The sequence below is a fragment of the Pseudomonas sp. PDM22 genome (assembly GCF_014851965.1).
Lineage (GTDB): Bacteria > Pseudomonadota > Gammaproteobacteria > Pseudomonadales > Pseudomonadaceae > Pseudomonas.
Genome location: NZ_JACVAR010000004.1, coordinates 110,398 through 167,871 on the forward strand (window position 1 = coordinate 110,398; position 57,474 = coordinate 167,871).

49 protein-coding genes (2 of these 49 cut by a window edge) are annotated in these 57,474 nt (G+C 64.7%); 36 read left to right on the forward strand and 13 right to left on the reverse strand.

The genetic code is table 11. The annotated features are described in order from the left end of the window. The 19 genes from desA to IB255_RS15640 all read left to right on the forward strand — a co-directional run. Positions 1-293: the final stretch of a delta-9 fatty acid desaturase DesA gene (desA, locus tag IB255_RS15550; RefSeq protein WP_081515215.1), read on the forward strand. 889 nt of this gene lie to the left of the window's left edge; 293 of the gene's 1,182 nt are visible here — the last part of the coding sequence; its start codon lies off the left edge, out of view; its stop codon occupies positions 291-293. A gap of 137 nt (positions 294-430) precedes the next feature. Then, the gene (locus tag IB255_RS15555; RefSeq protein WP_081515216.1) at positions 431-1,399 is read left to right on the forward strand and encodes a sensor domain-containing diguanylate cyclase; all 969 of its coding nucleotides are present in this window, start codon (positions 431-433) and stop codon (positions 1,397-1,399) included. Between the two features lie 576 nt (positions 1,400-1,975). Continuing rightward, positions 1,976-2,443 carry a hypothetical protein gene (locus IB255_RS15560; protein WP_192210550.1) on the forward strand — a complete coding sequence of 156 codons (468 nt, stop codon included), beginning with the start codon at positions 1,976-1,978 and terminating at the stop codon, positions 2,441-2,443. After that, positions 2,443-3,864 (forward strand): hypothetical protein, encoded by a 1,422-nt coding sequence (locus IB255_RS15565; RefSeq protein WP_081515218.1) that lies wholly within the window; start codon positions 2,443-2,445, stop codon positions 3,862-3,864. The genes IB255_RS15560 and IB255_RS15565 overlap by 1 nt, the downstream gene beginning before the upstream one ends. A gap of 57 nt (positions 3,865-3,921) precedes the next feature. Further along, entirely contained in the window at positions 3,922-5,016 is a 1,095-nt protein-coding gene (locus IB255_RS15570; protein ID WP_081515219.1) for a DegT/DnrJ/EryC1/StrS family aminotransferase, read from the forward strand. A gap of 10 nt (positions 5,017-5,026) precedes the next feature. After that, positions 5,027-6,547: a lipopolysaccharide biosynthesis protein gene (locus IB255_RS15575; protein WP_192210551.1), complete on the forward strand. Its 1,521-nt coding sequence runs from the start codon at positions 5,027-5,029 to the stop codon at positions 6,545-6,547. A 2-nt stretch (positions 6,548-6,549) separates the two neighbouring features. Continuing rightward, complete coding sequence (locus tag IB255_RS15580; RefSeq protein WP_192210552.1) at positions 6,550-7,479, forward strand: glycosyltransferase family 2 protein; 930 nt, start codon at positions 6,550-6,552, stop codon at positions 7,477-7,479. A 31-nt stretch (positions 7,480-7,510) separates the two neighbouring features. Beyond that, on the forward strand, positions 7,511-9,724 hold the full coding sequence (locus IB255_RS15585) for a polysaccharide biosynthesis tyrosine autokinase (protein ID WP_151188693.1): 2,214 nt from the start codon (positions 7,511-7,513) through the stop codon (positions 9,722-9,724). Between the two features lie 28 nt (positions 9,725-9,752). Continuing rightward, entirely contained in the window at positions 9,753-10,502 is a 750-nt protein-coding gene (locus tag IB255_RS15590; protein WP_081515223.1) for a WbqC family protein, read from the forward strand. Then, positions 10,499-11,026 carry a transcription/translation regulatory transformer protein RfaH gene (gene rfaH, locus IB255_RS15595; protein WP_081515224.1) on the forward strand — a complete coding sequence of 176 codons (528 nt, stop codon included), beginning with the start codon at positions 10,499-10,501 and terminating at the stop codon, positions 11,024-11,026. The genes IB255_RS15590 and rfaH overlap by 4 nt, the downstream gene beginning before the upstream one ends. Before the next feature lie 44 nt (positions 11,027-11,070). Then, on the forward strand, positions 11,071-12,069 hold the full coding sequence (locus tag IB255_RS15600) for a glycosyltransferase (protein ID WP_081515225.1): 999 nt from the start codon (positions 11,071-11,073) through the stop codon (positions 12,067-12,069). Then, positions 12,066-13,298 (forward strand): glycosyltransferase family 4 protein, encoded by a 1,233-nt coding sequence (locus IB255_RS15605; protein ID WP_081515226.1) that lies wholly within the window; start codon positions 12,066-12,068, stop codon positions 13,296-13,298. Before IB255_RS15600 ends, IB255_RS15605 begins: the two co-directional genes overlap by 4 nt. Beyond that, the gene (locus tag IB255_RS15610; RefSeq protein ID WP_081515227.1) at positions 13,267-15,882 is read left to right on the forward strand and encodes a GH39 family glycosyl hydrolase; all 2,616 of its coding nucleotides are present in this window, start codon (positions 13,267-13,269) and stop codon (positions 15,880-15,882) included. The genes IB255_RS15605 and IB255_RS15610 overlap by 32 nt, the downstream gene beginning before the upstream one ends. A gap of 20 nt (positions 15,883-15,902) precedes the next feature. After that, positions 15,903-17,021 (forward strand): glycosyltransferase family 4 protein, encoded by a 1,119-nt coding sequence (locus IB255_RS15615; protein WP_081515228.1) that lies wholly within the window; start codon positions 15,903-15,905, stop codon positions 17,019-17,021. Continuing rightward, positions 17,018-17,893 carry a glucose-1-phosphate thymidylyltransferase RfbA gene (gene rfbA / locus IB255_RS15620; RefSeq protein ID WP_081515229.1) on the forward strand — a complete coding sequence of 292 codons (876 nt, stop codon included), beginning with the start codon at positions 17,018-17,020 and terminating at the stop codon, positions 17,891-17,893. Before IB255_RS15615 ends, rfbA begins: the two co-directional genes overlap by 4 nt. 102 nt (positions 17,894-17,995) lie before the next feature. Then, on the forward strand, positions 17,996-19,396 hold the full coding sequence (locus tag IB255_RS15625) for an undecaprenyl-phosphate glucose phosphotransferase (protein WP_081515230.1): 1,401 nt from the start codon (positions 17,996-17,998) through the stop codon (positions 19,394-19,396). Positions 19,397-19,427: 31 nt separating this feature from the next. Next, positions 19,428-20,549 (forward strand): polysaccharide biosynthesis/export family protein, encoded by a 1,122-nt coding sequence (locus tag IB255_RS15630; RefSeq protein WP_081515231.1) that lies wholly within the window; start codon positions 19,428-19,430, stop codon positions 20,547-20,549. A gap of 846 nt (positions 20,550-21,395) precedes the next feature. Continuing rightward, entirely contained in the window at positions 21,396-22,757 is a 1,362-nt protein-coding gene (locus IB255_RS15635; protein WP_081515232.1) for an OprD family porin, read from the forward strand. Between the two features lie 527 nt (positions 22,758-23,284). Then, positions 23,285-24,661, forward strand: coding sequence for an OprD family porin (locus tag IB255_RS15640; RefSeq protein WP_081515233.1), 1,377 nt, complete (start codon positions 23,285-23,287; stop codon positions 24,659-24,661). Between the two features lie 181 nt (positions 24,662-24,842). Here the strand turns inward: IB255_RS15640 and aguA are convergent, their stop codons facing one another. The 4 genes from aguA to IB255_RS15660 form a co-directional block, all read right to left on the reverse strand. Next, positions 24,843-25,952 carry an agmatine deiminase gene (gene aguA / locus IB255_RS15645; protein ID WP_081515234.1) on the reverse strand — a complete coding sequence of 370 codons (1,110 nt, stop codon included), beginning with the start codon at positions 25,950-25,952 and terminating at the stop codon, positions 24,843-24,845. Between the two features lie 274 nt (positions 25,953-26,226). After that, positions 26,227-26,868 (reverse strand): TetR/AcrR family transcriptional regulator, encoded by a 642-nt coding sequence (locus tag IB255_RS15650; RefSeq protein WP_081515235.1) that lies wholly within the window; start codon positions 26,866-26,868, stop codon positions 26,227-26,229. Positions 26,869-26,923: 55 nt separating this feature from the next. Then, positions 26,924-27,985, reverse strand: coding sequence for a polyamine ABC transporter substrate-binding protein (locus IB255_RS15655; protein WP_081515236.1), 1,062 nt, complete (start codon positions 27,983-27,985; stop codon positions 26,924-26,926). Positions 27,986-28,234: 249 nt separating this feature from the next. Then, positions 28,235-29,614, reverse strand: coding sequence for a glutamine synthetase family protein (locus IB255_RS15660; protein ID WP_024762139.1), 1,380 nt, complete (start codon positions 29,612-29,614; stop codon positions 28,235-28,237). 278 nt (positions 29,615-29,892) lie between these two features. On the opposite strand from IB255_RS15660, the gene IB255_RS15665 reads away from it, so the two are divergent. From IB255_RS15665 to IB255_RS15700, 8 genes are all read left to right on the forward strand, one after another. After that, the gene (locus tag IB255_RS15665) at positions 29,893-30,642 is read left to right on the forward strand and encodes a gamma-glutamyl-gamma-aminobutyrate hydrolase family protein (protein WP_081515237.1); all 750 of its coding nucleotides are present in this window, start codon (positions 29,893-29,895) and stop codon (positions 30,640-30,642) included. 40 nt (positions 30,643-30,682) lie between these two features. Continuing rightward, on the forward strand, positions 30,683-32,041 hold the full coding sequence (locus tag IB255_RS15670) for a glutamine synthetase family protein (RefSeq protein WP_081515238.1): 1,359 nt from the start codon (positions 30,683-30,685) through the stop codon (positions 32,039-32,041). Positions 32,042-32,102: 61 nt separating this feature from the next. Beyond that, positions 32,103-33,470, forward strand: coding sequence for an aspartate aminotransferase family protein (locus IB255_RS15675; protein ID WP_045215532.1), 1,368 nt, complete (start codon positions 32,103-32,105; stop codon positions 33,468-33,470). Positions 33,471-33,587: 117 nt separating this feature from the next. Beyond that, entirely contained in the window at positions 33,588-34,688 is a 1,101-nt protein-coding gene (locus IB255_RS15680) for a polyamine ABC transporter substrate-binding protein (protein ID WP_081515239.1), read from the forward strand. A 251-nt stretch (positions 34,689-34,939) separates the two neighbouring features. Further along, entirely contained in the window at positions 34,940-36,010 is a 1,071-nt protein-coding gene (locus tag IB255_RS15685) for a polyamine ABC transporter substrate-binding protein (RefSeq protein ID WP_225594893.1), read from the forward strand. 149 nt (positions 36,011-36,159) lie between these two features. Beyond that, a complete protein-coding gene (locus IB255_RS15690) occupies positions 36,160-37,314 on the forward strand; it encodes an ABC transporter ATP-binding protein (protein WP_081515241.1) in 1,155 nt (384 codons plus the stop codon). A 26-nt stretch (positions 37,315-37,340) separates the two neighbouring features. Next, complete coding sequence (locus tag IB255_RS15695; RefSeq protein WP_138214270.1) at positions 37,341-38,222, forward strand: ABC transporter permease subunit; 882 nt, start codon at positions 37,341-37,343, stop codon at positions 38,220-38,222. Continuing rightward, complete coding sequence (locus IB255_RS15700; RefSeq protein WP_081515243.1) at positions 38,219-39,091, forward strand: ABC transporter permease subunit; 873 nt, start codon at positions 38,219-38,221, stop codon at positions 39,089-39,091. Before IB255_RS15695 ends, IB255_RS15700 begins: the two co-directional genes overlap by 4 nt. Positions 39,092-39,513: 422 nt before the next feature. Here the strand turns inward: IB255_RS15700 and IB255_RS15705 are convergent, their stop codons facing one another. Next, entirely contained in the window at positions 39,514-41,901 is a 2,388-nt protein-coding gene (locus tag IB255_RS15705) for a penicillin acylase family protein (protein WP_192210553.1), read from the reverse strand. Positions 41,902-42,008: 107 nt separating this feature from the next. Here IB255_RS15705 and IB255_RS15710 point away from each other — a divergent pair, with 107 nt between their 5' ends. After that, positions 42,009-43,058: an AraC family transcriptional regulator gene (locus IB255_RS15710; RefSeq protein ID WP_151188686.1), complete on the forward strand. Its 1,050-nt coding sequence runs from the start codon at positions 42,009-42,011 to the stop codon at positions 43,056-43,058. Between the two features lie 3 nt (positions 43,059-43,061). Here the strand turns inward: IB255_RS15710 and IB255_RS15715 are convergent, their stop codons facing one another. After that, positions 43,062-43,574 carry a transcriptional regulator gene (locus tag IB255_RS15715; protein WP_081515246.1) on the reverse strand — a complete coding sequence of 171 codons (513 nt, stop codon included), beginning with the start codon at positions 43,572-43,574 and terminating at the stop codon, positions 43,062-43,064. Between the two features lie 88 nt (positions 43,575-43,662). Then, positions 43,663-44,238, reverse strand: a complete 576-nt coding sequence (locus IB255_RS15720) for a DUF6436 domain-containing protein (protein ID WP_192210554.1) — start codon at positions 44,236-44,238, stop codon at positions 43,663-43,665. 123 nt (positions 44,239-44,361) lie between these two features. Between IB255_RS15720 and IB255_RS15725 the strand changes: the two genes are divergently transcribed. Beyond that, positions 44,362-45,300 carry an alpha/beta hydrolase gene (locus IB255_RS15725; RefSeq protein WP_081515248.1) on the forward strand — a complete coding sequence of 313 codons (939 nt, stop codon included), beginning with the start codon at positions 44,362-44,364 and terminating at the stop codon, positions 45,298-45,300. Between the two features lie 157 nt (positions 45,301-45,457). Here the strand turns inward: IB255_RS15725 and IB255_RS15730 are convergent, their stop codons facing one another. Continuing rightward, positions 45,458-46,195 carry a hypothetical protein gene (locus IB255_RS15730; RefSeq protein ID WP_081515249.1) on the reverse strand — a complete coding sequence of 246 codons (738 nt, stop codon included), beginning with the start codon at positions 46,193-46,195 and terminating at the stop codon, positions 45,458-45,460. A 100-nt stretch (positions 46,196-46,295) separates the two neighbouring features. Here IB255_RS15730 and IB255_RS15735 point away from each other — a divergent pair, with 100 nt between their 5' ends. Further along, positions 46,296-46,919 carry a 2OG-Fe(II) oxygenase gene (locus IB255_RS15735; RefSeq protein WP_081515250.1) on the forward strand — a complete coding sequence of 208 codons (624 nt, stop codon included), beginning with the start codon at positions 46,296-46,298 and terminating at the stop codon, positions 46,917-46,919. Positions 46,920-46,930: 11 nt separating this feature from the next. On the opposite strand, the gene IB255_RS15740 is transcribed toward IB255_RS15735, so the two are convergent. Beyond that, positions 46,931-47,479, reverse strand: a complete 549-nt coding sequence (locus IB255_RS15740) for a DUF6160 family protein (protein ID WP_081515251.1) — start codon at positions 47,477-47,479, stop codon at positions 46,931-46,933. Between the two features lie 255 nt (positions 47,480-47,734). Between IB255_RS15740 and IB255_RS15745 the strand changes: the two genes are divergently transcribed. Continuing rightward, positions 47,735-48,229: a DUF523 domain-containing protein gene (locus tag IB255_RS15745; RefSeq protein WP_045215561.1), complete on the forward strand. Its 495-nt coding sequence runs from the start codon at positions 47,735-47,737 to the stop codon at positions 48,227-48,229. A gap of 143 nt (positions 48,230-48,372) precedes the next feature. Next, positions 48,373-48,804, forward strand: coding sequence for a DUF4399 domain-containing protein (locus tag IB255_RS15750; protein WP_151188682.1), 432 nt, complete (start codon positions 48,373-48,375; stop codon positions 48,802-48,804). 62 nt (positions 48,805-48,866) lie between these two features. On the opposite strand, the gene serA is transcribed toward IB255_RS15750, so the two are convergent. Then, on the reverse strand, positions 48,867-50,096 hold the full coding sequence (serA, locus tag IB255_RS15755; protein ID WP_081515253.1) for a phosphoglycerate dehydrogenase: 1,230 nt from the start codon (positions 50,094-50,096) through the stop codon (positions 48,867-48,869). A 190-nt stretch (positions 50,097-50,286) separates the two neighbouring features. On the opposite strand from serA, the gene IB255_RS15760 reads away from it, so the two are divergent. The 4 genes from IB255_RS15760 (at position 50,287) to IB255_RS15775 (ending at position 54,005) form a co-directional block, all read left to right on the forward strand. Further along, positions 50,287-51,681: an FAD-binding oxidoreductase gene (locus IB255_RS15760; RefSeq protein WP_081515254.1), complete on the forward strand. Its 1,395-nt coding sequence runs from the start codon at positions 50,287-50,289 to the stop codon at positions 51,679-51,681. Between the two features lie 160 nt (positions 51,682-51,841). Beyond that, on the forward strand, positions 51,842-52,507 hold the full coding sequence (locus IB255_RS15765) for a fumarylacetoacetate hydrolase family protein (protein ID WP_081515255.1): 666 nt from the start codon (positions 51,842-51,844) through the stop codon (positions 52,505-52,507). 84 nt (positions 52,508-52,591) lie between these two features. Then, complete coding sequence (locus tag IB255_RS15770; RefSeq protein ID WP_081515256.1) at positions 52,592-53,509, forward strand: SdiA-regulated domain-containing protein; 918 nt, start codon at positions 52,592-52,594, stop codon at positions 53,507-53,509. A 118-nt stretch (positions 53,510-53,627) separates the two neighbouring features. Next, positions 53,628-54,005: a NirD/YgiW/YdeI family stress tolerance protein gene (locus tag IB255_RS15775; RefSeq protein ID WP_081515257.1), complete on the forward strand. Its 378-nt coding sequence runs from the start codon at positions 53,628-53,630 to the stop codon at positions 54,003-54,005. Between the two features lie 75 nt (positions 54,006-54,080). Here the strand turns inward: IB255_RS15775 and IB255_RS15780 are convergent, their stop codons facing one another. From IB255_RS15780 to IB255_RS15790, 3 genes are all read right to left on the reverse strand, one after another. Further along, positions 54,081-55,112 (reverse strand): histone deacetylase family protein, encoded by a 1,032-nt coding sequence (locus IB255_RS15780; RefSeq protein ID WP_081515258.1) that lies wholly within the window; start codon positions 55,110-55,112, stop codon positions 54,081-54,083. 54 nt (positions 55,113-55,166) lie between these two features. Further along, positions 55,167-56,564, reverse strand: coding sequence for an APC family permease (locus IB255_RS15785; protein ID WP_081515259.1), 1,398 nt, complete (start codon positions 56,562-56,564; stop codon positions 55,167-55,169). A 387-nt stretch (positions 56,565-56,951) separates the two neighbouring features. Then, positions 56,952-57,474: the final stretch of an extracellular solute-binding protein gene (locus IB255_RS15790; RefSeq protein ID WP_081515260.1), read on the reverse strand. 527 nt of this gene lie beyond the right edge of the window; only the last 523 of its 1,050 coding nucleotides appear in the window; the start codon falls outside the window, past its right edge; its stop codon occupies positions 56,952-56,954.

The window sequence follows — 57,474 nt, forward strand, 5'->3', positions numbered from 1 at the left end:
CGGTACGCCACCTGTTCCGCCGCGCCAAGCGCCTGCTCTCGCGTGAAACCAGCCTGCTGGAAGAGCGCCACCATGCGCGCATCCAGGACCTGCTCGCGCAGAGCCAGTCCCTGCAGGTGATCTACGAGAAGCGTCTGGCCCTGCAGCAGATCTGGGTGAAAACCAGCGCCAACGGCCACGACATGCTCGCCGCGATCAAGCAGTGGGTGCACGAGGCGGAAGCCAGCGGTATCCAGTCCCTGCGCGAGTTTGCCGAGCAGCTGAAGACCTACTCCCTGCGTCCGGCCGTCTGAATGGCGGAAACGTCCTAGGACGTTGAGAGATGCGTCTCAGAAAAGCCCGCCGTTCGGCGGGCTTTTCGTTTAATTTGCAGCAGCCTGGCGTAGTTTGCGGTCATAGCCCCGGTCAATGAGCGGGAGGATGCTGATACATGGATGAGAATAAATTGCCGGCCGATCAGGAAGAGGCCCTGCTGGCACTGCTGCACAGCCGCGCCGAGGTGACGCGCCTGAAGGAGCGCGAACAGCTCTTCAGCGCGCTGCTGGCGAGCGTGAACTCGGTACTCTGGGCCTTCGACTGGCAGGCCCAGCGCATGGTCTATGTCAGCCCGGCGTACGAGCGCATCTTCGGCCGCTCCGCCGCACTGCTGCTGGCGGACTACAACGAGTGGCGCAACTGCATCTATCCCGATGACCTGGACTACGCCCAGAGCACCCTGCAGGAAGTGCTGCAGCGCGGCGCCATCGAGCAGCGCGAATACCGCATCCTGCGCGCCGACGGCGAAGTGCGCTGGCTCAGCGACAAATGTTTCGTCAGCCAGCACAGCGACGCGGGCCTGCCGCTGATGATCGTCGGCATCGCCGAGGACATCACCGACAAGAAGCACCTGGAGACCGAGCTGCACCGCCTGGCCACCACCGACGTGCTGACCCAGAGCAGCAACCGCCGCTACTTCTTCGACAGTGCCGAGCAGGCCTTCCGCGACTGCAAGGCGACCTCCACGCCGCTGGCGTTCCTGCTGCTGGACGTGGACGACTTCAAGAAGATCAACGACGTCTACGGCCACCAGGTCGGTGACGTGGTCCTGCAGCGCATCGCCCAGAGCGGGGCGGGCGCGCTGCGTCGCGGCGACCTGTTCGGCCGAATCGGCGGCGAGGAATTCGCCGTGCTGCTGCCGGGGTGCGACGAGAGCATGGCGCGGCAGATCGGCGAGCGCCTGCAACGGGAAGTGCAGCGCCTGCGCTTCAACGAGGCCGAGCATTTCTTCAGCGTCACCATCAGCCAGGGGCTGACCCTGTTACAGCCCGATGACCAGAATCTTTCCGCGCTCTACAGCCGCTCCGACGCGGCACTGTATCAGGCAAAACGCACCGGCAAGGACCGCATAGTTCAGGGATGAAACACTCCAGCCTGTCCGCGGTGGAAACATTAATACTTTCTGACTAATCCCTTTCTCGCAGATTCGGGACTGTATGTTTCTGCTGTCAAAATGCCTGTGTCGGCTTTATGGCGCGTTATAAATCAATGACTTGCGAGTCGTGATTTGCCTTCTGTCGGAATCCCGGCGTAGGATTGCTTCCTACGTTGACATGCCTTCATCCCCCCCACTATTACTATCCACATAGCAATATCGTGTGGTGTCCGGATGAGACACCTCAGGGAGCAGTCGCACGAGCAGTAAGGTCATGGAAGATTCTGCCACCTCTTCTTCCTGTTATTTTCCTATCGCTGCCTGACAACTTTCGCCAGCATCTCGCTGCGGAAGCGCGATAGATTTTTGCTTTTTGTTTTTCCAGATTTTCGGAACTTGGCCGAGGGGCGGTAGCTTTGCCCAGCGAAAAGTAACGGCCACTCCAGGGACGAACAGTTGATTGTCGTTAATCGAATCGGGTCATTCGAACTCGGGCGGTAGCCTTGTCTTCGAATTTTCAATTTGGCCCGGCGTAGAGCACCTCCTGGACTGGAGTGAGTGACGATGGCCGCTGAAACAATGGAAAACGACGGCACTTATCGCGCCGTTGAAACAGGCAGAAAGAGCGACGCTTCCCGGGCGGGAAGTGTTTCGCTGATGAAACTGCGGGAGTTTGACGCCAATCCCCGAGGCGTTAATGAAAAGTTTAGTCGAGCTGATTCCGTTAGTTCGAAATTTTGTTATGCCGGCTCCTTGTTGTGTAACAAACATGAACTTTCCCCTGAAATTAAGCCGCGCCAGACAGTGTTCGTTTCATTTCTGAAACAGCAACTTCTGCGCCGTGCCGAAGTTCTTCTGCAGGCGTTCGCCATCCATTCCGAACTGACTCCCGCGACCTTCCCGAAGAAGGTCCGCGCGACGGCGGCTGCGCCGCGAGTGACGGAATTCCGGCGCGAACGCTGCCACCCTGCCGGCCGACAGCGCCGGCCTCACGAGAGCCGCGCGCCCCGCCGCGCTGGGAGTCAAGGCTGATGGCCGAGCAATCGCTTCGTTCCAACTATGCCTGTGTGGTCGGCGGCGCCGGCCCGGCAGGCATGGGCTTCCTGTTCAACGCCTACAAGACCGGCGCGCTGGCGACCCTCGCCCGCGACGGCCTGCTGGTCGTGGACGCAGCGCTGGCGGTCGGCCGTGGCCGACTGGGGGATTACCACATCACGGCCAACTCGGTCGGCGACGTGTTCCTCGACTGTCTGCGCGATCCGGCGTTGTTGCCGATTTTTGCGCCGCTGGCGCATTCGCGGGCATTCCGCGCCCTGCAGGACGATCCCCATGGCGCGCCGATGCTCACGCAAGTGGGCGAGTTGCTGGCGCACGCCTCGACGCTGTTCATGCGCTATGTCACCGAGCACCTGGGGGTCGAAGTGGCGCTGGGTACGCGTATCGAAAAGATCACCGCACTGGACGACGGCAGCTTCCAGCTGGCGCTGCGCAGCGGCTCCCATACCGCGCAGATCGACGCCGGCGCGCTGGTGATGAACCTGGGCGGCCGGCAGAACCGCGAGTACCTGAACTGGAGCCTGGCCGAGCAGGACCTGCACCTGTCCCACGACGGCCCCACGGTCTACTCCTCCGACGCGCTGCTGAGCCTGAACGCCGCCGAGCTGGTGGAGCTGTTCGGCGACCGCGTGACCCCGGGTACCCGCTTCACCGTGGTCGGTGGCTCGCACAGCGCCTTCTCGATCCTCGACAACCTTGCCTGCGCCCTGGATTGCCTGGGCCTGGAGCAGATCACCCTGCTGCACCGCGCGCCGATCCGCCTGTTCTTCGAGAGCGTCGAGGAAGCTCGCGCGGCTGGCTATGGGGTGGACGAGGGCATGGATGTCTGCCCGGTGTCCGGTCGGGTCAACCGCTCCGGCGGCCTGCGCTACCGCGCCCACCAGGTCGGCACCGACGTGCTCTCCAACGGCGTGGTCAGCGGCACCCGGGTGAAGGTCGAACTGCTGTGCCTGGAAGATCGCTCACCTGCCGCGCGCGAACGCCTGGAGCAGTGCTGCAGCGACGACGGCGTGTTTGTCCAGGCCATCGGCTACCAGCCGTGCCTGCCGGCCCTGCGCCGCGCCAACGGCGAGCCGCTGCAGGTGCGCGAGAGCAAGGGCGGGCTGGATTCCGACGCCGCCGGCTGCCTGCGTGACCACACCGGCCGGCCGATTCCCGGCCTCTACAGCTTCGGTCTCGGATCGGGCCTTGCGGCCAACCCGATGCTGGGCAGCGAGCGCTCCTTCGACAGCCGTATCTACGGCGTCTGGCAGTTCCACAACGACGCCAGCGGCCGGGTCATCGAGGCCCTGCAGGAGCACCTGGCCAACCGCGCAACGCAAGCCGAGCAGGTTTCTCAAGACCACAGCCACACCGGCATCGACGACGCGCCCTTTGCGCTGTCGGCACTGGGTTGAGCGGCGCACGCCGGCTCGACAGCTAACGGACTTTCCATCCAAGAGAGGGATGCGACCGTGATCAATGTGACCAAGACCTACCTGGGCAACCCGGAGAAGTTCAAGGCCTACGTGGACCAGATCTATGCCTCCGGCTGGATCACCAACCACGGCCCCTTCGTCACGGAACTGGAAGAGCGCCTGCAGGACTACTTCGGCGTTCGCCATGTGATTCTGACCAACAACGGCACCATCGCCCTGCAAGTGGCCTACCGGGCCCTGGGCGTGACCGGCAGTGCCGTGACCACCCCCTTCAGCTTCGTTGCCACCAGCAGCACGCTGCAGTGGGAGAGCATCCGCCCGCGCTTCGCCGACATCGATCCGCGGACCTGGAACCTCGACCCTGCGCGCATCGAAGCCAGCCTTGCGCCGGATACCACCGCCATCGTCGCCACCCACGTGTTCGGTAATCCCTGTGCGGTGGAGGAGATTCAGGCGGTGGCCCAGCGCAACCAGTTGAAAGTGATCTACGACGGCGCCCACGCCTTCGGCTCGCGCTACCGCGACCGGTCGGTGCTGGCCTGGGGGGACGCCACCACCCTGAGCTTCCATGCCACCAAGCTGTTCCACACCATCGAGGGCGGCGCCATCGTCACCTCCGACGACGAGCTGGCGAAGCAGATCCGCCTGATGTGCAACTTCGGTATCGCCGGCGTCGACCAGATCGTCGGCCTGGGGATCAACGCCAAGCTCAACGAGTTCTCCGCCGCCATGGGCCTGTGCGTGCTCGACGAGATCGACAGCATCCTCGCCCAGCGCGAGGAGATCGCCGCCCGCTACACCGCAGCCCTCAGCGGCTACTACGACCTGCAGGCCAGCGAGAGCTACGCGCGGCTGAACAACAGCTACTACCCCATCGGCCTGCGCGACGAAGCCCAGGTGCTGCGCGTGCGCACCGCGCTGAACGAGATCGGGGTCAACCCGCGGCGTTACTTCTACCCGTCGCTGGACACCCTCGACTACCTCGCCCCGCAGGTGCCGCAAGTGCTGTCCCGCGAGCTGAGCCAGCGCATCCTCTGCCTGCCGCTGTACCCGGGCCTGCCGCAGGAGATCCAGCGCGCGGTGATCGAAGTGCTGCTGCTGGAAAGCGGCCGCGTCGCCGTCGCGGTGTAAGGGGACGATCATGCGCACCGCACGCTCGCTGTCGATGGTCCGCAACACCCTGATCAATTACGCAGGGCAGGCGTACGCCATCGTCATCGGCATCCTGATCCAGCCGTTCTACCTCGGCCATCTCGGGGCCGAGGCCTACGGCCTGATCGGCTTCTTCGCGGTGTTGCAGAGCTGGCTGCTGTTGCTCGACATGGGCCTGTCGCCGGCGCTGGTGCGCCAGGTGGCCCACGGCCGTGGGCTCAGCGGCGAGGGCCAGGAGCAGGCCCGCCTGCTGCGCTCCTTCGAGCTGATCCTGCTGCCGCTGACCGTGCTCAGCAGCCTGGCGGTCTGGGGCGGCAGCCACTGGGTCGCCGGGCAGTGGCTCAAGGTGCAGCAACTCTCGCCCGAGCTGGTGGCGCAGTGCATCAGCCTGATGGGCCTGCTGGTGGCCCTGCGGCTGTACGCCACCCTGTACCGCAGCGCGCTGCAGGGGCAGGAGCTGCACGGCTACATCAATGCGGTGAACGTGTTCATCACCACCCTGCGCTACTTCGGCGGCCTGTTGCTGGTGGCGCAGGTCAGCCAGGACCCGCTGGTGTTCTTTCAGTTCCAGGTCGCGGTGTCGCTGATCGAGGCGCTACTGCTGGGCAGCAAGGCCTACCTGTGGATGGACGTGCGCCTGCTGACCCGCTTCTGCTGGGACACGGTGCGCCCGGTGCTGCCCTTTGCCCTGGGCATGTCCTTCACCTCCTGCCTGTGGATCGTGCTCACCCAGCTGGACAAGGTCCTGCTGTCGAACCTGCTGCCGCTTGAGCAGTACGGTTACTTCTCCCTGGTGGCGCTGATTTCCGGCGGCGTTCTCACACTGGTCAATCCGCTGGCGCAGTCGCTGCTGCCGCGCATGACCGTGCTGGTCGCCGAACAACGCCACGAAGACATGCAGCAGCTCTATCTGAAGGCGAACCGCTTCGTCTGTGTGCTGCTGTTCCCGATGGTCGCGGTGATCGCCGCTCATGGTCATGACCTGGTTCTGGCCTGGAGCGGCGATGCCGTGGCCGCCAGTTGGTGCCGGCCGATCCTGGCCTGGTACGTACTCGGCTCAGGCCTGCTGGCGGTGGCCAGCTTCCAGTTCTACCTGCAGTACGCCCATGGCCTGCTGCGCATGCACGTCTGGTACACGGTCATCTCCACCCTGGTGACCGTGCCGCTGGTGATCGCCAGCGCCTACCTCTACGGCGTGCTCGGCGTGGCGCTGTGCTGGTTCGGCCTGCGCCTGGTGTCGTTCCTGATCTGGCCGGCGATCGTCCACCAGGCCTTCGCTCCCGGCCTGCATGGCCCGTGGCTGCGCGACACCCTGCAGATCGCCGCGCTCAGCGCCGCCGGCCTTTTGCTCAGCGAGCCCTTCTACGCGCTGCTGGCCCGCTCCGGCGAGCGCCTGTGGCTGCTGGCGGCACTGGCCGTGTGCGGCCTGATCACCCTGTTCCTCGTGGGCGCGGGCTCTGCCCCGGCTTTGCTGCGCCTGTTCAAACCGTCCCACAAGCCGAGTGTCTAGACATGGATATCCGCTCCGAGCTGCAGATCCTCTCCAACTGGCCGGAAGACCCCAAGCCTCTTCTGAGCATCGTCTGCCTGGCCTACAACCAGGTGAACTACATCGGCCGCACGCTGGACAGCTTCCTCGAGCAGGTCACCGACTTCCGTTTTGAAGTGCTGGTCAATGACGACGCTTCCAACGACGGCACCAGCGAGCTGATCGCCGACTATGCCGCGCGCTACCCGCACATCATCAAGCCGATCTTCCACAAGGAAAACCAGTACTCCAAGGGCGTCTCCCATGGCCTGCCGGTGTTCCGCAAATGCCGGGGCCGCTACATCGCCTACTGCGAGGGCGACGACTTCTGGACCGACCCGCGCAAGCTGCAGATCCAAGTCGACTTCCTGGAGAAGAACCCGGACTACGTGATCACCTACCACGATGCTTACACCTACAACGAGGAAGGCGTGATCAAGCCCCGGCAGCTCACCGGCAAGTACCGCCGCGACGCCAGCCGCCTGGACCTGCAGAAGGCCCGGCCGATCTCCACCCTCACCACCTGCTTCCGCAATGTCCTCACCGAGATGCCCGAGGAGCTGCGCACCACGCGCATGGTCGACCTGTGCTGGTGGTCGCTGCTGGGCGCCTTCGGCAAGGGCCGTTTCATCGAGGAAATCCGCCCGGCGGCCTACCGGGTGCACCAGGGCGGGATCTTCTCCATGCAGGCCGATCGCGTGCAGCAGCAGATGACCCTGCACACCTACTACTGCCTGTCGCGCTACTACCAGCGCCTGGGCAATCAGGAGCTCAACGAGTACTTCCTGATGCAGGTCTGCCGGATGTCCATGGCCGCCGTCTCGCCCATGCGCAAGGTGCAGGCCTTCCTGCTGCTGATCGGCAACCACGGCGCCAACCTGCTCAAGCGGCTGAACCCGATTTCGGCGCGCTGAGCCGCGCCACCTCAATGGAGGATGGAAGTCCATGAGTGTCATGCCCCGCTCGTCCCTGGAAACGCTCCAGGACACCCGCATCGATGTCGCCGGCCTGCTGCGCCTGCTGTTCGATCACAAGAAGATGATCCTCGCCGTCACCGGCCTGTTCGCCGTGCTCGGGCTCTTCTATGCGGTGATTGCCACGCCGATCTATGTCTCCGGCGCGATGATCCAGATCGAGCAGAAGAAGAACGGCCTGAACGGCACGCCGGAGGTGATCAACCGCCCCGACTCCGTGTCCATCGCCGCCACCGAGATCGAGTTGCTGAAGTCCCGCGCGGTGCTCGGCAAGGCGGTCGAGCTGCTCAAGCTGGACATCATCGCCAAGCCCAAGCACCTGCCACTGATCGGTGACTACCTGGCGCGGCGCTACCAGCCCGAAGCCGGTGAGGCCCTGTCGGCGCCCTGGCTGGGCATGGGCTCCTATGGCTGGGGTGGCGAGCAGATCAAGGTGTTCTCCCTCGATGTGCCGGAGGAGTACCTGGGCGAGCCGCTGACCCTGGTGGCCGATGGCGGCGACGCCTACCACCTGCTCAATGCCGACGACCAGCTGATCCTGCGCGGCGAGCTGAAGAAGCCCGTGCTGGAGAAGGGCTTCAGCATCGAGGTGGACGAACTGGTGGCGCGCCCCGGCACCGAATTCATCGTGGCGAAGAACCGCCTGCTGACCACCACCCTGAACTACCAGAAGCTGCTCAAGGTGGTCGAGGCCGGCAAGGACTCGGGGATCATCTACATGACCCTGGAAGATCCGAGCCCGCTGCAGGCTGACCGCATCCTCGACAAGATCAGCCACCTCTACGTGCTACAGAACGTCGAACGCAGCTCCGCCGAAGCTTCCCAGCGCCTGCAGTTCCTGCGCTCGCAGCTGCCGGTGGTGCGCCTGGACCTGGAGCGCGCCGAAAACGCCTACAACGCCTACCAGACCACCGCCAAGTCCGCCGACATCAGCGTCGAGACCCGCGGAGTGCTGGACCAGGTGGTGGGCATCGACAACCAGCTCTCCGAACTCCGCCTCAAGCGCGCCGAATACGACCGCCTCTATACCCCGACGCACCCGCTGTACCAGGCGCTGAACAAGCAGATGGGCAGCCTGGAAGACCGCAAGGCGCAACTGCAGAAGCGCATCCAGACCCTGCCGGCCACCCAGCAGGAACTGCTGCGCCTGTCCCGTGACATGCAGGTCACCCGGCAGACCTACACCAGCCTGCTGAACAAGGCCCAGGAGCAGGACATCATCCGCGCCGGCACCATCGGCAACGTGCGCGTGATCGACACCGCCCAGGCCAACGTCGAGCAACCGGCCAAGCCCATGCGCAAGGTCATCGTGCTGCTCGCGACCTTGCTCGGCTTCTGCGTCGCCCTGGGCATCCTGTTCCTGCGCCAGGCCTTCTACCGTGGCGTGGAGAATCCCGAGGCGATCGAACAGCTGGGCCTCTCCGTGCTCGCCGCGGTTCCGTACTCGCGGCAGCAGGAACGCCTGGAGAAAGAGCGCAAGAGCGACATCCTCGGCCACACGCCCAAGCTGCTTGCCGCATCCGCCCCCGGCGACCTGGCCAACGAGGCGATCCGCAGCCTGCGCACCAACCTGCACTTCGCCCTGCTCGAAGCGCGCAACAACGTGGTGATGCTCACCAGCCCGGCGCCGGGCGCCGGCAAGTCGTTCGTCTCCAGCAACCTGGCGGCCATCGTTGCGCAATCGGGCCTGCGCACCCTGCTGATCGATGCCGACATGCGCAAGGGCTACCTGCACCGGGTGTTCGGCCTGACCCCGCGCCACGGCCTGTCCGACGCGCTGAGTTCGCACCGTCCGCTGAGCGAAGTGATCCTCCCCACCGAGGTGCCGGAGCTGGACTTCATCTCCTGTGGATTTGCCGCACCCAACCCGTCCGAACTGCTGATGCACGACAACTTCGCCCAGCTGCTGCGCGATGCCTCGTCGATGTACGACCTGGTGATAGTCGACACCCCGCCGGTGCTGGCGGTGACCGACGCCGCGCTGGTCGGCCGGCTGTGTGGCATCTGCCTGCTGGTGACGCGTTTCGGCCAGAGCCCGGCGAGCGAGATCGACACGGCGCGGCGGCGTCTGGGGCAGAGCGGCATCCACCTGCAGGGCGCCATCCTCAACGGTGTGAAACGCAAGGCCTCGACGGCGGCGTACGACTACGGCGCCTACGCCTACCGCTACGACGCCAAGGACTGAAAAGGGAAACTAGGGAAAGGATGCAGCCATGGTCCATATCGTCAGCCTCATGCAGCCGTACTTGTTCCCCTACCTGGGGTACTTCCAGCTGATCGCCGCGAGCGGCCTGTTCATTCTCGGCGACAGCCTGCAGTACACCCGGCGTGGGTGGATCAACCGCAATCGCCTGCTGGTCGGCGGGAAGATCTGGCAGTTCAGCTTTCCCCTGGAGCAGGGCTCGCAGACCCAGGCGATCAACGAGCGCAGGCTGAGCGAGCAGATGCAGCTGAGCAACCGGCGGCTGCTGCACACCATTCGCCATGCCTATCACCGCGCGCCGTGCTACGAGCAGGTGATGCCGCTGCTGGAGGAAATCCTCGAGCACCCCGAACGCAACCTGTCGCACTTCGCCGAGCACTCGATCCGCCGCATCTGCCATTACATCGGCATCGACACACCAATGGTGCGGGCCTCGGAGCTGGAGCTGGCCGAGGACATCGGCCGTGACCAGCGCCTGATCGAGGCGGTGAAGCAGAGCGGCGGCGACATCTACCTGAACCCGGAGGGCGGCCGCCACCTGTACTCGCCCGACGTGTTCCAGGCCCATGGCCTGGAGCTGCAGTTCCTGCGCATGGACGAGCTGAGCTACCCCCAGTTCAGCCCGGATTTCGTCCCCAGCCTGTCGATCATCGACGTGCTGATGTTCAACCCGCCGGACGAGATGCAGCGGTTGCTAGGCCGCTACACCCTGGAGCGACCCGCTCCCTCGTCGGACCTTCTTGGGGAGTACGAATCATGAATTCCGCAGTCAGCCTTGGCCTGCAAGCCGCGCAGTATCGCTGGTACCTGATCCAGACCAAACCGCACCAGGAATTGCGCGCCGAAGAGAACCTCGGCCGCCAGGGCTTCTCCTGCTATCGCCCGCTGGTGAAGCAGGGCAGCCGGCCGCAGCCGCTGTTCCCCGGCTACCTGTTCATCCGCCTCGATCAGCAGCACGACAACTGGTTCCCGATCCGCTCCACCCGTGGCGTGGCGCGCATCGTCAGCTTCGGCGCACAGCCGCTGGCGGTGGCAGACGATCTGGTGGAAGGCATCCGCGAGCGCCTGGCGGCGATGCCCGAGCGGCCCTCCAGTGGCTTCCACGAAGGCCAGGTAGTGCGCCTGAAGTGCTCCGGCGACTGCGAAGTGGAGGCCATCTTCCTCTGTGACGACGGCACCGAACGCGCGCTGATCCTGCTCAACCTGCTGCAACGCGAACAACGCATCCGGGTCCCGCTCAGCCAGCTCTCGGCGCTGAGCGGCAACGACGGCTGGCGCGCCTGAGGCGCACACCCCAGACAAGGCCAGGTACAAGGAGGAGTGGCGAGATGAATGGATCGACCGTGCTGGTGACGCTGACCTATGGCGATCGCCTGGACTACCTGCAGGAACTGCTGGCGCGCGCCTTCCGCGAAAAGGACATCACCCGCGCCATCGTCGTGAGCAATGCCTCGGTGGCGGAGCTGGACCAGCTGTTCATGCTCTGGCCCAATCGCGTGCAGGTGATCGAACTGGACAGCAACACCGGCTCGGCCAACGGCTATGCCGTGGGCATCGAGGCCGCGCTGAAGACCGGCTGCGATTTCATCTGGCTGATGGATGACGACAACGCGCCGACGCCGGGCTCTTTCCCCTTGCTCAAGCAGCGCCTGATCGACTGCGCGCTGCGCCATGGCACCGACAACACCGCCGTGCTGGGCTTCCGTCCGACCCACCAGGCTGACGTCGCCTCCGGCGTGCCGACCCGTTTCATCGCGCCGCCGCGCTCCAGCTACTTCGGCTTCCACGTCCGCCAGCTGCCCTACAAGCTGTGGCGACGCACGCCCTGGGGCAAGCCGAAACCGCGCCCGGCGCAGCCGCTGCTGGAGCTGCCGTTCGCCTACTACGGCGGCCTGCTCGGGCATGCCGACCTGTTCCGCCGCATCGGCCTGCCGCGCCGCGACCTGGTGCTCTACGCCGACGACACCGAGTACACCTTCCGCATCGGCGCACTGGGCGGCCACCTCTACCTGGTGCCCGAGGCCGGCCTGGATGACCTGGAGCATTCCTGGAACATCAAGCAGCGCACCGCCAATATCTACGAGACCTACCTGCTCGGCAGCTCCGACCTGCGCGCCTACTACGCCGCGCGCAACCAGGCCTGGTTCGACAAGAACCTGTGGGTCACCTCGCCGCTGATGTACCGCTTCAACCGCTGGGTGTTCATCCGCCTGCTGCACTTCTTTGCCCGCCGCCACGGCCGCGCCAGCCGCCTGGCCCTGCTGCTGCAGGCGATCCGCGACGGCGAGGCCGGCAGCCTCGGCATGAACCGGGCCTACCCGCTATGAGAGTGCTGCTGCTCAACACCCTCTACGCCCCGCACATCGGTGGCGGGGCGGAAGTCATGCTGCAGCACATGGCCGAGGGCCTGCGCGGCCGTGGCCACGACGTGCAGGTGCTTTGCACCGGGCCGGACGCGGGCCTGCAGCGCGAGACGCTGAACGGTGTAACGGTGCTGCGCGCCGGCCTGCGCAATCTCTACTGGCCGTTCGACGGGAACAGCTACGGCCCGTTGAAGCGCCTCGCCTGGCACGGGCTGGACCGCTACAACCGCGGCATGCGCGGTGTGCTGGCGAAGATGCTGGAAGAGATCGAGCCGGACGCGGTGGTCTGCCACAACCTGTCGGGCTGGTCGATCTCCGCCTGGGATGCGATCCGCGACGCCGGCCTGCCGCTCGTACAGGTCCTTCACGACCAGTACCTGACCTGCCCGCGCGGCGTGCGCTTCCACAAGGGCCGCCACTGCGAGCGGCAGTGCGCATCCTGTGCGCTGCTGCGGCGCTCCCACGCATCGGCTTCCAGCGGCGTCGATGCGGTGGTCGGCGTCAGTCGCTACCAGCTCAATGCGCTGCTCGATGCCGGGTATTTCGCCGGCAGCCAGAGCCATGTGGTCTACAACGGCTCGCCGATGGCGGAGGTGCCCGTCGCACCGCCGGCAAGCGGGCGTCGCCCGCTGCGCTTCGGTTTCATCGGCGCGCTGACCCCGAACAAGGGCGTGGAGTGGCTGATCGAGCAGTTCCAGGCACGCGCTGACGATGCCTCGCTGCTGATCGCAGGACGGGGCGACGGCGCCTACGTGAACCAACTGAAGTCCCTCGCCGATCCCCAGCGCGTGCACTTCGTCGGCTACCGCAAGGCGGCCGAGTTCTTCAGCGAGATCGATGTCGCCGTGGTGCCCAGCCTGTCCCCGGAATCCTTCGGCCTGGTGGCGCTGGAAGCCTGCGCCCATCACCTGCCGGTGATCGCCTCGCGGATGGGCGGCCTGACGGAAATCGTCCTGGACGAAATCAACGGCCTGCTTTGCTCGCCCGACCACAGCGATTCGCTGGGCGACGCCATCGAGCGCCTGCTGCGTGACCCGGCGCTGCGCCAGCGCCTGGCCTCGCGCGCCCGTGAAGTCGTGGCACCGATGCTCAGCGTGGAACGGATGCTCGACGAATACGAAGCCATCCTGCGCCACACCCTGCTTACCCGCGGAGTCCAGCATGGAACTGCAATCCCCGTATCCACGCTTTGAGGTCGACCGCCGCGTGACCTTCGACCGCTCCTTGCTGGCGCTCGGGGTACTGGTGGCCTTGCTGCTGGTGGAGACCTTCAACGGCGCACTGCGCTTCTACACCGACCAGGCCGGCCTGTCGGCCATCGTCTACCTGCCCAAGGTGGCCTGCATCGTCGCGGTGGGCTGGGAACTGTTCACCCGTCCGCAACAGCGCGGGCTGTGGCTGCTGCTGATCCTCGCGGCGGCTTCGCTGCTGCTCGGCCGGCTGCACGGCGCCGAGTTCCAGAGCGGCTTCTTCTCCGTCTTCATCTACGCGCCGCTGCTGTTCGGCCTGCTCTGTGGCCAGTACCTGGAGATGCACCGCAAGGCCGTTGGCTGGATCATCTTCTTCTGCCTGATCGCTTCTCTGCTGGGCATCGCCCTGGACCTCGCCATCAACGTGCCGTGGAAGGGTTACACCTACTCCATGGGCGGCGTCGAGATCAGCGGCAACCGATCCTGGAGCGCCTATGGCCTGGATCGCATCGCCGGCTTCTCGCGGATGTCCTCGAGCCTGGCGATGATGCTGGCGGTGTTCAGCCTGTACCTGGGCTCTTTCCGCCTGACGCTGCCGGTGCGTGGACTGATCTACCTGATAGCGCTGGTCGGTATCGTGCTGACCACCAACAAGTCCTCCGCCGGTGCCTTCTTCTTCGCCCTGCTGGTGATGAGCATCAGCCGCCAGCGCCTGCTGTTCCTGCTGGCCACGCTGCTGGTGGTGCTCGGCGCGCTGGCGCTGCCGCTGTACGGTCTGTACGGCCATGTCGACCCCTACCTGGCCACCGCCACCGGCGACAACCTGATGGGCTCGATGGTCGATCGTCTGGTCAACACCTGGCCGAACCTGATCAAGGTGATGGACTACAACGGCTGGATCTATACCGGCGCCGGGCTGGGCATGACCGGTAGCGCCTATGCGGCCTTCCCGATCTTCGGCGTCGAGCAACTGGCGGTGGCGGACAATTCGCTGCTCTACCTCTGGTGCCTGTTCGGCGTGGCCGGCGTCGCCCTGTACCTGCTGGCGGTGCCGATGCTGATGCGCCTGCAACGCCAGCCCGGCCGCGAAGCCCGCGCGCTGCTTGGCATCGCCTACTGCATCCTGCTCATCGCCTGGACCAGCGACGTGCTCGAGTCGCCGATCCCCAGCCTGTTCCTCGGCCTGGCCATCGGCCGCGCCCTGCGCCTGCCGGGCGAGACCGCACCACAACCGACGCCGCGCACCCTGCGCCTGCAGGGCGGCATGCTCAGCCTGCTGGCCTGCGCGCTGCTGATCGGCGGCCTGCTGCAATCGCCCAGCAGCCTGGCCAAGGAAGCGCCCGTGGAAAACCTCGGCGCGGCGGAATTCATCGTCGGCGCCAGCACCCACCAGAACATCCGCGCGGGCAATCGCGACGGCATCAATCGCCTGGCCCGCGAGGCCGGCATCCTGTCGTTCCGCGACGATGCCTACTGGTCCAGTGTCGAGCGCGAGCGCGGCGTGCTGTCCATCGACGCCGCCTGGCGCGCACAGCTGCGCAGCACCCGTAGCTTAGGGATAGACACGCTGCTGATCCTGGGCAACGAGAACCAGTTCTACGGCAACGCCAAGCCGCGCGACGACGCCTCCCGCGAGGGCTACCTGCGTTACGTGCGCTACGTGGTGCGCGCGTTCAAGGGGCAGGTCGCCTTCTACGAAGTGTGGAACGAGTGGGACTCGGAAAACGCCACCGACAAGGACTTCAGCGACGACTACCTGACCCTGGTGCGCGCGGCCGCCAAGGTGATCCGCGAGGAAGACCCGCAAGCCAAGGTGCTCGCCGGAGCCGTCACCCTCAAGGGCATCCGCCAGGGCTTCGCCGAGCGCATCGCCGGTGGCGGCGTACTGGATGTCGTCGACGGTATCTCGCTGCATCCCTCGGTGTACTGCGAGCGCGAGATGTCCACTCCCGAGGCCTGGCTGAACTGGTTCCAGGGCGTCAACCAGAAGCTGGAAAACGCCGCCGGCAAACCAGTCCCACTGTACTTCACCGAGTTCAGCTGGCCGGCCCACGAAGGCGATTGCGGCATCAGCCGCGAGCGCCAGGCCGCCTACCTGGCCCGCGCCTACGTGCTGGTGCGCAGCCTGCCGAACGTGAAAGGCGCCTGGTGGTACGACCTGGTGGACGACGGCATCGATCGCACGGACATGGAGCACAACTTCGGCCTGCTCACCGCCGGCGGGCAGCCCAAGCCGGCGTACCACGCGATGGCCAGCATTGCCGACATCATCGGTCGCTACCGCTTCGTCGGCCGCGTGCCGAATGAGGACCCGAACGTCTACCTGCTGCGCTTCGCCAAGGCCAGCGAGGAAATCCTGGTGGCCTGGACCCTGGGCCATGAGCAGACCCTGAACATCACCAGCAAGCCCGGCAGCAGCGACACCCTCTGGCGCCTGGACGCCGTCGAAGGGATCGCCCGCCGCGAGGGCCGGCCGGTGCCCTGGCAGTGCCCCGCTGGGGGCGGCGACTGCCAGGCCAGCATCCGCATCGACGCCTCGCCCACCCTGGTGCGCAGCGCGTCGGCCCCGCAACTGTCGTTGCGCTGACTCCATCGCGGAGAACCTTCATGATCGTGATCAACGCGCGCTTCCTCACCCAGCAGGTCAGTGGTGTGCAGCGCTTCGCCGAACAGATTTCGCTGTCGCTGGCGCGGCTGCGCAGCGACCTCCATTTCGTCGCGCCGCCCGGCGAAATCCTCCGCCGGGAAATCGCCAGCCAGCTGAATGTCGAGCAGATCGGCCGTCGCGACGGGCACCTCTGGGAACAGATCGACCTGCCGCTGTGGCTGTCCCGTCACGGCCGGCCGCTGCTGGTTTCGCTGTGCAGCACGGCGCCGCTGGCCTATTCGAAGCAGGTCGTCACGCACCACGACATCACCTACGTGCGCCACCCGGAAAGCTTCTCCTGGAAGTTCCGCGCGCTGTACCGCCTGATGATCCCGCTGATGCTGCGTCGCTCGCTGGCGCAGGTCACGGTCAGCGAGTTCTCCCGCCAGGAGATCGCCTCGCACTATGGCCTCGATCCCAAGGGCATCCATGTGATCGCCAATGCGGTGTCCGCCGAGTTCTGCACCGGCCTCGAGCCGACCCTGCTCGAACGCCCCTATGTCCTGGCGGTGTCCTCGCCGGCGTCGCACAAGAACTTCTCCCGGCTGATCGAAGCATTCCGCCTGCTCGGCGAGCTGGACGTGGAACTGCGCATCGTGGGCGCCGCCAACCGCAGCTTCGTCGATGCGCAACTGCAGCAGAGCGGGCAGGGCGACCGGGTGCGCTGGCTGGGCCGGCTGGATGACGATCAGCTGATCGAGCAATACCGCAACGCCGCCGTCTTTGCCTTCCCGTCGCTGTACGAAGGTTTCGGCATTCCGCCGCTGGAGGCGCAGGCCTGCGGCTGCCCGGTGGTGGCGGCCAGCAGTGCCTCGATCCCTGAAGTGCTGGGCAACTCGGTGCTGTACTTCGACCCCCTCGATCCGCCTGGCATTGCCGCCGCCCTGCGCCGCGTGCTGCTCGACCACAAGCTGCGTGCCGACCTGCGCCGCCTGGGGCAGGAGAACGTCCTGCGCTACTCCTGGGACATTTCCGCGCTGCGGCTTTCCAGCCTGATCGACTCCTTTCTGACCGAGCGCTCGGACTACCCGGCGCGCTTCGACGCCAAACAGATCGCCAAGCAAGGAGGCAGATCATGAAGGGCATCATCCTCGCCGGTGGCTCCGGCACCCGCCTGCACCCCATTACCCTGGGTGTGTCCAAGCAATTGCTGCCGATCTACGACAAGCCGATGGTGTACTACCCGCTATCGGTGCTGATGCTCGCCGGCATCGACGACATCCTGTTGATCTGCACGCCCACCGACCTGCCGAACTTCCGCGCCCTGCTGGGTGACGGCGAGCAATTCGGCGTGCGCCTGCAGTACGCCGTGCAGCCCTCGCCGGACGGGCTGGCGCAGGCCTTCCTGATCGGTGCGTCATTCATCGGCGATGACTCGGTGTGCCTGGTGTTGGGCGACAACATCTTCTACGGCCAGGGCTTCACCGAAACCCTGCGCGAGGCAGCCGCGCGTACTCGGGGCGCCACCGTGTTCGGCTACCAGGTGGCGGACCCGGCACGCTTCGGCGTGGTCGAGTTCGACGCCGCGGGCCGCGTGCTTTCCATCGAGGAAAAGCCCCGCATGCCGCGCTCTAACTACGCCGTCACCGGCCTGTATTTCTACGACAACCGGGTGGTGGAGATGGCTCGCCAGATACGCCCTTCGGCCCGTGGCGAGCTGGAAATCACCGACATCAACAACCTCTACCTGGAGCTGGGTGAACTGCACGTCAGCCTGCTGGGTCGCGGGTTCGCCTGGCTGGACACCGGCACCCACGAATCGCTGATGGAGGCAGGTCATTTCGTGCAGACCATCGAGGAACGCCAGGGATTGAAGGTCGCCTGCCTGGAGGAAATCGCCTTCCAGCAGGGCTGGCTCAGTGAGAGCCGGCTGGCCCTGCAGGCCGAGCGCCTGAGCAAGACCGGCTATGGCCGCTACCTGCAGCAACTGCTGCTGGACAAGCGACAGTGAACCCGCACCCGGCGAGCCCGTGGAGGGCTCGCCGGCACTGCGCCCGATAACGGACTGCGATGCAGCGGCGCCAGGAGCGACGCCGGCAGTCGTGAGGTCATCATGCCCAACAAGACGAAAGGAATTCTGCGTGCGCACCAGTCACTCATCTCGCTGGCGCACCGCCTGAGCGACATCCTGGTGATCGTGCTCACCGGGGTCGTGCTGCTCGGTGCTGGCAATGGCGTGCTGGATGCACAGATCTGGGTCTCGGTGCTGCTCTGCGTGATGCTGTTCCATTGGCTCGGCGAGCTGAACCAGCTCTACGGCTCCTGGCGTGGCGAGTCGCTGCTGCGGGAGTCGCTGAGCGTCACCCTGTACTGGTCGCTGGCGTTCTTCGCCGTGCTGCTGCTGGACATCTCGCTGCGCCACGTGGAGCTGGAAGAACCCCGGCGCCTGGGCTGGTTCGCCGCGGCGCTGCTGATCATGGGCGGCTACCGGCTGGCGATCCGCATGCTGCTGCGCGTCGCCCGCCGCCACGGCTTCAACAGTCGCAACGTGGCCATCTACGGCACTGGCGAAGTCGGCGCGCGACTGGCCGAGACCATCCTCGCCGCGCCCTGGATGGGCCTGCGCCTGGTCGGCTTCTACGACGACCGCCCGCAGCAGATGGAGCTGGGCGAACGGGTACCGGTAAAAGGCGATCGCCTGGCGCTGATCGAGGCCGCCCGCTCGGGGCAGATCGACAAGGTCTACCTGACCCTGCCGCTGTCGCGCGAGCCGCTGCTCAACGAGCTGATCCGCGAGCTCTCCGACACCACGGTGTCGGTCTACCTGATCCCCGACCTGTTCATGTTCGACCTGCTGCACGCGCGCAGCGAGAGCATCAACGGGCTGGCCACCATCAGCATCTTCGACACGCCCATGGACGGCCCCAACGCCGTGCTCAAGCGCATCGAGGACGTGGTGCTGGCCTCGCTGATCCTGCTGCTGATCGCCGTGCCCATGCTGTTCATCGCGGTGGCCGTGAAGCTCACTTCGCGCGGCCCGGTGCTGTTCCGCCAGACCCGCTACGGCATGGACGGTCGGCCCATCCGCGTCTGGAAGTTCCGCAGCATGACGGTCATGGAGGACGGCGCCGCCGTCACCCAGGCCTCGCGCAACGATTGCCGCATCACCCCGCTGGGCGCCTTCCTGCGGCGCACCTCGCTGGATGAATTGCCACAGTTCTTCAACGTCTTGCTCGGCGACATGTCCGTGGTCGGCCCACGCCCCCACGCCGTGGCGCACAACGAGCAATACCGGCGTCAGGTCAGCCGTTACATGCTGCGTCACAAGGTCAAGCCAGGCATTACCGGCTGGGCCCAGGTGAACGGCTGGCGTGGCGAAACAGACACCCTGGAGAAGATGCAGAAGCGCATCGAGTTCGATCTGGACTACATCGAGAACTGGTCCGTCTGGTGGGACCTGAAGATCGTCTTGCTGACCCTGTTCAAGGGTTTCGTACACCGCAATGCCTATTGAGTTTCCACACAAGCTTCAAGGAAGGATTGCCATGAAAAACCTGCTCGCTTTCAGCTTTGTAGTCGGCAGTCTGGCGCTACAAGGCTGCGTGTTCTCCCCCGGTCAGCACATGACGGATTCCGATATCCAACGCGAGGCACAGAAAGAGGGGATGAACATCACCCTCGTGCCCATCACGCCCCAGGTGCTGCAACGCCAGGAGGCCGCGTTCGCCGCAAAACCCGGTGTGCCCGCAGAATTGCTGAACTACCGCCCGCCGCAGGAGGACTACGTGATCGGCGGCGGCGATGTGCTGCTGGTCACCGTCTGGGACCACCCGGAGCTGACCAGCCCCGGCTCCACCCAGCAGATGGAAGCCAACGGTCGCGTGGTCGGCGCCGACGGCAACATCTTCTTCCCCTATGCCGGCGTGGTGCGCGCGCAAGGGCAGACCCCGGCGCAGTTGCGCACGAGCCTGGCCCGGCGGCTGGCGAACAAGGGCATCGTCGACCCGCAGGTGGACGTCACCGTGTTGCGCTATGCCAGCCAGCACGTGGTGCTTTCCGGGGCCTTCCAGAACGGCGGGCAGGTCGAGCTGAACAACACGCCGACCACCCTGGTGCAGGCAGTCAGCAAGGCGGGGGTGGTCACCGGTGAAGCGGACTTGTCCGGCCTGGTCCTCAAGCGTGATGGCCGCGAGTACGTGCTCGACGTCGACGCCTTGAACCGTTCCGGTTCGACCCTGACCGGCATCTACCTGAAGAACGGCGACCAGATCCACCTGCCCTACAACGACCGCAAGAAAGTCTACGTGGTCGGTGAAGTGGAACGTCCGCAGGTGGTCACCTATCGCACCACCGGTCTGTCCCTGCTGGAAGTGCTCGGCAACGCCGGCGGCCTGGCCCCGGAAACCTCCGACGGCGACTCGGTCTACGTGATCCGTGGCAACCCGGAACCGGTCGCCGGCACCGCGCCGGGGACCTTCCAGGCGCAGGTCTTCCACCTGGAAGCCAAGCGCCCGACCGCCTACGCCCTGGCCAAGGAATTCGCCATGCAGCCGCAGGACGTGGTGTTCATCGGCCCGGCCAACATCACCCGCTGGAACCGCTTCATCAGCCAACTGCTGCCATCGGCCAACTTCATCGGCACCAGCGCCGCCGTCGGCGGCAACTGATCGCGACCGCACTCTCCGGCAATGCCCGCGGCGTTGGGAAATTTCCTACCGCTGCGGGCGGATCGCTGGAATCGACTCCGCACCGTGTGGTGGCCATCATCGCCGCCATCGTGTGCAGGGACGCACCACTCCTAGGCGGGCTCCACTCCGCCGCTCTCCTTTGGGACCTTCCCCTAGCACAGGGTCCCGAACCCGCCCGCGTTGCAGCGCCGGCGGGTTTTTTTTTGCCTGGCCTTCAGCAACTCGGGCCTGATCCTTACGCCGCTTCCTATTGATCAGCCATTTCACACGAACTGGGTACCTCCTCAGGGAGGCGGCGACGGCCAGTCGGCGTGCTACCATATATTCCCAAAAGAAATTACATAGTAATAATTAATTCTTTTTTGATTTATAGAGCTTCTTTTATCGTGGCCCCCAGCGTTGCCGTGACAGCGAAAGGGGAATGGCGGTTATCCGCCAGGATGAAGGGGGCTCGTGGCGGTTTTCCGCTGATTTTTCTGAAGGAATTTGCTTGCAGATCGTTCCGAGTGTCGGAAATGGCGGGCGTGTCAGGCAGGTAAGGCCGGTTGGCCTGGGGATTGCCTAGCCACTGACGCATGCCCCGCGCATTGCCACAACAACAAGACACGAGATCCGATCCATGCCATTCCATTCTTCTGCTGCCCTCCCGCCTGCTTGCCTGCGCTCGATCCCCGCATAGGGGAGCGCCGAACACCGCCGAATTACCGCATGCCGAGCGTGCCTGACACGCCATGGCCGCTGCTTGCCGTTCGGTCGGGCTCCGCTGAAGCCAGTGGTCGCCTTGAATGGCCTGCTTTCCAAGATCAATAAAATGGGGAAATTCCAATGAAACGCCGCACTCTCACGCAATCGAGCCTCGCGCTCGCCATCGCTGCCGCAGGCCTCGCCCAATCCGCCGTCGCCGGTGGGTTCATCGAAGACAGCAAGGCCAACCTGACCCTGCGCAACTTCTACATCAACACCGACAACCGCAACGGCACCGCCGAGCCGAGCAAGCAGGAAGAGTGGGGCCAGGGCTTCCTGCTCAACTACACCTCCGGCTTCACCGAAGGCACCGTGGGCTTCGGCGTCGACGCCCTGGGCCTGCTGGGCGTGCGCCTGGACAGCGGCAAGGGCACACATTACAACCCGACCAGCTCGAGTTTTTCCGGTACTGTCTTCCCCACCGATGGTGACGGTCGCGCGGTCGACGATTTCTCCCACCTGGGCGCCACCGGCAAGGTGAAGGTTTCCAGCACCGTGCTGCAGTACGGCACCCTGCTGCCCAAGCTGCCGGTCGTGACCTACAACGACGGTCGCCTGCTGCCGCAGACCTTCGAGGGTGGCCAGGTCACCTCGAACGAGTTCAAGGACCTGACCCTGCTCGGCGGTCAGCTGGAGCACATGAAGGGCCGCAGCTCCAGCAACAACGAGGGGCTGTCCATCGCCGGCGCCAACAACGCGCGCACCGGCGAGTTCGTCAACAAGTTCTACTACGGCGGCGCCGACTACAAGCTGACCAAGGACCTGACGCTGCAGTACTACTACGGCAACCTGCAGGACTTCTACAAACAGCACTTCCTCGGCCTGCAGCACAACTGGGCAATCGGCCCGGGCGTGCTCAAGAGCGACCTGCGCTACTTCCACAGCAGCGATGACGGCAAGAACGGCCACGACAAGAACTTCTACACCAGCGGTTACTACGGCAACGGCGTGACCAAGGGTGAAGTCGACAACCGCGCCTGGAGCGGCTTGTTCACCTACACCGTCAGCGGCCACAGCTTCGGCGCCGGCTACCAGCAGCTCAGCGGCGACAGCGACTTCCCGTTCATCAACAACGGCGACGGCGCCACTGCCTACCTGATCACCGACGTGCAGATCGGCAAGTTCCTGCGCGCCGGCGAGCGCACCTGGCAGGTCCGTTACGGCTACGACTTCGCCCAGGCCGGCCTGCCGGGCCTGACCTTCCAGACCCTGTACCTGCACGGCGACAACATCGACACCAAGTACGGCGACAAGAGCGAGTGGGAGCGTGATATCTCCCTGGCCTACGTGATCCCGGATGGCACCTTCAAGGGCCTGGGCTTCACCTGGAAGAACGCTGCGCTGCGCAGCGGCCTGCCGGCCGGTACTACCGCAGGCTCGCCTGCCCAGCGTGACCAGGACGAGAACCGCCTGATCGTCAGCTACACCATCCCGCTGCTGTAACCTTCCGCGGGCTGAACAAGAGCCGCCGTCCTCGTCAGAGGCGGCGGCTTTTTCGTGGGTGGCCGGCGCGGCCTGCGGCCGGTGAAAAAACCTTGCCCCAATCGGTGTTCGGCGACCCGGCTTCGGATGTTTCTCCTTCATTTCAATCGCGACGTATGAGCCGCTGATTTTTCCGACGTGAGCCTGGTCAAGGATCGTGCAACAGGTGCCGCCCCTGGCGGCTATTTCCTTCGTGCCGACGGACCTTCTCTTATCGTGGCGACGGTCGCGCGGACCCGGGGAAAGGCGTTGAGCACGCCCTCCGGTGATGGGGCGACGCAGCGGATGCTGCCCGGCGCGTGCTTCGATGATGCAGTGCGGTGGGCCATCAGCGGAGCGGCAAGGCGGCGCAGACCGCCTATCCGGACTCCCGGGCTGGCGTCGTTTTCCGTCCTCTCCCCACCGTCGTGATCAGGACTGCCGTCATCGCGCCGGGCACTGCGCCCGTTGCCGATGGCGCGCTCACGAAGATGTGATGGGGAACCGTAATGCATTACCGCACACTCAAGCTTTCGACTCTGGCCGCGGCGATTGCCGCCACGGGTATCGCCCAGGCCGCTTTGGCCGATGGCTTCATCGAAGACAGCAAGGCCAGCCTCGGCCTGCGCAACTTCTACATCAATCAGGACAACCGCAACGGCTCCGCCGCGCCGAGCAAGCAGGAGGAGTGGGGGCAGGGCTTCCTGCTCAACTACGCCTCAGGCTTCACCCAGGGCACGGTGGGTTTCGGTGTCGATGCGCTCGGTCTGCTGGGCGTGAAGCTCGATAGCGGCAAGGGCAAGCAGTACAACCCGGACAGCAGCAACCTGGGCGGCATCGTCTTCCCCACCGACAGCGATGGTCGTGCGGTGGATGACTTCGCCAGCCTGGGGCTGACCGCCAAGGCCAAGGTTTCGCAGACCGAACTGCGCTATGGCACCCTGCAGCCCAAGCTGCCGGTGGTGACCTACAACGACGGTCGCCTGTTGCCCCAGACCTTCAGCGGTGGGCAGGTTACATCCAGCGAGTTCAAGGACCTGACCTTCGTTGCCGGCCAGCTGGAGCACATGAAAGGTCGTAACTCGAGCAACTCCGACCAGGGGCTGTCGATTGCCGGGGCGAACGCCGGTGGCAAGTCGCAATTCGCCCAGTACAGCAACAAGTTCTACTACGGCGGCGCGGACTACCGGATCAACGAAGACACCACCGTCCAGTACTACTACGGCAACCTGAAGGATTTCTACAAGCAGCACTTCCTCGGCCTGCAGCACAACTGGGATGTCGGTGTCGGCACACTGAAGAGCGACCTGCGCTACTTCCACAGCAGCAGCGACGGCAAGAACGGCAGCCATGATCCGTTTTATTCCACCACCGGCTACTACGGTAGCGGTGTGACCCGTGGCGAGGTGGACAACCAGGCCTTCAGCGGCCTGTTCACCTACAACCTGCAGGGCCACAGCTTCGGTATCGGGCACCAGAGCCTCTCCGGCGACAGCGACTTCCCGTTCATCAACGACGGCGATGGTGCTTCGTCCTACCTCATCACCGATTCGCAGATCGGCAAGTTCCAGCATGCCGGCGAGCGGACCTGGCTGGCGCGCTACGGCTATGATTTCGCCGCCCTGGGTGTACCCGGCCTGAACTTCCAGACCGTCTACCTGCGTGGCGACAGTATCGACACCGCTTACGGCAAGCAGACCGAGTGGGAGCGCGATATCAGTCTGGGCTACACCATCCAGGACGGCCCGCTGAAGAACCTGGGCGTGGCCTGGAAGAACGCTTCGCTGCGCAGCGGCTTGCCGGCGGCCAGCACGCCGGGCTCCGCCAGCCAGCGTGACCAGGATGAGAACCGCCTGATCGTCAGCTACAGCATTCCGCTGCTGTAACGCTGCGACTTCTGTAGGAGCGGGCCACGCCCGCGATCCGTGAGCAGGGCCCACGGGCCGCAGGTATCAGGGAGGCGCGGACTTTGTCCGCGGTCACGGGCGCGGCCCGTTCCTGCAGGTTTCGGGCAATGAAAAAGGCCGTCGTTCCGGTGGGAGCGACGGCCTTTCTGTCTGCAGCGGATCAGCGCTTCTGCGGCGCCGGTTGCTGCTGGGTGATGCAGTGGATATTGCCGCCGCCCAGGAGGATCTCGCGGCCCGGCACCATGACGATCTCGTGCTCGGGGAAGATGCGCTTCAGGGTGGCCTCGGCCTCGGCGTCCGCCGGGTCGTCGAAGCGCGGGGCGATGATGCCGCCGTTGACGATCAGGAAGTTGACGTAGGAGCCGGCCAGGCGGATCGACGGATCGCGTGGCTGGGTGCCGATTACCAGGTCGATACCTTCGCACTCGGCTTCGGTCGCGTGGATCGGGCCGGGGATGATGATCTTGTGCACGGTCAGTTGGCGGCCCTTGGCGTCACGGGCAGATTCCAGCACGCGCATGGCGGCCTGGCAGCGCTCGTAGTTCGGGTCGTTCTGGTCTTCGGTCCAGGCCAGCAGCACTTCGCCGGGGCGCACGTAGCAGCAGAAGTTGTCGACGTGGCCGTCGGTCTCGTCGTTGAACAGGCCGTCCGGCAGCCAGATCACGGTATCGATGGCCAGGTGCTCGCGCAGCACGGCCTCGATCTCTTCGCGGCTCATGTGCGAGTTGCGGTTGTGGTTGAGCAGGCATTCCTCGGTGGTGATCAGGGTGCCTTCGCCGTCCACGTGGATCGAGCCGCCCTCCAGCACGAAGCCTTCGGTGCGGTAGCCGTCGCAGCGCTCGATGCCGAGGATCTTGCTCGCCACCTGGTCGTCGCGGTGCCAGGGGAAGTACAGGCCGCCTTCCAGGCCGCCCCAGGCGTTGAAGGTCCAGTCCACGCCGCGTACGTCGCCCTGGTCGTTGGTGACGAAGGTCGGGCCGGTGTCGCGTACCCAGGCGTCGTCGTTGCTGATTTCCACCACGCGGATGTTGGCCGCGTCGGCCAGCTGGGCGCGGGCGTTCTCGTACTGGCCGGCGGAGACGCCGATGGTCACCGGCTCGAAGCGGGCGATGGCGCGGGCTACGGCGCTGAACGCGGCCTGCGCGGGCTTGCCGCCCAGGCGCCAGTTGTCCGGACGCTCGGGCCAGACCATCCAGGTCTGGGTCTGGGGTTCCCATTCCGCCGGCATGCGGAAGCCATCGGCGCGGGGAGTGCTGGTCAGCGTGGTCATGGGGCGGTCCTTGGTCAGTGCTTCGTGGAAGGGGCGAGCCGATAGCCATCGAGGGGTATCGCTGCGCTCCGCCCATCCTGCGGAGGGGGTTGTGTCATTCGGGAGATTGTCGCCGGTAGCGCCGCAAGAGCGGTCCAGTATAGGCCGCCAGTCACTGCCTCGCGTCAGGACTCTCCCAGGGTGGGAGAATTTATATCCGATAAAAATCGGTTTATGAAGAGCTGTTAAGGAATATTTCGGCCGTTTGTCCAGATTTTTATCGGATAAAAATCGATTATTTCAGCGGCGAGGGCCGCTTCGGCAGGCAGGGTGGCAGGTACAGCGACAGGTAGGCATCGATCACCCGCATGCCTTCTTCGGCCAGGCGCCCGGTGATCTGCCCGTGGCGCTGCACGGAGAGGGCGTAGACGCGGTCGCCCAGCTCGATGGCCAGGCTGAAGACCTCGATGTCCTGCGGTAGCGGCGGCAGCTCGAAGTGGCGTTCGAACAGTTCGCGCATGGCCTGGCCGAGTTGCACGTCGTGCTGGCTGTCGGCCTGGGTGACTTCGGCGAGGCCGTGGCTGGCGAGGATCAGCTGGCGCGCAGCGGCGTCTTCGGCGTAAACGGCCAGGGTGCGCTGCTCGACCAGTCGTGCGAGGTCGCGCCAGTCGCGCAGGGCGGCGTGGTCGACGGGCTGTTCCAGGCAGGCTCGGAAGGCGGCGTGGACGTCGCTGGTCAGCCCTTGCAGCAGGGCCGGCACGCTGGGGAAGAAGTGGTAGACGGAGGAGGGCGGGATGTCCGCGCGCTCGGCTACCGCGTAGATCGACAGCCCCGCCGCGCCACTCTCGGCCAGCAGGGCGCGGGCAGCCTCGAGGATCACGGCGATGCGTGCCTGGCTGCTGGCGCGGGGCTTGCGAGTGGGAGAGGGTGCGGGCATGACGACCTCCGGAGCTGGGCGGCTATTGGACGCCAGCTCCGGGGTGCTCGGCAAGTCAGCTGCCGCCGTCGCGCAGCTTGGCCCAGACGTCGGTGATCACCGGGGCAGTCTTCTCCGGCGCGGTTTCCAGGGCGAACAGGCGACGCTTGGTCTCCTGGTCCGGGTACAGACCCGGCTGGTCGCGCAGGGCGGCGTCGAGGAACTGCGCGGAGTCCTTGTTGCCGTTGGGGTAGAGGGTGGCGGCAGTGATCTGTGCGGCGACCTTGGGCTGCATCAGGTAGTCGATGAACTTGAGCGCCAGGTCCGGGTGCTCGGATGCGCTGGGGATCACCAGGTTGTCGATGAACAGCACCGAGCCTTCCTGCGGCACCACGAAGCGCACCGGCTGGCCGGCGTTGGCCGCGCCCAGGGCGTCGCCGACCCAGGCCATGGCGACGCACAGCTTGCCGGCGTTGAGGTCCTGGATGTAGCGCTCGCTGTCGATGTAGCGCAGGTTCGGGCGCAGCTGCGCGAGTACCTCGCCGGCACGGCGAATCTGTGACGGCGCACTGCGGGCAAAGTTGCGGCCCTGGTAGTTCATCAGCACCGAGAAGGCTTCATCCGGCGCGTCCAGCAGGCTCATGCCGCAGGCCTTCAGGCGCTGGCTCTGCTGCGGGTCGAACAGGATGCTCCAGCTGTCGGGCAGCTTGCCGCCGTAGGCCTTCTCCGCTTCGGGTTCGTTGATCGCCAGGCCCACGGCGCCCCACAGGTAGGGCACGGCGTGCTGGTTGTTGGGGTCGACGGCGGCCAGCTTGCTCAGCAGCTGGGTGTCGAGGTGGCTGCGGTTGGGCAGCTTGCTGAAGTCCAGCGCCTGGATGCGCTTGTCGCGGATCAGCGCCGGCAGGTCGTTGTGCGAGGGCACCGCGACGTCGAATTTCTCGCCGCTCTCCAGGGCCTTCTTGACCTCTTCGGCGGTGCTGTAGGTCGTGTACTCGACCCGGATGCCGGTGTCCTTCTCGAAGTCCTTGAGCACTTCGGGGGCGATGTAGTCGTTCCAGTTGTAGACGCGGATGACCTGGTCGGCCCAGGCGGACAGCGGGCACAACAGCATCAGAATCAAGGCGTACAGGCGTGGCATTGGCGATCTCCCTGAATGAACCACGTAATCAGCGGATGCGGCATTCATTCGCCGCTCGATAGCGCGACAGCAAAGACACGACAGACGCGATGCACGCCCGGACAGGCGGATGGAGACATCGCGGGCAGGAAGGAACGACGGATGTGACTCGCTGCGGCGCCCCTCCTCGCCGTTGCGATGTCGCAGTTCCCCGGGTGTGCCAGAGGCACAAGGAAACGCCGGCACGAGGGCCGGCGTTTCGTTTACCACTTATACGGTGTGCAAGTACCAGTTGTACTCGAGGTCGGAGATCGAATACTCGAACTCCTGCATCTCATGCTCCTTGCACGCGACGAAGATGTCGATGTACTCGGGGCTGATGTACTTGTTCATCACGTCGCTGTCGTCCAGCTCGCGCAGGGCATCGCGCAGGTTGTTCGGCAGGCTCTGTTCCAGCTGCTCGTAGGCGTTGCCTTCGATCGGCGCGCCCGGCTCGACCTTGTTGGTCAGGCCGTGGTGGACGCCGGCCAGTACCGCCGAGAGCAGCAGGTACGGGTTGGCGTCGGCACCGGCGACGCGGTGCTCCAGGCGCACCGCTTCCGGCGCTCCGGTCGGCACGCGCAGGGCGACGGTACGGTTGTCCAGGCCCCAGCTCGGCGCGTTCGGCACGAAGAAGGCCGAACCGAAACGGCGGTACGAGTTGACGTTCGGGCAAAGGAACGCCATCGACGCCGGCAGGGTCTCGAGCACACCGCCGATCGCGTGGCGCAACGCGGCGTTCTGCTCGGGATCCTCGCTGGTGAAGATGTTCTTGCCGTCCTTGTCGAGCAGCGAGACGTGGACGTGCAGACCGTTGCCTGCCTGACCCGGGTAGGGCTTGGCCATGAAGGTCGAGTCCATCTCGTGGTCGTAGGCGACGTTCTTGATCAGGCGCTTGAGCAGGACTGCGTAGTCGCAGGCCTTCAGGGCGTCGTCAACGTGGTGCATGTTGACTTCGAACTGGGCCGGGGCGCTTTCCTTGACGATGGCGTCGGCCGGAATGCCCTGGGCGCGGGCGCCGTCGATGATGTCCTGCAGGCAGTCGGCGTACTCGTCGAGGTCGTCGATGGAGTAGACCTGGACCGATTGCGGACGCTTGCCGGAGATCGGCGAGCGCGGCGGCTGCGGACGGCCGTTCACGTTCTCCTGGTCGATCAGGTAGAACTCGAGCTCGAAGGCCGCGACGATGGTCAGGCCGATGTCGGTGAACTTCTGTACGACCTGACGCAGCACTTCACGCGGGTCGGCGAAGAACGGCGTGCGTTCTTCCATCTCGTGCATGGTCATCAGCAGTTGCGCGGTCGGGCGCTTCTGCCAGGGTTCCATGGAAAGGGTGTTGGGGATTGGGAAACAGACGCGATCCGCGTCGCCAATGTCCAGGCCGAGGCCGGTGCTTTCTACGGTGGAGCCGGTAATGTCGAGAGCGAAGAGAGAGGCGGGGAGGTTGATGCCCTTCTCATAGACTTTGGGCAGGTTGGTGCGTTCGATGCGCTTGCCGCGGACCACACCATTCATGTCTGCAATAAGGAGGTCGACGAATTGGACCTCGGGGTGTTCCTTCAGGAACTCACTCGCTTCTTCGAGCGACACGGCACTCTGGGGTACCGACATGATGTAACACCTTTATTGTTAAAAATTTCAATCATTCGAAAGCTGAGGTGTGAGTCAATCCGAATTGGCAAGGGTTGTCAATGTCGCACCAAAGTGGGGCACACCTGTCGTGATGGGCCGTTTTTGGGGCGTTTCAAGCCGCTTTTGATGAGCGGAGAGCCTTTGGTGGCGGGCTGTTCAGTGGGGCGTGTTTGATTTTTTACATGGCTATTGTGTAAAAAAATGAACAAGGCTAAGCTCGGCCTCAAGCCCATAACACTTACAAACACGGGTGTCCCATGTCTCGCCTGCCGTTAATCGGCGTGTCCGCCTGCATCAAGCAGATCGCATCCAAACCCTACCATGTTGCTGGCGACAAATACCTCAGAGCGCTGATCTCCGGGGCCTCGGGCATTCCTTTGATCATTCCCTCCCTGGGCGATGCCATCGACCAGGAAGACATGTTGGCCGCGTTCGACGGCCTGCTCTTCACAGGCTCGGCGTCGAACGTCGAACCCCATCATTATAGTGGCTCCGCCAGCATTGCAGGCACCCCTCATGATCCCGAGCGCGACAGTACGACGCTGCCGCTGATTCGCCGCGCCGTCGCGGCCGGGATTCCGGTGCTGGGCATCTGCCGCGGCTTCCAGGAAATGAACGTCGCCTTTGGCGGTTCGCTGCACCAGAAAGTGCACGAAGTCGAAGGCTTGATGGACCACCGCGAACCCGCGGGTGAGCCGATCGAAATCCAATATGGTCTGCGGCACGTCGTCGACGTGCAGCCGGGCGGCGTTTTCGCCGGTATCGGGCTACCCTCGCAGTTCCAGGTCAACTCTATTCACGGCCAGGGCGTTGATCGTCTGGCGCCCGGCCTTCGTGTAGAAGCTCTGGCGCCTGACGGGTTGGTTGAAGCCTTCTCCGTCGAAGGTGCGGCCTTTGCCGTCGGGGTGCAGTGGCACCCGGAGTGGCAGGTCGAAACGAACCCCAACTATCTCGCTATCTTCCAGGCATTCGGCAAAGCCTGCAGCAAGAGGGCGGGGAACCGCTGAGTCCGGCGTTGGGGCCGGGCTCTCAAACCCTGAGGTCTTTATGACTAGCAAGTTAGACCAGCTCAGTGGCTGGTTGAAAGAACGCAAGATCACCGAAGTGGAATGCATGATCGCCGACCTGACCGGGATTGCCCGGGGCAAGATCGCGCCGACCGCGAAATTCCTCAACGAGAAGGGCATGCGCCTGCCGGAGAGCGTTCTCCTGCAGACCGTGACCGGTGATTACGTCGAAGACGACATCTATTACGACCTGCTGGACCCGGCCGACATCGATATGGTCTGCCGCCCGGACGAGAATGCCGTGTTCCTCGTCCCCTGGGCTATCGAGCCGACTGCGATGGTCATCCACGATACCTACGACAAGCTGGGCAACCCCATCGAGCTGTCGCCGCGCAACGTGCTCAAGCGCGTTCTCCAGCTGTACGCCGACAAGGGCTGGAAACCGATCGTGGCGCCGGAGATGGAGTTCTACCTGACCAAGCGCAGCGACGACCCCGACTACCCGCTGCAGGCTCCGATCGGCCGTTCCGGTCGCCAGGAGACCGGTCGCCAGTCCTTCTCCATCGACGCGGCGAACGAATTCGACCCGCTGTTCGAGGACATGTACGACTGGTGCGAACTGCAGGGCCTGGATCTGGACACCCTGATCCATGAAGAAGGCACCGCGCAGATGGAGATCAACTTCCGTCACGGCGATGCCCTGGACCTGGCCGACCAGATCGTGGTGTTCAAGCGCACCATGCGCGAGGCCGCCCTCAAGCACAACGTCGCCGCCACCTTCATGGCCAAGCCGATGACCGGCGAGCCGGGCAGTGCCATGCACCTGCACCAGAGCATCGTCGACCTCAAGACCGGCAAGAACATCTTCTCCAACGCCGACGGCAGCATGAGCGAGCTGTTCCTGCACCACATCGGCGGTCTGCAGAAGCTGATCCCCGAGGCGTTGCCGCTGTTCGCGCCGAACGTCAACTCGTTCCGCCGCTTCCTGCCCGATACCTCGGCGCCAGTGAACGTGGAGTGGGGCGAGGAGAACCGTACCGTGGGCCTGCGCGTACCGGATTCCACCCCGGACAACCGCCGCGTGGAGAACCGCCTGGCCGGCGCCGACGCCAACCCTTACCTGGCCCTGGCGGCCAGCCTGCTGTGCGGCTACATCGGCATGGTCGAAGGCCTCAAACCCAGTGCCCAGGTCAAAGGCCGTGGCTACGAACGGCGTAACCTGCGCCTGCCGCTGACCATCGAAGCCGCCCTGGAGTGCATGGAAGGCAGCAAGACCCTGGAGAAATACCTGGGTGACAAGTTCATTCGGGGCTACGTCGCGGTGAAGCGCGCCGAGCACGAGAACTTCAAGCGAGTAATCAGTTCCTGGGAGCGTGAGTTCCTTCTGCTTTCTGTCTGATCGGCGTGGGGTCCGGCGCGTGGCCGGGCCCCGTGTTTCTTAGAGAAGAGGTTTTATCAAGATGACTAACCAGACCAGCGCCAACACCCAACACTGGCAGGCGCTCAGCCGCGATCACCACCTGGCTCCGTTCACCGACTACAAGCAGCTGAACGAGAAGGGTGCGCGCATCATCACCAAGGCCGAAGGCGTATACCTGTGGGACAGCGAGGGCAACAAGATCCTCGACGGCATGGCTGGCCTGTGGTGCGTGAACGTCGGCTACGGTCGCAAGGAACTTGCTGAAGTCGCCTACAAGCAGATGCAGGAACTGCCCTACTACAACCTGTTCTTCCAGACCGCCCACCCGCCGGTGCTGGAGCTGTCCAAGGCCATCGCCGACATCGCCCCCGAAGGCATGAACCACGTGTTCTTCACCGGCTCGGGCTCGGAGTCCAACGACACCGTGCTGCGCATGGTTCGCCACTACTGGACCATCAAGGGTCAGCCGCAGAAGAAAGTGGTCATCGGCCGCTGGAACGGCTACCACGGCTCCACCGTCGCCGGCGTCAGCCTGGGCGGCATGAAGGCGCTGCACGAGCAGGGTGACCTGCCGATCCCCGGCATCGAGCACATTGCCCAGCCGTACTGGTTCGGCGAAGGCGGCGATATGGACCCGGAAGAGTTCGGCGTCTGGGCGGCCGAGCAACTGGAGAAGAAGATTCTCGAAGTCGGCGAAGACAAGGTCGCCGCCTTCATCGCCGAGCCCCTGCAGGGCGCGGGCGGCGTGATCATTCCGCCGAAAACCTACTGGCCGAAGATCCGCGAGATCCTCGCCAAGTACGACATCCTGTTCATCGCCGACGAAGTCATCTGCGGCTTCGGCCGTACCGGCGAATGGTTCGGCAGCCAGTACTTCGGCAACGCCCCGGACCTGATGCCGATCGCCAAGGGCCTGACCTCCGGCTACATCCCCATGGGCGGCGTGATCGTTCGCGACGAGATCGTCCATACCCTGAATGAGGGTGGGGAGTTCTACCACGGCTTCACTTACTCTGGTCACCCGGTAGCCGCTGCGGTGGCGCTGGAGAACATCCGCATCCTGCGGGAAGAGAAGATCGTCGAGCGTGTGAAGAACGAAACGGCACCGTATTTGCAACAGCGCTGGCAAGAGCTGGCCGACCATCCCCTGGTAGGCGAAGCCCGCGGGGTAGGCCTGGTGGCAGCACTGGAGCTGGTGAAGAACAAGAAGACCCGCGAGCGCTTCGAAGGCAAGGGTGTCGGGATGCTGTGCCGCGAGCACTGCTTCCGCAACGGTCTGATCATGCGCGCGGTGGGAGACACTATGATTATCTCGCCGCCGCTGGTGATCGAGAAATCGCAGATCGATGACCTGATCACCCTGGCGCGCAAGTGCCTCGATCAAACCGCCGCAGCCGTTCTGTCTTGAGTCTTTCACCGGACCTTTGACAGACTGCGCCTGTGCGTTGGCCAGGCTCACCGGGTGGTGACGGAAGGAGATGTCCACGCCACCCGGAACATCAAAAAAACAAACGGAGCTACCCGCATGTTCAAGACCTTCGGCAAATCCCTGCTCGCTGTAACGCTGGCAGGCGCTGTGGCTGGTATGGCGCAGGCAGATGACAAGGTGCTGCACGTCTACAACTGGTCGGACTACATCGCGCCGGACACGGTCGACAAGTTCACCAAGGAAACCGGAATCAAGGTCGTCTACGACGTCTACGACAGCAACGAAGTGCTGGAAGCCAAGCTGCTGGCCGGCAAGTCGGGCTACGACATCGTGGTGCCGTCCAACTCCTTCCTGGCCAAGCAGATCAAGGCCGGCGTGTACACGCCGCTGGACAAGTCCAAGCTGCCGAACTGGAAGAACCTGAACCCGGACATCATGAAGACGCTGGAAATCAGCGACCCGGGCAACCAGTACGCGATCCCCTACATGTGGGGCACCATCGGCATCGGCTACAACCCGGACAAGGTCAAGGCCGCGCTGGGCGACAACGCCCCGGTGGACTCCTGGGACCTGGTGTTCAAGCCGGAAAACATCCAGAAGCTGAAGGCCTGCGGCGTGAGCTTCCTCGATTCGCCGACCGAAATGCTGCCGGCTGCCCTGCACTACCTGGGCTACAAGCCCGATAGCCAGGACCCGAAAGAACTCAAGGAAGCCGAAGCGCTGTTCCTGAAGATTCGCCCGTACGTCTCCTACTTCCACTCCTCCAAGTACATCTCCGATATCGCCAACGGCAACATCTGCGTGGCTATCGGTTACTCGGGTGACGTGTACCAGGCCAAGTCCCGCGCTGAAGAAGCCAAGAACAAGGTCACTGTGAAGTACAACATTCCGAAGGAAGGTGCTGGCGCGTTCTTCGACACCGTCGCCATTCCGAAGGATGCCGAGAACCAGGAAGCCGCGCTGAAGTGGATCAACTTCCTGCTCGAGCCGGCGGTCATGTCCGAGATCACCAACGTCGTGCAGTTCCCGAACGGCAACGCCGCAGCCACCCCGATGGTGAGCGAGGCGATCCGCAACGACCCGGGCGTGTATCCGACTCCGGAAACCATGAAGAAGCTGTACGCCTTCCCGGACCTGCCGGCGAAGACCCAGCGTCTGATGACCCGCAGCTGGACCACCATCAAGTCCGGCAAGTAATCGGGTAATCGCTGTCGCCTGGCGCGCCAGCGGATGGTCCGGACAGCGGCGGGGGAGTGCGCTCCCTCGCCCGCTACCGGTAGCAACAAACAGCTTCCATCGGTGGAATGGCTGCGCAAGCCCCGGCGCTCTCGTGCTGTAAAGGGTTCGGCGCTATCCACGGACCGGCCGTCGAAACCCCGGCAGCAACCGACTGAAGTAGTCAAAAACAACGAGAGGACTCACGTGTGCGCATTCCCTTCCGCAGAACCCTGATCGCTGCAGTCTCCGTCTTCGGCCTGACTTCGCTGGCCCAGGCGGAACAGACCGTCCACATCTACAACTGGTCGGACTACATCGGTGAAACCACCCTCGCCGATTTCGAGAAGGAAACCGGTATCAAGCCGGTGTACGACGTCTTCGACTCCAACGAAACCCTGGAAGGCAAGCTGCTGGCCGGTCGTACCGGCTACGACGTGGTCGTGCCGTCCAACCACTTCCTCGGTCGCCAGATCAAGGCCGGCGCGTTCCAGAAGCTGGACAAGAGCCAGCTGCCGAATTGGTCGAACCTCGATCCGCACCTGATGAAGCAGCTCGAGGCCAACGACCCGGGCAACCTGTACGGCGTGCCGTACCTGTGGGGCACCAACGGCATCGGCTACAACGTCGAGAAGGTCAAGGCCGTGCTGGGTGTCGACACCATCGATTCGTGGGCCGTCCTCTTCGAGCCCGAGAACATGAAGAAGCTCAGCCAGTGCGGCGTCGCCTTCCTTGATTCGGGCGACGAGATGATGCCGGCTGTGCTCAAGTACATGGGGCTGGACCCCAACAGCACCAACCCGGATGACTACAAGAAGGTGGAGGACAAGCTGATGAAGGTGCGTCCGTACGTCACCTACTTCCACTCCTCCAAGTACATCTCCGACCTGGCCAACGGCAACATCTGCGTTGCGGCCGGTTTCTCCGGTGACGTGTTCCAGGCCGCCAACCGCGCCAAGGAAGCCGGCAAGGGCGTGAACATCGCCTACGCCATTCCCAAGGAAGGCGCCAACCTCTGGTTCGACATCCTCGCCGTGCCGAAGGATGCCTCCAACCCGAAGGCGGCCCACGCGTTCATCAACTACCTGCTCAAGCCCGAAGTGATCGCCAAGGTCAGCGATTACGTCGGTTACGCCAACCCGAACCCCAAGGCTGGCGAATTCATGGATGAGTCCGTGCGCAACAATCCTGAGGTGTACCCATCCCAGGAGGTTCTCGACAAACTCTTCGTGCAGCATGAGCTGCCGCCGAAGATCCTGCGCCTCATGACCCGTTCCTGGACCAAGATCAAGTCGGGCAAGTAAGACGGTTTTCCCCAAATCCGTCCGCGCGGGCACGGAGCGTCGCAGGGCCCCTCGAAAGGCCCGGCGGCGCACGTAAACTGCGCCAGCCCTGTAATACCAAGCATGCCCGGCCGCGGGGGCCGGGCCTCTATGATTTGGGAGTTGTGGTAATGGCAATAGCCTCCGGTGCCTACAAGAAAGCCTTGAGTGGCGACCAGAAGCCTAAAGAGGTTCTGGTAAAAATCGACCGGGTCAGCAAGCAGTTCGACGAAACGCTGGCTGTGGACAGCGTGTCCCTGGACATCAAGAAAGGCGAAATCTTCGCCCTGCTGGGTGGTTCGGGTTCGGGCAAGTCGACCCTGCTTCGCATGCTGGCTGGTTTCGAGCGTCCCACTGAAGGTCGCATCTTCCTCGATGGCCAGGACATTACCGACCTGCCGCCCTATGAGCGGCCGATCAACATGATGTTCCAGTCGTACGCCCTGTTCCCCCACATGAGCGTGGCGCAGAACATCGCCTTCGGCCTGAAGCAGGACGGTCTGCCCAAGGCGGAGATCGACAAGATCGTCGACGAGATGCTCAAGCTCGTGCAGATGACCCAGTACGCCAAGCGCAAGCCGCACCAGCTTTCTGGCGGCCAGCGTCAGCGCGTGGCCCTGGCCCGCTCCCTGGCCAAGCGTCCGAAGCTGCTGCTGCTCGACGAACCCATGGGCGCGCTGGACAAGAAACTGCGTTCGCAGATGCAACTGGAACTGGTGGAGATCATCGAGCGCGTGGGCGTGACCTGCGTGATGGTGACCCACGACCAGGAAGAGGCCATGACCATGGCCCAGCGCATCGCCATCATGCACCTGGGTTGCATCGAGCAGATCGGCAGCCCGATGGACATCTACGAGACGCCGGCCAGCCGCCTGATCTGCGAGTTCATCGGCAACGTCAACCTGTTCGACGGCGAGATCGTCGAGGACCTGCAGGACCACGCGGTCATCGCCTGCCCGCAGCTGGAAAACCCGATCTACATCGGCCACGGCATCAGCACCCGTGCCGAGAACAAGCGCATGACCTACGCACTGCGTCCTGAAAAGGTCATGGTCACTGCGCAGAAACCGGAAAACCTCGAGCACGAAGGCTTCAACGTCGCCCAGGGCACCGTCCACGACATCGCCTACCTGGGCGGTCACTCGGTGTACTACATCAAGCTGGCCTCCGGCTTCATCGTCCAGGCCTTCATGGCCAACGCCGAGCGCCACGTCGCGCGCCCGACCTGGGACCAGCCGGTTTACATCAGCTGGTACGACGACAGCGGTGTGGTACTGCAATCATGAACATCAGCAAATCGCTCATGAAACGCCTGCCGAACGGCCGGCATGCCGTGATCGGTGTGCCGTTCTTCTGGCTCTTCCTGTTCTTCCTGCTGCCCTTCGCCATCGTGCTGAAGATCAGTCTGGCGGCAGCGGACGTGGCCATTCCGCCGTACACCGAAGTCTTCCAGTACGCCGACCAGACGCTCCAGGTCGTGATGAACCTGGGCAACTACCTGATGCTGACGGACGACCCGCTCTACATCGACGCCTACCTGGGCTCGCTGAAGATGGCGGCGATCAGCACCTTCCTGTGCCTGCTCATCGGATACCCGATGGCCTATGCCATCGCCCGCGCCAGCAAGGAAATGCAGACCGTCCTGCTGCTGCTGATCATGATGCCGACCTGGACGGCGATCCTGATCCGCGTGTACGCCTGGATGGGCATCCTGTCCAACAACGGCCTGCTCAACAGCTTCCTGATGTGGCTGGGCATCATCAACGAGCCGCTGACGATCCTGAACACCAACTTCGCGGTGTACATCGGTATCGTCTACTCGTACCTGCCCTTCATGGTCATGCCGCTCTACGCCAACCTGGTGAAGCACGACATGAGCCTGCTGGAAGCCGCCTCCGACCTCGGCGCGCGCAGCTTCACCAGCTTCTGGAAGATCACCGTCCCGCTGTCCAAGAACGGCATCATCGCCGGCTGCATGCTGGTGTTCATCCCGGCAGTGGGCGAGTTCGTGATCCCGGAACTGCTTGGCGGTCCCGAGACGCTGATGATCGGTAAAGTGCTGTGGCAGGAATTCTTCAACAACCGTGACTGGCCGGTGGCTTCCGCCCTTGCCGTCGTGATGCTGGCGATCCTGATCGTGCCCATCATCTTCTTCAACAAGAACCAAGCTAAAGAGTTGGAGGGCAAGGTATGAACAAGCGTTGGTCGTTCTCCAACATCATGCTGGTGTTGGGCCTGCTCTTCATCTACGTGCCGATGCTCATCCTGGTCATCTACTCGTTCAACGGCTCCAAGTTGGTGACCGTGTGGGGTGGCTGGTCGGTGAAGTGGTACGTCGGCCTGCTGGACAACCAGCAGCTGGTCGGTTCGGTGTTCCGCTCGCTGGAGATCGCCTGCTACACCGCGATCTCCTCGGTGGCGCTGGGCACCCTGGCGGCCTTCGTGCTGACCCGCATCCCGCGCTTCCGTGGCCGTACGCTGTTCGGCGGCATGGTCACCGCGCCGCTGGTCATGCCCGAGGTGATCACCGGTCTGTCGCTGCTGCTGTTGTTCGTTGCGATGGCTCAGTTGATCGGCTGGCCGCAGGAGCGCGGCATCGTGACCATCTGGATCGCCCACACCAGCTTCTGCTCGTCCTACGTGGCGGTGGTGGTGTCGGCGCGCCTGCGCGAGCTGGACCTGTCCATCGAGGAAGCGGCCATGGACTTGGGCGCCAAGCCCTGGAAAGTGTTCATGCTGATTACCATCCCGATGATCGCCCCGTCGCTGGCGGCGGGCGGCATGATGTCCTTCGCGCTGTCGCTGGATGACCTGGTACTGGCCAGCTTCGTGTCCGGTCCTGGTTCCACCACCCTGCCGATGGAAGTGTTCTCCGCCGTGCGCCTGGGCGTGAAGCCGGAGATCAACGCCGTAGCCAGCCTGATCCTGCTGACCGTATCGCTGTTCACCTTCTTTGCCTGGTACTTCACCCGCCAGGCCGAAGAGCGTCGCAAGCGTGCGATCCAGGAAGCCATGGAGTCCAACGCGACCGATTGGCAGAAGGGTTCGACAGCCACCGCCTGACGCCGTCTTGTCGGCCGGTAGTATCCGGCGATTGTCGAACCACGGGCCACCTTCGGGTGGCCCGTGTTTTTTTGCTCACACGTTATTCCGAAGTGCTTGGAAACTCGGGATTTATCGGAAAAATCCGTGTGTCGCAAAGGCTCGCCCCTGGCCGATTGCCAACTACGCTTGAAGTGTTCGGATGCGCAGTCCGGCCACCCCCCGAACCAGGGCCGGGCCGCGTAGCCGGCAAACTTCCAGTGACGCCTTATGGCACTCCGTGCGGGAGACGGCGCCCAATACAACACCCCGATCGTTATCCCTTGGGGAAATAACGCGCCAGGGAGCTTCGGCATCTCCCGCAACACTCTGTACAACGCACCAATGAAAAACCCCGCAGAGGCGGGGTTTTTCATTTCCGGGTGGCTCTTGTCGAGGGCGCTTCAGCGACGGACGGGAATCAACCGCAGGATGCCATGGGTGTTGGCTTTCACCTCGTTGTCGTCGTAGTGCTGCGGCAGGTACTGGCCTTCGATGTAGGCCTCGGCCTGGTCGTCGTAGTGCTTGTCGAAAGGTACGCCGCTCTGGCCTACCGGGTTTATGCCCAGGCTGTGGGCCGGGTCGGCGAAGTCGATCAGGCGACGGGTGGACGGGCCGTAAATCACCTGCCAGGGCGCAGGTCCGACGCGGGCGGAGAGGTTGTTCGGCACCTCGTGGCCGCCAGGAGCGGCGAACGGGCCGACGTTGAACAGGCGGTCCAGCGGCTTCTGCTGGCCCAGCGGGTGGCCGTGGGTGAGGGTGTGCGCCTTGCCCCACTGCCACTGCTGCGAGTCCTGGCCGAGGGTGGCGCGCAGGTGCGCCAGGCTGTCCTTCCAGGCGGCCTTGACGATATCGGCGCGGGTTTCCTTCTGCGGCGTCTTGCGGTTGTCCCACCAGGGCGAGTTCTCGTCGGCGGCCAGGCGAGGCAGGGCCACGTCGAGCACGCGGGTGGACAGCAGGTTGTCGAAGAAGGCGTCGCCCATCTCGTCGCGCATGGCGCCGTCGGCGACCTGGTAGAGCAACTGGTTGAACACCGTCGCAGTGACAGAGTCCAGCGGATGGTCGCCCTGCCAGTTGGCCAGGTTCTCCAACAGCGCCTTCTCTTCGTCGGTCGCGGCGGCTTCGCGCAGGATCGGCAGCAGCGGCTTGAGGAAGCGCGGGCCATAGCCGGTGGCGGTGTCCAGTTGCAGCGCCTGGCTGTTCTGCAGGTCCCACTTCACGGAAGTGTCGGACAGGCGCTTGTTCAGCTGCTGGCCGCGATCAGGCAGGTTGTAGTAGCCCGGCACCGGGCGACCGTTGGCCGGCACCGGCTGGAAGTTGGCGGAGACGATGTAGCCGCGCGCCGGGTTCTCTTCCTGCGGGTTCTCGCTGAAGGGGTAGAAGCCGCTCTTGTCGGCCTGGCCACTGGCGCCGTCGAGCAGGAAGTTCGGATTGACCCCGTCCGGACGCACCGGCAGTTGCGCCGAGGCCCACCAGCCGATGTCGCCACGAGCGTTGGCCCAGACCACGTTGAGGCCTGGCGACTGGATCTTCGCGGCTGCCGCGCGCGCCTTGGGCAGGGTGTCGGCGCGGTTCAGTTCGTAGAAGGCGTCGAGGATCGGGTTCTGGGTTTCCAGGAAGGCCCACCACATGGAGACCGGCGTCTTGCCCGCGGCGGTGCCCAGCGCGTCGTTGACCAGCGGGCCGTGGGGCGAGCTGCGCAGGGTGATCTTCACCGGTGCCTCGCCCTTCACCGCGATGCTCTGCTCCTCGCTTTTCAGGTCCGTCCACTGGCCGTGGTACCAGACCTGGTTGGGGTTGTCCGGGTTGACCTTCTCGGCGACCAGATCGACGTCGTCGTTCTGGAACATGGTCAGGCTCCAGCCGAACTGCAGGTTGTGGCCGAGCGAGGCGAAGGGGTTGAGCGCCTGGTAGTGGCCGTACAGCTCGAAGCCCGGCGCGCTGGCCTGCATCTCGTACCACACTGCCGGCACGGCGAAGCGGATGTGCGGGTCGCCCGCCAGCAGCGGCTTGCCGCTCTTCGTGCGGCTGCCGGAGACGGCCCAGGCGTTGCTGCCCTCGAATTGCGGCAGGCCGGCCTTTTCCAGCGCGGCGTGGCTCAGGCGGGCGATGGCACTCAGGTCCTGCCAGTCGGCGGCGGCCAGCGCCTTGGGCGTCATCACGCCTTCGGGATGCCAGTCGAGGTCGAAGACCTTCAGGTAGTCCGCGCCCAGTTCGTCGCGCACGTAGGTCAGCACCGGTTCGGTGCGGAAGGCGGCGGCGAAGCTGTAGGCCATGTAGCCGGCGACGCTGACGGTGTCTTCGGGGGTGAAGGCGCGCTTGGGAATGCCGAGGATGTCGAATTCCACCGGGCGCGGGTGGCTGTCCTGGAACTGGTTGACGCCATCGAGGTAGGCGACCAGCGCCTTCCAGGCCGGGGAGTTCTTGTCCTGCCTGGCCACGTACTCGGCGGCGTGGTCGCGGATGCGCAGGCTGCGGAACATGCGGTCGGTGTCCACCAGCTTGGGCCCGAGCACCTCGGCCAGCTCGCCACGGGACAGGCGACGGAGGATTTCCATCTGGAACAGGCGGTCCTGGGCGTGGACGTAACCGATCGCCCGGTACATGTCTTCCTCGCTGCCGGCCTTGATGTGCGGCACGCCGCGCTCGTCGTAGCGAACCGTGACTTCGCTGGCCAGGCCCGCCAGGGGCAGTTGTCCGTCGCGTACCGGCTGCTTGCCATGCAGGTACCAGCCGGCACCGGCCGTTGCAGCGGCGATGACGACAGCGAGGACAGTCAAAGTGCGTTTCATGCAGCAACTCCTTGTTGTTATGCGGCGATTCTGCAGTGGATAGCGCACGTCGCTCATTGACCAAACGTCTCGCTACTGGAATTCTCCGGTCAATCCCAGGAGTGACCATGGCCGCCCCCGAGCTGAACTTCCCCGCCACCCCGGCGCTGACCCAGTCCGCCACCCTGCGCCGCCAGTTGTACGAGGCGCTCTCGGTGCTGGGCTTCGACCCCACCGATATCTACCGCCAGGCCCTGCAGAAGGTGCGCCTGCCGCCGCCGGCGCAGAGTGGTCGCCTGGTGCACGACGACGCCCCATTGTTCTGGACGACCCTTGACGAAATTACCGGCGATGCCGATATCGGCCTGCACCTGGGGGAGGCGATGAAGCCGCGCCTGCTGGACGTGGTCGGCTACCTGCTGATGGCCAGCAGCGACCTGCGCGAGGCGCTGCACAGCTTCCTGCGCTTCCAGCACATCCTCTCCGGTGGCTTCGCGGCGCAGATGCGCGAGGAGGGCGAGCAGGTGCGGCTGATCCTCGACCTCAACTACCTGGGTACCAGCAACCTGCGCCAGCAGATGGAGTGCCTGATGCTGCTGTTCCTCAAGCTGCTGGCGCTGATTACCGACGATGAGTTCCGCGTGCAGGCCATCGAGTTCCGCCATCCGCAGCCGCGCCGCTTGAGCGAGCACCGGCGGCTGTTCGGCCTGACGCCGAGCTTCGGCAAGGCCAATGACGCCTTGTTGTTCGATCGCGCGCAGATGGCCCGGCCATCGCGCACCGGCAACCCGGTGCTGCACCGGTTGCTTACCGAGCATGCGCGGGAACAGTTGGGAACGCTGGACGAGAACGACCTGCTCAATCGCCTGCGCTACCTGATCGCCATGCGGTTGGGGGAGGAGGAGTGCACCCTGCAAAGCTGCGCCCGTGAGCTGGGCGTGCGGCCGGGGCTGCTGCAGCGCAATCTGGCGAGCCGGGCACAGACGTTCAGGGAAGTGCGGGAGGAGGTGCGCCGGCAGCGTGCCGCGCAATTACTGGAGCAGGGCGAGGCAATTCGCGAGGTGGCGCGGGCCTGTGGTTTTGCCGAGCTGTCGCCGTTCTATCGGGCTTTCAAGCGCTGGTATTCGGTGCCGCCCGAGCGCTATCGCCAGCGCCTGCAGGGCGGCACCGAAGGCTGAGGATTACTCGGCCAGCGGGATTTCGCGGCTGACTTCCAGCAGCGCCATGGCGTCGAGCTGGTCTTCGACCTGCAGGAAGCGCAGTGCGCGCTGCGGCGAGACTTCCTTGGCGATGCGCTTGAGGTACTTCTCCTTGAGCTCCTGGCGATCGTCCTGCAGCTCCAGCACCTGCTTCTGCAGCTTCGCCGCGTCGTCGTTGCTCACCGAGCCGGTGTTATAGCTGTTGGCGTAGTCGATGATGATCGCCAGAGTCTGCTTGCTCAGCTTGTCCGCCTCGGTGCGGTAGCTGTTGTAGATCGGCCAGAACTTCTCGGTTTCCTGCGGGGTGAGCTTCATGTTGGCTTCGACGATGCGCTTGCGCTTGTAGTCGATGTCGGCGATGCGGTTGTTGATGGCCTGCTTGTGTTGCTCCATCACCTGTTGGCTGTTGGGGGCATCCTCGGCGTGGGCGGCCAGGGGCAGCACCAGCCCGGTGGAGAGAACGGCGCAGAAGGCGAGGGCGGAAGGAAGACGCATGCGAAAAGCTCCTTGGTGGCGATCGGCCCTTCATGGGCCGGCGATCCAAGTGTAGTCACGGATTGGCCATCGGCTTCGTTGATGCGGCTCAGTGCTTTGCGCCATCCCAGGGGCAATAGCAGCCCACCGCCAGGGTGTGGGTCGCGTTGACCGGGCGGCCGCCCACCAGGGCGTCGAGGATCGGCTCGATGAAGCTGTTGCCCGACGTGCAGACCGCTCCTTCGCTGTAGGGGCCGAAGTAGGCCAGCTTGCCCTGGGCGTCCCAGATCGCCACGGCGGGGCTGGCGGGCAGTTGCTCGGCACCGGGCACCGAGTCCAGCGCGCGCATGGCGCTCAGCGTATCGGGCAGGTGCCCGCGGCTGCCGGGCTTCTGCACGGCGAAGAACTCCACGCCCTGCGGGCCGAAACGCTGGATCAGCTCGGCGAGGTGCTGCTGGTTGCCGACGTTGCAGGGGCAGGCCGGGTCCCAGAAGTGCACCAGGCGGATCTTGCCGGGGCCGGCCAATTGTGCGGGCAGCATCAGGTGGTCGCCGGAAAACAGCTGCGGCTGGTGGCTGAACGGGCGGATGAAGCGGTTCTCGTACCACCAGTAGGTGGCGAGCAGCGCGCCCAGGCAGAGCGCGGCGATCAGCCAGGTGAGCAGCGATTTTCGGCGTGAGGACATGGCGGCGACCAGTGACAGAGTCGGTAAGATAGCCGACAAGCTTGCCACGGGGGCGAGCGCGGCAGAATATCCCGCTGCTGCACGCGCTCCCTTCGTCACCCGCCTGCCAGAAGCGAAACGCCCATGCCTGAAGCCTTCCAGCCCGATCTGCTGCGCACCCTGCTGCGACCTCTGACCGCAGAGGCGAACGAGGTCGGCATCGCGCTGTACCAGCATTTCTACGGCCTGGACCTGCACGCCCGGCACCCCGGCCTGCAGAGCCGGCTGGGCACTTTCGAGGCCGGCGGCTACCAGATTGCCGCGCAGTACTGGCGCCCCGTGCTGGCGCGGGGAACCGTCGTCCTGCTGCACGGCTACTACGACCATATGGGCCTGTACCGCCATGTGATCGACTGGGCGCTGGGCATGGGCTTCGCGGTGCTGGCCTGCGACCTGCCGGGCCACGGCCTGTCGGGTGGCGCCGCCGCCAGCATCGGCGACTTCGCCGAATACCAGGTGGTGCTGGGCGCGCTGTTGGGCCAGGCGCAGGCGTTGGACCTGCCGCAACCCTGGCATCTCTGCGGGCAGAGCACCGGCGGGGCAATCCTGCTGGACTACCTGCTCACCGGCGCGCCGCGCCCGGAGCTGGGCCGTACCATCCTGCTGGCGCCGCTGGTACGGCCACGGGCCTGGGGCTGGTCGAAGTTCAGCTACCAGATGCTGCGACCGTTCGTGGATTCGATTCCGCGACGTTTCAGCGAGAACTCCAACGACGCCGAATTCCTTTCCTTCCTGCGCGACCGCGATCCGCTGCAGCCGAAGATCCTGCCCACGGCCTGGGTCGGCGCGCTGGCGCGCTGGATTCCGCGCATCGAGGCGGCCGGCCACGGCGCGCAGAGCCTGCTGGTGGTGCAGGGCGATGCCGACGAGACGGTGGACTGGCGCTACAACCTGAAGGTGCTGGAGGACAAGTTCGAGAAGATCGAGTGCCTGCTGCTCACCGGCGCGCGGCACCACCTGGCGAACGAGAGCGAGACGTTGCGCCGGCGTTACTTCGACTTTCTCAGTGAGCGGATGGCCTAGCGGGGATGATGCGGGGAAGGGAGCCGCTGTGGTCGAGGGTGTGTCCCTACACTCCTTGCGCCATGCTCCTCAGGCGCCACCCTCTGTACAGCGGGTGCCATTCTAGGAGGAGCGTTCCTCGGAGTGGTCCTCAAGCGTGGTCGGTATTTTCCGATCACTACTCGCCCGATGGTGCGGCCAAGCCAGCCTTGAGGGCAGCCAGGGCGGCGCGGTAGTAAGTGCGGCCGGCCGGCGACTCGCTGAAGTCGGCGAACTGGCCCAGTTCGGCATCGCTCAGGCCGCGATAGACGTACAGCAGGGTGTTGTCGAGATCGGCGCCGATCTGGCTCATCAGCTTCTGCCGCTGGCCTTCGAGCATGCCTTGGGCGCTGCCGCCACCGAGCAGGCCGGGGAGCATCTGGCTGAGGCTGTCGGCAGCCACGCTGGCGAGAGCCAGACTGACTTCGGCGCCGGCCTCGCGGGCCGGCAGAATCTGGCTCAGGCGATGGACGATCTGCTTGCGTGCATCACTGGCCTGCTGGCGCGGCAGGCCGTTGGCGTATTTCTGCAGCTGGTCGCTGCGGGTAGCCAGGGTCTCGGCGCCGGCGACCTTGCGGCCCAGCGGGGATTCGAAGAAGTTCACCGCTGCGGCGCTGTCCGGCAGGTTCTGGCGCAGGCCATTGAGGGCGCGCTGGTCGATGTCGGCAGGGGCGAAGCGCTGGTTGCTGTTGTCCACCAGCGTCTGGTACAGCGCCGGTGGCAGGTTGCCCTGGTAGCGCTTCTGCGCGGCGTGCAGGGCGTCATTGAAGTGCGCTCGCTGTTCCGGCCAGCCGGCGGCCTGGTACAGGCGCTGGTAGTTGTCGGCCAGGGCAGGCATGCCCAGTACAAGAAGGGTGAGGGCCAGCAGTACGCGCATTGCAACTCCTTTTGGGCGGCAGGGTTCGCTCGCCGGGGGCTATTGTCGGCAAGGCTTGCCCCGCTTGTCGAGACACTGGCGCCGGACGTTACAATGCGCGATGTATTTCGACGCCGATTCTCCCGTCCTGCACCGCATCGTGGATGACCTCGCCGACAAGGGCTGGTCGCAGCAGGACGCCTTCCTTCCCGATGCCCTGATCGCCCAACTGGCGACGGAATGCCGTGCCCGCGACGCGGCCGGCAAGCTGGCCGCTGCCGCCATCGGCCGGGGTGAGGGACAGGCGGTGCGCGAAGGCATCCGCGGTGACCGCATCCAGTGGATCGAGCCCGGGCAGTCCGCGGCCTGCGACCTCTACCTGGGTGCGCTGGACGCGCTGCGCCTGCAGATCAATCGCGCACTCTTCCTGGGCCTGGAGGACTTCGAAGGGCACTTCGCGCTCTATCCGCCGGGAGCGTTCTACCAGAAGCACCTGGACCGCTTCCGTGACGATGATCGGCGCGCCATCTCCGCGGTCTTGTACCTCAACCACGACTGGCCGGTGACGCAGGGCGGTGAACTGCGGATGTACTTCGCCGACGAGCGGACGCTGGACCTGTCGCCGCTGGCCAGCCGACTGGTGGTGTTCCTCTCCGGCGAGTTCCCCCACGAGGTGCTGCCGGCCAGTCATGACCGTCTGTCGCTCACCGGCTGGTTCCGTCGCCGCGGTGACGCGCTGCTCTGAGTGGCGCGGGATCAGTGGCCCCAGATCTTCAGGGTGCCGCTGATGTCCTGGATGTCGCGCACTTCGATGCTCCCCAGCTTGCCGCCGCCCACGTAGAGATCGCCGGCCACGCGCAGGCGGATGGTCTGCGACGGCAGACCGCTGGCATTGAGCTGCTGGTTGATGGTGGTCAGGTCAGGCAGGGTCAGCGCCAGTTGCTGCTGGCCGCCAGCGCCCTGAATCACGTCCACCTGCAGGGTCGGCTGCTCGATGCCGAAGATCGGCAGGCTAAGGCCCAGCTGCGCGGGCCCGTAGGGCAGGCTGCCGCCACGTCCGTCGGGGCAATCGCCGGCACTCACGCATCCATTGTCGATGAACACGTTGCGCAGCGAGACGCTGCCGCCGTCGTCTTTCCACGCCACGCTGTCCATGTGCGCGAGCACGTCGGCGCGGATGCTGATGCCATCCTGGCCGGTCACGGCGCCCAGGCGCTCGTTGTCCAGCGCCTGGAGTTCGGCGAAGGCCAGCGGCAGGTAGGACAGCGCGGCGAAGGTGGCGGTGCAGAGCAAAAGGCGAGGCATGACGGAGGCTCCATGGCGATTGGCCGATGCGCGAGTCTGGGTGGCGGCCTGCCTGGCAGCCAGTGCCGGACGGCTGTTCCCGTCGAAGGTTGTGCTCGGGCGGGCGCCGACGACCGGCGTGCCGCTCAAGGACCCGACTTTCGGCGGGCCGGAAACCTGTTGCGACAGACGCGCCGATGAAAGTTGCGTTACCCGGCGTGACCGGCAAACGGCGAGCGGCTAGTCTGTCCCCTTCCAAAAGGGAGTGATTCGCCCATGCAGAAGGTTCTCGTCAGCCGCTGCCTGCTCGGTCATCGCGTCCGCTACGACGGCGGCGCGCACGGGCCGTTCGACCTGCTGTCGCGCTGGCTGGACCAGGGGCGGGTGGTCGCGCTGTGCCCGGAAGTCGCCGGCGGCCTGCCGACGCCCCGAGCCCCGGCGGAAATCCCTGGCGGCCAGGGCATGGCGGTACTGGAGCGCGCCCGCCCGGTGATGACGGTGGAGGGCGAGGACGTCAGCGACGCCTTCCTGCTCGGCGCCGAGGAAGCCATGGCGCTGGTGCGTCGCCACGACATCCGCCTGGCGGTTCTCAAGGCGCGCAGCCCCTCCTGCGGCAACCGCGAGAACTACGACGGCAGTTTCAGCGGCCAGAAGGTCGCTGGTGAAGGCGTCACTGCCGCCGCCCTCAAACGTATGGGCGTGCTGGTGTTCAGCGAGGAAGAGCTGGATGCCGCTGCCGTCTGTCTGGCCGGGCTGGAAGCCGGAGGCTAGAGCGGCTGCCGACACTCGAAGACGCACTATTTTCCTTGAGCCCGGCGCCCTGGCGCCTATGCTTGTGCGTTCCATGCGCAAGGGCGCGGGCCGGCCTGAGCGGGTCCTTCGCCTTTGCGATTGTCATGCAGAAGGAGAAGAACATGAGAACCATGCTGCCTTGCCTCGGCCTTGCCGCGCTGCTTGCCGGTACTTCCGCCATCGCCGCGGAAATCCCGCGCACCCCGGCCCCGGAAGGCGCCAAGGTGTACTTCATCGAGCCGGCCGACGGCGCCACGGTGGACAAGACCTTCACCGTCAAATTCGGCCTCAAGGGCATGGGTGTTGCGCCGGCGGGCGTGGATTCGCCGGCCACCGGCCACCACCACCTGCTGATCGACCTCAAGGAGCAGCCCGCGATGAACATGCCGCTGCCGATGACCGACCAGATCAAGCACTTCGGCAAGGGCCAGACCGAGACTCAGGTGACCCTGCCGCCGGGCAAGCACACCCTGCAGCTGCTGGTGGGCGACAAGAACCACGTGCCGTTCGACCCGCCGGTGGAGTCGCAGCAGATCACTGTCAACGTGAAGTGATCTTTCCCCAGGCATGAAAAAAGGAGGCCGAGGCCTCCTTTTTTCTTGTCACCGGGCAGCGCTTAGAACAGGACGCGGCTGCGGATGGTGCCATTCACGTGCTGCAGCTTCTCCAGCGCCAGGTCCGAGTACTCGGCGTCGACGTCGATCACCACGTAGCCGACCTTGTCGTTGGTCTGCAGGTACTGGCCGGAGATGTTGATGCCGTTGTCGGCGAACACCTTGTTGATCTCGCTCATCACACCCGGAATGTTCTCGTGGATGTGCAGCAGGCGGTGCTTGCCCGGGTGCGACGGCAGGGCCACTTCCGGGAAGTTGACGGAAGAAACCGAGGTGCCGTTGTCGCTGTACTTGACCAGCTTCTCGGCCACTTCCAGGCCGATGTTGGCCTGGGCTTCGGCGGTGGAACCGCCGATGTGCGGGGTCAGGATCACGCGATCCAGGCCGCGCAGCGGGCTTTCGAACTCGTCGTCGTTGGACTTGGGCTCGACCGGGAACACGTCGATGGCGGCGCCGATCAGGTGCTCGTCCTTGATCGCGGCGGCCAGGTGGTCCAGTTCGACCACGGTGCCACGGGCGGCATTGATCAGGATGCCGCCTTTCTTGATGGCGCGGATTTCCTTCTCGCCGATCATCCACTGGGTGGACGGCAGTTCCGGCACGTGCAGCGAGACGATGTCGGACATGCCGAGCAGCTCGTGCAGGTTGCCGACCTGCTGGGCATTACCCAGCGGCAGCTTGGTCACGGTGTCGTAGAAGAACACCTGCATGCCCAGTGCTTCGGCCAGGACCGAGAGCTGGGTGCCGATCGAGCCGTAGCCGACGATGCCCAGCTTCTTGCCGCGGATCTCGAAGGAGTTGGCAGCGGACTTGATCCAGCCGCCGCGGTGGCAGGAGGCGTTCTTCTCCGGAATGCCGCGCAGCAGCAGGATGGCCTCGGCCAGCACCAGTTCGGCGACCGAACGGGTATTGGAGTAGGGCGCGTTGAACACGGCGATGCCGCGCTCGCGGGCCGCGTTCAGGTTGACCTGGTTGGTGCCGATGCAGAAGCAGCCGACGGCGATCAGCTTCTTGGCAGCGTCGAAGACTTCTTCGGTCAGCTGGGTGCGGGAGCGGATACCGATGAAGTGTGCATCGGCAATCTTTTCCTTCAGCTCGTCACCGGACAGTGCGGTCTTGAGGTACTCGATGTTGGAGTAGCCGGCCGCCTTGAGGGTGTCGACGGCGTTCTGGTGCACGCCTTCAAGGAGAAGGAATTTGATCTTGCTCTTGTCGAGAGAAGTCTTGCTCATCTGCTTTGAACCTGTAGTCCCGGGATGTGGCGAGAAATTGAACAGCTCAGGCCGGACCGGCCGGTGCCAAGCTTGGCGCCAGGTGGCGATCTGCGTGGGGTGCGTATGCTAGCATGTTCTCCCTTTTCCTTGCCCGGTTGCGACCTGAGCTGTTCTCAGGACGACCATGAACCATTTGAGAGTTCCTCCAATGACCCGCGACGCCCTGATCGAATCGCTCAAGCCCCTGCTGGATGCCGGGAAGCTGCTGACAGACGCCGATTCCCTCGAGACCTATGGCAAGGACTGGACCAAGCATTTCGCCCCGGCGCCCCTGGCGATCGCCTTCCCCAAGAGCACCGAGCAGGTCCAGGCCATCGTCCGCTGGGCCAATGAACACAAGGTCGCGCTGGTTCCCTCGGGTGGCCGTACCGGTCTCTCCGCCGCCGCTGTCGCCGCCAATGGCGAAGTGGTCGTGGCCTTCGACTACATGAACAAGGTGCTGGAATTCAACGAATTCGACCGCACCGTGGTCTGCCAGCCGGGCGTGATCACCAAGCAGCTGCAGACCTTCGCCGAAGAGCACGGCCTGTATTACCCGGTGGACTTCGCGTCGTCGGGTTCCAGCCAGATTGGCGGCAACATCGGCACCAATGCCGGCGGTATCAAGGTCATTCGCTACGGTATGACCCGCAACTGGGTGGCCGGCATGAAGGTCGTCACCGGCAAGGGCGACCTGCTCGAACTGAACAAGGACCTGATCAAGAACGCCACCGGCTATGACCTGCGCCAGCTGTTCATCGGCGCCGAAGGCACCCTGGGCTTCGTGGTCGAGGCCACCATGCGCCTGGAGCGCCAGCCGAAGAACCTCACCGCGATGGTCCTCGGCACCCCGGACTTCGACTCGATCATGCCGGTGCTGCACGCCTTCCAGAACAAGCTGGACCTGACCGCCTTCGAGTTCTTCTCCGACAAGGCCCTGGCCAAGATCATGGCCCGTGGCGACGTGCCGCCGGCCTTCGAGACCGACTGCCCGTTCTATGCGCTGCTGGAATTCGAGGCGAGCACCGAGGAAGTGGCCAACGAGGCGCTGGCCACTTTTGAACATTGTGTAGAGCAGGGCTGGGTCCTCGACGGCGTGATGAGCCAGAGCGAACAGCAGCTGCAGAACCTGTGGAAGCTGCGCGAGTACATCTCCGAGACCATCTCCCACTGGACGCCCTACAAGAACGACATCTCCGTCACCGTCGGCAAGGTCCCGGCCTTCCTCAAGGACATCGACGATATCGTCGCGGCCAACTACCCCGACTTCGAAGTCGTCTGGTTCGGCCACATCGGCGACGGCAACCTGCACCTGAATATCCTCAAGCCCGAGAACCTGACCAAGGACGAGTTCTTCGCCAAGTGCGCGACCGTCAACAAGTGGGTCTTCGAGACCGTGCAGAAGTACAACGGCTCCATCTCGGCCGAGCACGGCGTGGGCATGACCAAGCGCGATTACCTGGGTTACTCTCGCTCCGAGGCTGAAATCGGCTACATGAAGGCGGTCAAGGCGGTGTTCGACCCGAACGGGATCATGAACCCCGGCAAGATCTTCGTCGAATAAGCTGCTGTATCCAGAAGGGCCGGTTCTTTGGATAGAGGGGCCGGCCCTTCGCACGTCAGCGTCACGGGAAGTGGCGCGTACGCCGGCAGGACGCGGGCAACCGTGCGGGATCACGAGCCCCGCGCGGATCATCTCTTCCATGCGTTGTCAGGAGTCGGTCATGAGTTACCAGCACCAGTACGTCGATGGCACCCCGATCCATTTCACCCTGGGCAAGGTGGTCTGCGTCGGTCGCAACTACGCGGAGCACGCCAAGGAGCTGAACAACCCGGTACCGACCGAGCCGCTGCTGTTCATCAAGCCCGGCTCCTGCACCGTGTCGCAGGCCGGCGGCTTTGCCATCCCGGAGGATCGTGGCTCGGTGCACTACGAGGCGGAAATCGCCGTGCTGATCGGCAAGCCGCTGTCGCGCAAGCCGAGCACCGAGGAAGTGCTGGATGCCATCTCCGGCTACGCCCCGGCGCTGGACCTGACCCTGCGTGACGTACAGGCCAAGCTGAAGGAAAAGGGCCTGCCCTGGGAGCTGGCCAAGTCCTTCGACGGCGCCTTCGTGCTGGCGCCCTTCGTCAGCGCCGACCACTTCCCGGACCCGACCGACATCGGCATCCGCCTGGTGATCGACGGCGAGGTCCGCCAGGACGGCAACAGCCGCGACATGCTCAACCCCATCGTGCCGCTGATCCAGCACATCTGCGGGCACTTCTCGCTGCAGCCGGGCGACGTGGTCTCCACCGGCACCCCGGTCGGCGTCGGCCCGCTCACGAGCGGCAGTGAGGTGGTGCTGGAACTTCCCGGTGCCAGCCGATTCGAAAGCCGCGTGCTTTAACCCCGTTGTCCCGCCGAAGGCCGCCGTTTGTGCGGCCTTCGCTTGTTGCGGGGCACCTTGCCGTGCTGACCAACAAGAGTCGTCATGACCATGTCCATCCTTCGTCCCCGCTGGCTGCTGCTGGCCCTGCTGTTCCTCCTCGTGGTGCTCGGCTACCTGACCTCCCGCTTCCACTGGGATGACCGCGCGCGCCTCTGGCTGCGTGAACAGGACACCAGCGCCCAGGCGCGCTCGGAAAGCGTCTGGTTGCCCGGTTACCGGGCGGTGATCCAGGCCAAGCCGCTCAAGGGTGGCCTCGAGGGGCAGGAGACCTCCGACCTGGCCTACAACCCGGTGACCCGCACCCTGTTCACCGTTACCGGCAAGAAGCCGCTGCTGGCCGAGCTGTCGCTTACCGGTGATGTGCTGCGGGTGATCCCGCTGCTGGGCATGTCGAACCCCGAGGGCGTTGCGGTACTGGAGAACGGCAATGTTGCCGTGACCGACGAACGCCAGAACTCCCTGACCATCTTCCATGTCGACCCGCAGACCCGCGAACTGAGCACCGCGAAGCTGTCCAGCTTCGACCTCGGTCCGCGCGGCAAGAAGAACAAGGGTATCGAGGGAATCGCCTGGGACCCTCGCCAGCATCGACTGGTGCTGGGCCAGGAGCGTGATCCGCTGGCGCTGTTCAGCCTGCCCAGCGACGGTGGGGCCAGCCTGAGCGGTGCGCTGCAGCCCCTGCCCAGCGACCTGCTGATGACCAACGTGTCGGCGCTGAGCATTGACCCGCGCACCGGCCATACCCTGGTGCTGTCGGCGGAGTCGCACCTGCTGCTGGAACTGGACGAGAAGGGCGAGCCGATCAGCTTCATCAGTCTGCTCGGCGGCCTCAACGGCCTGGACGACCGCATCCCGCGCGCCGAGGGCGTGGCCATCGACGAGCAGGGCACCATTTACATGGTGAGCGAGCCGGACCTGTTCTACGTGTTCAAGCGCGAGGCGACCGTCAAAACAGATTGATCCAGAGCGGGGGAGTGCGGGTCGGATGGCTTTAAGGTTGGGTTAAGTCCGGATTCAGGCTGGTTTCAGCCACCGGTTCTAAGCTGAACCCATCGAAAACGCCCCAGGAGGCTCATCCATGAAACTGACTCATCTCCCCCTGATCGCTGCCGTTGGCCTGTTCTCCACCATCACCCTGGCCGCCGGCTACACCGGCCCGGGCAGCGATGCCAAGCCCGCTGCCGCCGCCGCGCAGATCACCACGGTCAAGCAGGCACAGTCCGCCGCCGACGACACCCCGGTGGTGCTGGAAGGCGTGATCACCAAGCGCATCAGCGGTGAGCACTACGAGTTCAAGGACGCCACCGGCAGCATCCAGGTCGAGATCGACCACGACGACTGGCCCGCCGGTGCCTCGGTCTCCGAGAACACCAAGGTGCGCCTGACCGGTGAGGTCGATCACCACAAGCAGAAGGCCACCGATATCGACGTGGACCGCGTGGAAATCCTTCAGTAATCCAACGCCACAAAAAAAGCCGCGCCGGGGACCCCGGTGCGGCTTTCTTGTTTTCAGCGTTCTGCAGGAGCGGCGTCAACCGATGCTTTCGAAGCCCTGCAGCACGTTGATCGCGTTGATGCCGATCTCTTCCACCGCGTAGCCGCCTTCCATCACGAACAGGGTCGGCAGACCGAGCTTGCCGATGGCTTCGCCCATGCGCAGGTAGTCCGGGCTGTCCAGCTTGAACTGGGAGATCGGGTCTTCCTTGTAGGTATCCACGCCCAGCGACACGATCAATACGTCCGGCTTGTACGCCGAGATATGCCGGATCGCCGCCTGCAGCGCCAGGCTCCACACCGACCAGTCGCTGCCCGAGGCCAGTGGATAGTTGAAGTTGAAGCCTTCGCCCACGCCCTGGCCCTTCTCGTCGGCGTAGCCGAGGAAGTAGGGGTACTCGAAGCGCGGGTCGCCGTGGATCGAGGTGAACAGCACGTCGGCGCGGTCGTAGAAGATGTCCTGGGTACCGTTGCCGTGGTGGTAGTCGACGTCGAGGATGGCCACGCGGTTGGCGCCCTGGTCGAGGATCGACTGGGCGGCGATGGCCGCATTGTTGAAGAAGCAGTAGCCGCCCATGAAGTCCGCCGAGGCGTGGTGACCCGGCGGGCGGCACAGCGAGAACACCGAGCGCGCGCCCTTGGCCAGTTCGGCCTGGCCGGTCATCGCCACGTTCACCGAGCTGAGCACCGCCTGCCAGGTGCCGGCGGTGATCGGCGCGCCGGCGTCCAGGCTGTAGTAACCCAGCCGGCCGTCGATGCTGTCCGGTTCCTTCTGCCGCAGGCGGCGGGTAGGCCAGCAGATCGGCAGCATGTCGTGGGTCCGGCCGGTGGCCAGCCAGTCACGCCAGGCGTGCTGCAAGAACCGCACGAAGCCTTCGCTGTGCACCCTCAGGATGGGTTCCAGGCCGAAGTCACGCGGGGCCTGGATGTCGCCCAGTTTCACCGCCTTGGCCCGGTCCAGCACCATGTCGGCGCGGCTGGGCTTTTCGAAGCAGGGGGTGAACTGGCCGCCGATCAGCTCGTGCTGACCGTGGTGCAAGCGATGGTCGTCGGTATAGATCGTCAACATCACGCGCTCCTGAGGGCGCCTCCGGGCGCCCGTTGGGTTCTAGTAGCTCTGCCGTCAGGCGTTTTCCTCGAAATTCACACTCGGTGCCTTGCGACGGAAGCCGCCGGTATGCACCGCCAGGTAAGCGAAGCCGACTGCGAACCAGCTCAGGCCGACGACCAGCGTCAGCTGCGAGAGGCTGGTCCACAGCCACAGGGTCAGGCACAGGCCGATGAACGGAATCGCTCCGTACAGCAGGACGTTCTTCGCGCCGCGGCGGCGCTCGACGCCCAGGTAGGTGCGGATCACCGCCAGGTTGACCACGGAGAAGGCCACCAGCGCGCCGAAGCTGATCATCGAGGCGAGGGTGGTCAGGTCCAGCACGACCGCCAGCAGGGACACGGCGGAGACCACCAGGATCGCCACGACCGGGGTCTGGAAGCGCGCGTGCAGGACACCGAACAGGCTGCGCGGCAGGATGCCGTCACGGCCCATGGTGAAGATGATGCGCGACACCGAAGCCTGGGATGCCAGCGCCGAGCCGATGCAGCCGGCGATGTAGGCGGAGGTGAAGAAGTTGCCGAGGAACTGGCCACCGGCCTTAAGCATCACTTCGTTGGCCGCCGAGTCGGCGTTCTGGAACACGCTGCCGGGGAATACCAGCTGGCTGATGATTGCCAGCAGGGTGAACATCAGGCCGGCGATGACGGTGGTGATGATGATCGCGCGGGGGATGTCGCGGCGCGCGTCGCGGGTTTCCTCGGCCATCGTCGAGACCGCGTCGAAGCCCAGGAACGACAGGCATAGCACGGCGGCGCCGGCCATCAGCGGGGCGAAGCCGGGCTGGGTGCCGTCACCGACGAAGGGCAGGGAGAAGTCGATCGCGGCGCCGCCGGCCAGGCTCTTGATCGACATGACCACGAACACCACGATGAACACCAGCTGCGCGCCGACGATGACGTTGCTCATGCCGGCGACCTGGCTGATGCCGACCACGTTGAGCACGGTGACCAGGGCGATGGAGGCGACCACGAACATCCACGCCGGGATTTCCGGGAAGGCGATGTTCATGAACAGGCCGATGAGCAGGTAGTTGATCATCGGCAGGAACAGGTAGTCGAGCAGCAGCGACCAGCCGGACAGGAAGCCGACCACCGGGCCGAAGCTCAGGCTGGTGTAAGAGTACGCGGAGCCGGAAATCGGGTACTTGCGCACCATGAAGCTGTAGGACGCTGCGGTGAACAGCATCGCCAGCAGGGTGATCAGGTAGGCGGTGGCGGTACGGCCGCCTGTCATTTCGGTGACCACGCCGTAGGTGGTGAACATGGTCAGCGGGACCATGTAGACCAGGCCGAAGAAGACCAGGGCGGGCAGGCCCAGGACGCGTTTCAGGCGGGCGTCGGCGTTGGCCGGGGTGCCCTGTTGGGTGCTCTGTGGAGTGCGTGTGGTGCTGGCGCTGTGTTGGCTGGCCATGGGGATTCCTCGCGATTTTTATGTGATCTTGCGGGCGGGCGGCGTTCGGTGGCCGTCCTGATGTCGTCGACTACGGCTCAGCCGCAGCGCTGACGACGCGCGAGGAATGAGGGTGTTTGCTGCAGGGTGACGCAAAAGCTGGTCATGGGCGTTCTCGGGGCATTTGTTCTTGTGGATAACGCGCTCGCGTTCCCTCGGGAAATCCTTGCGCCATCTGTGATGGGGCAAGGGCTGGCCGCCTTTCCAGCCGCTCCCTGCGCGAGCCGCCCGACTCTAGCAACCGAGGGTGCCGGGCAGAACCCTGCAAAGGGTCAAAAAGGGATCGAAATGGCCAAATTGGCTGTCAGAGCCACCCGGCGCGCACCGCCGCGCCGGGTGACCTGCGGGTCATTTCTTCAGCTTGGTCCAGACCTTGGAGCGCAGTTGCAGTGCCTTGGGCGAGCACAGCTTGAAGGGCTTCAGGCGATCCAGCTTGTCCGCCGGGGTGTTGATCGCCGGGTCGTCGAACAGCTCCTTGTCCATGTACTTGTCCGAGCCTTCGATCGCGTTGTTGTACTTGGCGAAGTTGGAGGCCAGGGCGATGTTCTCAGGCTGCATCATCCAGTTCAGGAAGGCGTGGGCCTCCTTGATGTTGGTGGCGTCCTTGGGAATGGTCAGGTTGTCGATGAACAGGCGCACGCCTTCCTTGGGATAGACGTAGACCAGGCTGGCGCGCTGGGCGTGGGCGCGGTGGAAGGCGCCGTTCCATTGCTGGTGCATGGAGACTTCGCCGGCGGCCATGCGCTCGATGGTGCCGTCGCTGTTGTACATGGCCAGCATCGGTTTCTGCTTGAGCAGCAGGTCCTGGATCTTCGCCGCCTCTTTCGGGTCCTCGGTGCACTCGTCGATGCCCAGGTAGTAGGACGCCGGG

What these genes read in the sequence shown, in the direction of transcription:
- IB255_RS15615 (WP_081515228.1), top strand. Translation starts at nt 15,903, where the DNA reads ATGATCGTGATCAACGCGCGCTTCCTCACCCAGCAGGTCAGTGGTGTG.
- IB255_RS15640 (WP_081515233.1), top strand. Translation starts at nt 23,285, where the DNA reads ATGCATTACCGCACACTCAAGCTTTCGACTCTGGCCGCGGCGATTGCC.
- IB255_RS15600 (WP_081515225.1), top strand. Translation starts at nt 11,071, where the DNA reads ATGAATGGATCGACCGTGCTGGTGACGCTGACCTATGGCGATCGCCTG.
- IB255_RS15575 (WP_192210551.1), top strand. Translation starts at nt 5,027, where the DNA reads ATGCGCACCGCACGCTCGCTGTCGATGGTCCGCAACACCCTGATCAAT.
- IB255_RS15680 (WP_081515239.1), top strand. Translation starts at nt 33,588, where the DNA reads ATGTTCAAGACCTTCGGCAAATCCCTGCTCGCTGTAACGCTGGCAGGC.
- IB255_RS15760 (WP_081515254.1), top strand. Translation starts at nt 50,287, where the DNA reads ATGACCCGCGACGCCCTGATCGAATCGCTCAAGCCCCTGCTGGATGCC.
- IB255_RS15560 (WP_192210550.1), top strand. Translation starts at nt 1,976, where the DNA reads ATGGCCGCTGAAACAATGGAAAACGACGGCACTTATCGCGCCGTTGAA.
- IB255_RS15670 (WP_081515238.1), top strand. Translation starts at nt 30,683, where the DNA reads ATGACTAGCAAGTTAGACCAGCTCAGTGGCTGGTTGAAAGAACGCAAG.
- IB255_RS15655 (WP_081515236.1), bottom strand. Translation starts at nt 27,985, where the DNA reads ATGCCACGCCTGTACGCCTTGATTCTGATGCTGTTGTGCCCGCTGTCC.
- IB255_RS15770 (WP_081515256.1), top strand. Translation starts at nt 52,592, where the DNA reads ATGACCATGTCCATCCTTCGTCCCCGCTGGCTGCTGCTGGCCCTGCTG.
- aguA (WP_081515234.1), bottom strand. Translation starts at nt 25,952, where the DNA reads ATGACCACGCTGACCAGCACTCCCCGCGCCGATGGCTTCCGCATGCCG.
- IB255_RS15705 (WP_192210553.1), bottom strand. Translation starts at nt 41,901, where the DNA reads ATGAAACGCACTTTGACTGTCCTCGCTGTCGTCATCGCCGCTGCAACG.
- IB255_RS15690 (WP_081515241.1), top strand. Translation starts at nt 36,160, where the DNA reads ATGGCAATAGCCTCCGGTGCCTACAAGAAAGCCTTGAGTGGCGACCAG.
- IB255_RS15625 (WP_081515230.1), top strand. Translation starts at nt 17,996, where the DNA reads ATGCCCAACAAGACGAAAGGAATTCTGCGTGCGCACCAGTCACTCATC.
- IB255_RS15750 (WP_151188682.1), top strand. Translation starts at nt 48,373, where the DNA reads ATGAGAACCATGCTGCCTTGCCTCGGCCTTGCCGCGCTGCTTGCCGGT.
- IB255_RS15675 (WP_045215532.1), top strand. Translation starts at nt 32,103, where the DNA reads ATGACTAACCAGACCAGCGCCAACACCCAACACTGGCAGGCGCTCAGC.
- serA (WP_081515253.1), bottom strand. Translation starts at nt 50,096, where the DNA reads ATGAGCAAGACTTCTCTCGACAAGAGCAAGATCAAATTCCTTCTCCTT.
- IB255_RS15580 (WP_192210552.1), top strand. Translation starts at nt 6,550, where the DNA reads ATGGATATCCGCTCCGAGCTGCAGATCCTCTCCAACTGGCCGGAAGAC.
- IB255_RS15735 (WP_081515250.1), top strand. Translation starts at nt 46,296, where the DNA reads ATGTATTTCGACGCCGATTCTCCCGTCCTGCACCGCATCGTGGATGAC.
- IB255_RS15715 (WP_081515246.1), bottom strand. Translation starts at nt 43,574, where the DNA reads ATGCGTCTTCCTTCCGCCCTCGCCTTCTGCGCCGTTCTCTCCACCGGG.
- IB255_RS15585 (WP_151188693.1), top strand. Translation starts at nt 7,511, where the DNA reads ATGAGTGTCATGCCCCGCTCGTCCCTGGAAACGCTCCAGGACACCCGC.
- IB255_RS15635 (WP_081515232.1), top strand. Translation starts at nt 21,396, where the DNA reads ATGAAACGCCGCACTCTCACGCAATCGAGCCTCGCGCTCGCCATCGCT.
- IB255_RS15700 (WP_081515243.1), top strand. Translation starts at nt 38,219, where the DNA reads ATGAACAAGCGTTGGTCGTTCTCCAACATCATGCTGGTGTTGGGCCTG.
- IB255_RS15665 (WP_081515237.1), top strand. Translation starts at nt 29,893, where the DNA reads ATGTCTCGCCTGCCGTTAATCGGCGTGTCCGCCTGCATCAAGCAGATC.
- IB255_RS15565 (WP_081515218.1), top strand. Translation starts at nt 2,443, where the DNA reads ATGGCCGAGCAATCGCTTCGTTCCAACTATGCCTGTGTGGTCGGCGGC.
- IB255_RS15605 (WP_081515226.1), top strand. Translation starts at nt 12,066, where the DNA reads ATGAGAGTGCTGCTGCTCAACACCCTCTACGCCCCGCACATCGGTGGC.
- IB255_RS15610 (WP_081515227.1), top strand. Translation starts at nt 13,267, where the DNA reads ATGGAACTGCAATCCCCGTATCCACGCTTTGAGGTCGACCGCCGCGTG.
- IB255_RS15740 (WP_081515251.1), bottom strand. Translation starts at nt 47,479, where the DNA reads ATGCCTCGCCTTTTGCTCTGCACCGCCACCTTCGCCGCGCTGTCCTAC.
- IB255_RS15555 (WP_081515216.1), top strand. Translation starts at nt 431, where the DNA reads ATGGATGAGAATAAATTGCCGGCCGATCAGGAAGAGGCCCTGCTGGCA.
- IB255_RS15730 (WP_081515249.1), bottom strand. Translation starts at nt 46,195, where the DNA reads ATGCGCGTACTGCTGGCCCTCACCCTTCTTGTACTGGGCATGCCTGCC.
- IB255_RS15775 (WP_081515257.1), top strand. Translation starts at nt 53,628, where the DNA reads ATGAAACTGACTCATCTCCCCCTGATCGCTGCCGTTGGCCTGTTCTCC.
- IB255_RS15780 (WP_081515258.1), bottom strand. Translation starts at nt 55,112, where the DNA reads ATGTTGACGATCTATACCGACGACCATCGCTTGCACCACGGTCAGCAC.
- IB255_RS15725 (WP_081515248.1), top strand. Translation starts at nt 44,362, where the DNA reads ATGCCTGAAGCCTTCCAGCCCGATCTGCTGCGCACCCTGCTGCGACCT.
- IB255_RS15590 (WP_081515223.1), top strand. Translation starts at nt 9,753, where the DNA reads ATGGTCCATATCGTCAGCCTCATGCAGCCGTACTTGTTCCCCTACCTG.
- IB255_RS15660 (WP_024762139.1), bottom strand. Translation starts at nt 29,614, where the DNA reads ATGTCGGTACCCCAGAGTGCCGTGTCGCTCGAAGAAGCGAGTGAGTTC.
- IB255_RS15630 (WP_081515231.1), top strand. Translation starts at nt 19,428, where the DNA reads ATGAAAAACCTGCTCGCTTTCAGCTTTGTAGTCGGCAGTCTGGCGCTA.
- IB255_RS15785 (WP_081515259.1), bottom strand. Translation starts at nt 56,564, where the DNA reads ATGGCCAGCCAACACAGCGCCAGCACCACACGCACTCCACAGAGCACC.
- IB255_RS15745 (WP_045215561.1), top strand. Translation starts at nt 47,735, where the DNA reads ATGCAGAAGGTTCTCGTCAGCCGCTGCCTGCTCGGTCATCGCGTCCGC.
- IB255_RS15720 (WP_192210554.1), bottom strand. Translation starts at nt 44,238, where the DNA reads ATGTCCTCACGCCGAAAATCGCTGCTCACCTGGCTGATCGCCGCGCTC.
- rfaH (WP_081515224.1), top strand. Translation starts at nt 10,499, where the DNA reads ATGAATTCCGCAGTCAGCCTTGGCCTGCAAGCCGCGCAGTATCGCTGG.
- IB255_RS15765 (WP_081515255.1), top strand. Translation starts at nt 51,842, where the DNA reads ATGAGTTACCAGCACCAGTACGTCGATGGCACCCCGATCCATTTCACC.
- IB255_RS15710 (WP_151188686.1), top strand. Translation starts at nt 42,009, where the DNA reads ATGGCCGCCCCCGAGCTGAACTTCCCCGCCACCCCGGCGCTGACCCAG.
- IB255_RS15650 (WP_081515235.1), bottom strand. Translation starts at nt 26,868, where the DNA reads ATGCCCGCACCCTCTCCCACTCGCAAGCCCCGCGCCAGCAGCCAGGCA.
- rfbA (WP_081515229.1), top strand. Translation starts at nt 17,018, where the DNA reads ATGAAGGGCATCATCCTCGCCGGTGGCTCCGGCACCCGCCTGCACCCC.